This window comes from Rhizobium anhuiense bv. trifolii (assembly GCF_024346605.1).
GTDB classification, from domain to species: domain Bacteria; phylum Pseudomonadota; class Alphaproteobacteria; order Rhizobiales; family Rhizobiaceae; genus Rhizobium; species Rhizobium anhuiense.
The window spans coordinates 397,062-454,732 of the sequence record NZ_CP098801.1 but is presented as its reverse complement, the minus strand read 5'-3'; the positions used below and the strand labels follow the sequence as shown (position 1 = coordinate 454,732).

Sequence of the window (57,671 nt, the reverse complement as noted above, 5' to 3'; positions counted from 1 at the left end):
GAGGTTCTTTGGGAGGACGGTGATCGCGTGTTCCACAGGCAACGGCGCCTGGGTGCCGACGGCACGTGGAACCCGGTTCTGGTCGTGATTTCGGCCCTCGAGTATCCGACGCCTTCAAGCCTCGGCCGCCTCGACCATGAATACGGATTGAAGGATGAGCTCGATAGCGCGTGGGCGGTGCGACCGCTTGAGTTGGTGCGCGAGGGCGGCCGGACCATGCTGGTGCTTGAAGATCCGGGCAGCGAGCCGCTCGCCCGCCGGCTCGGAGCGGCAATGGAAACCGGACTTTTCTTGCGCCTAGCGATCAGCATCGCCGCTGCGCTCGGCAGAGTCCACCAGCGCGGCCTGGTCCATAAGGACATCAAACCGGCCAATATCCTGGTAGCGGGCACGTGCGCCGAGGTGCGGCTAACCGGCTTCGGCATTGCCTCACGCCTATCCCGCGAGCGGCAAGCGCTCGAGCCGCCCGAAGTGGTTGCGGGAACGCTTGCCTATATGGCCCCCGAGCAGACCGGGCGCATGAACCGCTCGATCGACTCCCGCAGCGACCTTTATGCGCTCGGCGTGACACTTTACGAAATGCTGACCGGGAGCCTGCCCTTTGCCGCTTCCGACCCGATGGAATGGGTGCATTGCCACATTGCACGACAGCCGATGTCGCCCAAGGAGCGGACGGCGGACGTTTCACCGGCAGTCTCGGCCATCGTCATGAAGCTGCTCGCCAAGACGGCCGAGGAACGATACCAGACGGCAGGCGGCGTCGAGCACGATCTGAGGCGCTGTCTCAGCCAATGGGAAATGGAATCGCGGATTGAGGCGTTCCCGCTCGGCGAGCGCGATATCGCAGACCGGCTGCTGATCCCCGAAAGGCTATACGGGCGGGAGCATGAGGTCGAAACCTTGCTCGCTGCCTTCGACCGTGTGGTGCTGGGCGGGGCGCCGGAGTTAGTGCTGGTCTCTGGCTATTCCGGCATCGGAAAGTCGGCTGTGGTCAACGAACTCCACAAGGTACTGGTGCCGCCGCGCGGGCTGTTTGCGTCCGGCAAGTTCGACCAGTACAAACGGGACATCCCCTACGCGACCCTGGCGCAGGCCTTTCAGGGTCTGCTGAAAGGGCTCCTCGCCAAGAGCGAGGCGGATTTGGCACCGTGGCGCGAGGCGCTGAGCGAGACGCTGGGACCGAACGCAAAGCTGATGGTCGATTTCGTCCCCGAATTGAAGCTCGTCATCGGCGACCAGCCGCCGGTCCCGGAACTTCCACCACAGGACGCGCAACGACGATTCCAACTGGTATTCCGGCGGCTCATCAGTGTCTTTGCCCGGCCCGAACATCCGCTGGCGCTGTTCCTCGACGATCTCCAATGGCTTGACGGAGCGACGCTCGATCTGCTTAAGGATCTGCTGACCCGGTCGGATCTGCAACACCTCATGCTGATCGGTGCCTATCGCGACAACGAAGTCACTGCCGCCCATCCGCTGATGCGGACGCTTGACGTGATCAAGACCGCGGGCGGCAAGGTCGCGGAGATCACGCTTGCGCCGCTCACTGAGGACTATCTCCAGCAGTTGATCGCGGATACGCTCCACTGTCAGCCTGATCGTGCGGCCCCGCTCACCCGAATGATGCACGACAAGACCGGCGGCAATCCGTTCTTCGTCCGTCAGTTCCTGTTTTCGCTCGCCGAAGAGGGAGTGCTCGCTTTCGACTATCGCGCGGCATGCTGGTCCTGGGATCTCAGCCGCATTCACTCCATGGGATACACCGACAACGTCGTGCATCTCTTGGTCGGCAAGCTCGCGCGTCAGCCGCCCGAAACGCGGGAGGCGTTGCAGCAGATCGCCTGTCTTGGAAACACCGCAGATATCAGGGTGCTTTCACTCGTGCTCGGGATCCCGGAGGAGCAAGTCGCCGGCGCCTTGTGGCCTGCCGTCGCTCATGAACTGCTCGAGCGTCTGGCAGGCACGTACCGGTTCGTCCACGATCGCGTTCAGGAAGCCGCCTATTCGCTGATCCCGGAGGATCGACGCGGCGAGTTACACCTTCGCATAGGCAGACGACTTGCGGCGAATACTACGCCGGAGCGGATTGACGATCATGTCTTCGAGATTGTCAGCCAGCTTAATCGCGGAGCCGCACTGATCAACTCGGCTAAGGAGCGCGAGCAACTGTCAGAGTTTAATCTGATGGCCGGCAAGCGCGCCAAGGCCTCGACGGCATACGCTTCCGCTCTGAGCTATTTCGTTGCTGGCACGATGATGCTTTCGAAAGACCGGTGGCAGCGCCAGCACCAACTGGCGTTTGCGCTTGAACTGAACCGGGCCGAATGCGAGTTCCTGCTTGGCGCTCTGCCGGATGCGGAGGGCCGGTTAGCCCAGCTTTCCAGTTGTGCTGTCGGCGCCGACGACCAGGCTGCTGTCGCCTGCCTGCGCATTGATCTCTATGCTGCGCTCGGGCAAACCAGCCGCTCCGCAGACGTCGGTCTCGAATATCTGAGGCGGTATCTCGGCGTCGACTGGTCGCCGCATCCGGCCGACGCGGAGGTGCAACGAGAATACGACCGGATCTGGTTGCAGCTCGGGAGCCGCGCGATCAAGGATCTCATTGATCTGCCATTGATGAGCGACCCAGCATCCTCCGCGACGTTGGATATTCTCGCCCGGCTCGTGGGGGCGGTATGGCACACCGACGCGAACCTGGCATGTATGGCAATCTGCCTGGCTGTGAATCTGAGCCTCGAGCGCGGCAACAGCGACGGCTCCTGCTACCATTACGTGTCGCTTGGCTATATTGCTGGGCCGCGCTTCGGTGACTATGAGGCCGGTTTCCGCTTCGGTCAGCTAGGCTGCCAACTGGTCGAAAAGCGCGACCTGAAACGCTTTCAGGCCAGGACTTACAAAGACTTCGGGGCTCACGTCATTCCGTGGACGAGACATGTCCGAATCGGCCGCGACATGTTGCGGCGAGCCCTTGAAATTGCCGATCAGAGCGGCGACCTGACGTTTGCCGGATACAGCTATGCCAGTTTGAATTCGAATCTGCTGGCGGCAGGAGATCCGCTTATGGAAGTGCAACACCAAGCGGAGACCGGCCTCGCATTTGCGCAAAAGGTGCAGTTTCAGTTCGTCGTAGATCTCACCAGCGCGCAGCTCGGGCTCGTCCGGACGCTGCGCGGGTTGACCCGGAAATTCGGTTCCTTTGACGACGACGGATTTGACGAATTCGAGATCGAACGCCGGTTTTCGGAAAATCCGAATCTTGCGGAAATCTGCTACTTCGTCAGAAAACTCCAGGCCCGGTTCTTCGCCGGCGACTATGAGGCGGCCGTCGATGCGTCGTTGCGGGCGCAGAGGCTGCCATGGTCGTCCGTAGCGCATTTCGAAGAGACGCCGGAGCATCATTTCTACGGTGCCCTGGCCCGCGCCGCGTGCTGCGACGATGCTGTGGCAGACCAGCGGGCGCGGCATACGGAGGCTCTGGTTTTCCACCACCGACAGCTTCAGATCTATGCGAAGAATTGCCCGGAGAACTTCGAGAATCGCGCCGCACTTGTCGGCGCCGAGATAGCGCGCCTTGAAGGCCGCGAAATCGACGCCGTGCGCCTATACGAACAAGCGATCCGCGCAGCGCGCGCCAACGGCTTCCTTCATCATGAAGCCCTCGCATATGAACTCGCCGCCCGCTTTTATGCGCTGGGAGGCTTCGAAGACTTCACTCGTCTCTATCTCCGCAACGCGCGAGGCTGCTATTTACGCTGGGGTGCCGACGGTAAGGTGCGGCAACTCGACCAGCTCTATCCGGACCTGAGAGGGGACGAACGCAGTCCCGCTCCAACAAGCACTATTGGTGCCCCGGTCGAGCAACTCGACCTCGCAACCGTCATCAAAATCTCACAAGCCGTGTCAGGCGAAATCGTCCTTCAAAAGCTGATCGACACGATCTTGCGCACCGCCGTTGAGCAGGCGGGCGCCGAGCGCGGCCTGCTGATCCTGCCGCGCGGCGGTGAGTCACGGATCGCGGCGGAGGCCACGACTTGCGGTGAAGCGGTCGCGGTGCAGATGCTCGACGCGATCGTCACAGAGTTTACGCTGCCACAATCGCTCCTTCGTTATATCTTGCGCACGAACGAAACCGTGGTCCTCGACGACGCAGCAGCTCAGAATCCATTTGCCGCGGACCCATATATTTGTCGGCACCGTGCTCGTTCTATCGTCTGTGCGCCGTTGCTCAATCAGGGCCAACTGACCGGGGTACTCTATCTTGAAAATAACCTCGCCCCTCGGGTCTTCGCGCCAGCTCGGATCGCGGTGCTGAAGTTGCTCGCCTCGCAGGCAGCAATCTCACTGGAGAATACCCGGTTGTACCGCGATCTCGCTGAACGCGAAGCCAAGTTCCGTCGCCTCGTCAAGGCCAACATCATCGGCATTATCATCTGGGATATCGAAGGTCGCATTTTTGAAGCCAATGACGCGTTTCTCCGCATGTTGGGCTACGACCGAGAGGATCTTGCCTCGGGTCGGCTATCCTGGACGGACCTTACGCCGGTCGAATGGCGCGACCGCGACGCACGGACCGTCGCAGAGCTGAAGATGATGGGGGCAGTCCAGCCGTTCGAGAAGGAGTATTTTCGGAAAGATGGCACCCGCCTGCCCGTGCTGATCGGCGGTGCACTTCTAGAAGAAGGCAGGAACGAAGGTGTCTCTTTCGTCCTCGATCTGACGGAGCGGCGGCAGGCCGAAGAGGCGTTACGGGAGAGCGAGGAAGCCTTGCGCGAGGTGCAAGGGCAACTGGCCCATGCAAATCGCGTCGCCACAATGGGCCAGCTCACAGCGTCCATCGCCCATGAAGTCAATCAGCCGCTCGCCGCATCGCTCACCAACGCCCAGGCGGCGTTGCGCTGGCTCGGAACCCATCCGCCCAATTTGGAGGAGACGACTCAGGCGCTGGGCCGGATCGTCGAGAACGCCAATCGAGCCGGCGATGTCATCGGCCGGATCCGTGCCTTGATCAAGAAGGAGCCGGCTCGCAAGGAGCGGTTCGACCTCAATGAAGCCATTCGTCACGTGATTGCCTTGACCAGCAGTGAAGTGCTCCGCCACGGCGTCACGCTGCAGACAGAATTCGCGGCGGGCCTCCCGTTGGTGGAAGGAGACCGCGTCCAGCTACAACAGGTGATCCTAAACCTGATCATGAACGCAATCGAGGCGATGAGCAGCATCAACGAGGAAGAGCGCGAACTGCTGATCAGCACCGGGGCAGATGCCTCAGGAACCGTTGTCGTCAGGATACGCGACAAGGGTCCGGGCCTTGACCCGCAGACAGTGGATCGTCTCTTTGAGGCTTTCTACACGACCAAATCGAGCGGCATGGGCATGGGCCTGGCGATCTGCCGTTCGATTATCGAGGCTCACGGGGGTCGAATGTGGGCCACCGCTGGTGAACCACGTGGGGCAGTGTTTCTGTTCACCCTGCCTCTCGAACGAGACGAAACCGCTGGCGCAAAGCATGCCGACCAAATGGCAATGTTGGGAAACTGATAGGACCAACAACTGGCTGAAGCTCTCGCAGCCTGGGCAGGTCTCAGGCTGAAGGCCGTCGACCTGGCCCGCTTCTCCGTCACGAGACGACTGAGGTACGGCCGAAGCTTTCACGTCCACGTCGCAGTCTTCGGGCCAACGGGGGCGGCAGTGGCGAAAACAACAAGCGCATCGATCGTGCCGCGAAATCGTGCGCCAGGAAACTGGACGAGGCAACGGAGATGCCTGCACGAGCTAAAAGGTGCTAGGCACCAAGCTCGATGATCCTCAATTCTGGACCCAAACCCGGCTTACGGCATGTCGCGGAAATCACTGAAGGGCAGAGATCCCGAAGCCGTCTAACAGACGGACAAGCCCGACGGAGTAGCACAGAAGACCGAACTGGGTTCCAGTAACATATAGGGTAAAGGCAGATCTCTGGGCGTGCAGCGCTTGTCCCCAGGGAGACTTGATCGTTTCGAATGGCATGACGGAGAACATCATCAAATGGGCCTCCAAGTCCGTAGGCGGCCATGATGAAATATCGGGCGGTGTGTGGAGCGGAGAGCCCGGAGCGCAAGGCCCAGCTTCCCCATATGCGCTGGGAAACAGCGTCAATGGGACCAGTTCGATTTGGATGCGGTGGAGTTCATGTGTCATGGTCTCAATCCTTAGGCAAACGGTCCGACCCATCGGCTCGCCGGCACCTATCGTTGGTGAATGGCCTCAAGTCTGTCATTGATGCAGGCATCAGGAGGCGTGTTGAACGCCTTCGTGAGCTCGATGACATTGCCGCGCGGGAGAAGTACCCTGACCGTAACAGGACGCCGCTCGACCTGCTATTGATCTTGAGGAAGGATCGAGTAGCGAAGAGGAGGAGACGACTTATACGGGGGTTTAGCCGTTCATCGGGGCCGGCTACCAGATATCAGACCACCACCCGCTCCTCGCGATGAGATGCCTTCGGCGCGCTCCTCTTCCCACGTCGATGACATCAACCAGATAGAACGTCGTCCTGGACTCGTTACCTTGGAAGCCGTTTGCGCCGCTAGGAGAGCACGGAGCAACGTGGGCACCCTTCATGCTCGAAATGAGTGGCTGAGCCGGGCATAGCTCCCTAGCAGCCCGCCTGTGTGCTGCCTCCGTATAATTTGCGCATACACAAGTATGATGGCGGACCTACACTCTTCGTTTTACCTTTTACTCCTGAGTGCTGGCCCCTCCAAATTGGTCATGTTCGCATCGGCGTCGGCAGCCATTCACTTGGAACCATGGCCAATCAGGTTCCAAAACCGTTAGGAAGGGACGCAGAATGCCAACGGTATCTCCGACTCCTATCACGCCTCCAGACGAGCATCTTGTCACCGCCAGAGAGGCGCTTGAGCCCCTCTATGAGAGACTGGAGCTTCACACCGAGGTCACCCTGCTGTCGGCGGCAATGGGGGCCGGATGGCCCGTCGACGAGGCAACGAGGGCGCTGGCTGCGCTTAGATTGCAAGACGCCCTCAATATTCTTGGCGGGAATTGAGGTCCAGCATATCGACCCCGCCCAAACGACCGAACGAGATGGAAGGCTTCGCAAAGTTCTAACGCGAATCGATCCGACGAGGGATTATCCAGCGGCACGATCATGGCGCAGGAATTTTGGTGTGGAATAGTCTGCACAGCAGAACCCACCGCCACATAGATTTTCCTTTGCGGTTGCGACAAACAACTTCGCCGGCATTCGACGTCGAAGGATTCGATGGTCCGACTGGAACTTCACAACGATATTCCCACCTTGTAAACCATCGCCGTTCCGTATTGATGCTCCGACGAAGTAGCCGCGTTCCAGCGCGAGTTGCACCGCAATGTGCGGCAGCCGGTTGCCTCTAGAACCATTCAGCGTAACACCAGAGGCTCGCTTGGTTGCCGCGATTTAGCAGATCTACCAAGTTATCCGCCTCCTCGGCGGTCAGCATGTCCATGACAAACCCATTGACGACGGCCGGCTGTCCGACGACTTTATCGAACACCGTCCAGTAAATATTGAGGTTCTTGCGACGGCTATATCTTTGCGCTGCCATCGTGTCCTGCCTCCGGGTGCGGTAACGACTTTCGTCGATTGTGAGCGGTCTGTCAGATGTGACTGCTCGGCGGCTCTTGGATCTGCGAGGCCCGCGACGCTAGTCAGCAACTCGGCAGAGGAAGAAGGCCCGCATCCCCGCGGCGGCAAAGGAGCCCATGCAGGGTCAGGTGGTTTGCCTTTAAACGGCGCTCACTGTAGAGCATTTTACTACCCGCCAGTGAAGAGATACATTAGCACTAGGGATGCTATCTACTTGTATATCCTTCCAAAAGCTCGCATCGCGTGGCGGCACCTCCCTAACGCCACGGTGCCGTGCGTTCGATCCATTCGCGCGTCCGCGCTTCTGGATCGACGTTCAAGGTAATGTCGGTGACAACGGCCGCGGTGTCGGCGCGCGCGTCGAATACGCCCTGTAGCCTGTCGACATTCAACCCGCCGATCGCCACCAGCGGCAACGGCGCGACACGCCTCTTCCAGTCTGTGATCCGTTCCAGGCCTTGCGGCGCCCATTTCATCTGCTTGAGAATGGTGGGATAGACCGGACCGAGCGCCACATAGTCGGGCCTCGCAGCCAACGCCGTTTCGAGCTCTGACGCGTTATGTGTGGAAAGGCCGAATTTCAGGCCGGCGCTGCGAATGGCATCAAGGTCGGCTTCCCCAAGATCCTCCTGGCCAAGATGGATGAAATCGCATCCCTCCTCGATCGCCAGTTTCCAGTAGTCGTTGACAACCAGCTGGCACTTCGCCGCTGCGCAAACGGCCTTCGAACGCCGGATTTCCTGGCGCAGGATTTCGTCCGGGCGATCCTTCACCCGCAGTTGCACCAGTTTGACGCCCAGCGGCACGAGACGTTCGATCCATTCGGAACTGTCGACGATGAGATAGAAGGGATCAAGTCTCATGCGAAAACGCCCTTTCCGACAACCGGGGTGGACGGTACCGCCATGTCGCGCGGCTCCAGCATGCCGGAAAGATAAGCGAGCCTTCCGGCCTCGATCGCCTTGCCAAACGCCTCAGCCATGGCAGGCGGATCGCCTGCGACGGCGACCGCCGTGTTGAGCAGCACCGCGTCGTAGCCGAATTCCATCACCGTTGCCGCATGCGACGGTCTCCCGATCCCCGCATCCACGATCAGCGGGATGTCCGGAAAGGCGCTCCGCATGGCGGTGAGCGCGGAAGGGTTGCGCGGACCGGCCGCAGAACCGATCGGCGCGCACCAGGGCATCAAGACCCGGCATCCGACGGAGACCAGCTTTTCACCCACCACCAGATCGTCCGTCGTATAGGGAAATACGCAAAACCCTTCCGCACAAAGAATGCGTGCGGCTTCGACCAGTTCGAATACATCCGGCTGGAGACTGTCGTGGTGGCCGATCACCTCGAGCTTGATCCAGTCGGTACCGAATATCTCGCGCGCCATCTTGGCGGTCAGGATCGCTTCGGACGCGCTGTGACATCCCGCGGTATTTGGCAGGACGCGGACCGCGAGCTGGCGGATGAGTTCGAAGAAGGCTCCACCGGTCTTTCCGCCGGCCGTTTCGCGGCGAAGCGAGACGGTGACAATCTCCGCGCCGGACCGGCTGACCGCCTCGGCAAGGACGGCCGGCGACGGATAACGCGCGGTGCCGAGCAGAAGCCGCGAAGACAGTGCAGCATCATAAAGAGAAAGCATGGATCAACCTCCCTGCATCGGGGACAGGATTTCGATACGGTCACCATCGTCGAGCCGGTGATCGGCTCGGTCCTCGCGATGCACGAGATCTCCGTTGACGGCGGTTGCCAGCCAGTCGCCCTCGTATTCCAGAACATGAAGGAGTTCGGCCAGGGTTACGGCCTCGCAGACCTGGGTTTCGCCATTGATTATCAGTTTCATGAGGTTAGCCTTTCAGAAGTGAATGCCGCTGGAGGAGAATATCGGTGGCCCGCACCGCCATGGCGGGCGCCAGCAGGAAGCCATGCCGATGCATGCCGGCGATCGCGAGCCCCTCCTCCGTCTCGATGACTTGCGGAATGTTGTCGGCAAACGCCGGCCGTATGCCAGTCCCGGTCTCGACAACGCGTGCCTCGCCAAACGCCGGATGCAGCGCATAGGCCGCGTTCAGGAATTCCATGAGCGAACGCGCGGTAATCGGTCCGTCATCGTCAGCCTCGATCATCGTCGCCCCGACCATGAAACGGTGATCGTCGCGGGGCACGATGTAGATAGGATGGCGGGGATGCAGCATCCTAACCGGCCTGGAAAGGGTAATATCCGCAGTTTCCAGATAGAGCATTTCGCCTCGCACGCCGCGCAGGCCGGAAAGTCGCGGTATCGCCGCTGGCCCGGTGCAATCGAGCACGCCGGCAAACCGCCGGTCCTGCGGCTGGCATCCGCCGAAATGGAAGACGACGCCACGCTCGCGGAGCCTGCCGGCTAGTCTGGCCAGTGCGCGGCGTGGATCGAGATGCGCTTCCTGCTCGAAGAAAAGAGCCTTTTCGAAGCGGCCGGCTAGTGCAGGCTCGAGGTCGGCCACACCCTTGCGATCGATCCAGACATGACCGGTGGTGCGCGCGGCAAACCGGACGAGATCGGGGAGGTCGCGCGGCTGCGCCACGACCAGAGTACCGCGGCGACGAACCTCGCCGGGCACGACCTCCTCCCACCATCCGGCCGCGCCCAGGCCCAATGTCAGGACAATCTCTTCGGCCGCTTCCCGTTCGCAATAGGGCGCGAGCATTCCTCCAGCAAAGTGCGAGGCGCCAAGTCCCGCCGCGCCGGCCTTCTCGATCACCTCGACCGAAAAGCCCCGCCTGACGAGCTCATGGGCTGCCGCGAGGCCGGCAACACCAGCCCCTTTGACGAGAAACGTAGGCATTATGCGTTACCCGGAAGGTTTTCGATCGGCATGTACAGGTCGCCACCCTCCCGATATTTCGCCGCCATCGCTTCCAGCCCTTCCTTCTGCGCTTCGGCGCGGATATCGTGCGAAATCCGCATCGAGCAGAATTTCGGACCGCACATGGAGCAGAAATGCGCCACCTTATGCGCCTCCTTCGGCAGCGTTTCGTCGTGGAAGGAGCGGGCGGTTTCCGGATCGAGCGAGAGGTTGAACTGGTCCTCCCATCGGAACTCGAAACGGGCGCGCGACAACGCATCGTCGCGCACCCGCGCCGCCGGATGACCCTTGGCCAGATCGGCGGCATGTGCCGCGATCTTATAGGTGATGACGCCCACCTTGACGTCGTTGCGGTCCGGCAGGCCGAGATGTTCCTTGGGCGTCACGTAGCAGAGCATGGCGGTGCCGAACCAGCCGATCATCGCAGCCCCGATGCCGGACGTGATGTGGTCATAGCCCGGCGCGATATCGGTGGTCAGCGGCCCGAGCGTATAAAAAGGCGCCTCGCCGCAGACCGCGAGTTGCTTGTCCATGTTTTCCTTGATCTTGTGCATCGGCACATGACCGGGACCTTCGATCATCACCTGGCAATCCTTCGCCCAGGCGATTTTCGTTAACGCGCCGAGCGTTTCCAGTTCTGCGAACTGCGCCGCATCGTTGGCATCGGCAATCGAGCCTGGCCGCAGGCCATCACCGAGCGAGAAGGAAACGTCGTAAGCGCGGCAGATGTCGCAGATCTCCTCGAAATGCTCGTAGAGAAAACTCTCCCGGTGGTGGTGCAGACACCACTTGGCCATGATCGAGCCGCCGCGAGAAACGATGCCGGTGACGCGATTGACGGTCAGCGGGATATAGGCAAGCCGCACGCCCGCATGGATGGTGAAGTAATCGACGCCCTGCTCGGCCTGTTCGATCAGCGTATCGCGATAGACCTCCCAGGTGAGGTCCTCGGCAATGCCGTTCACCTTTTCGAGTGCCTGGTAGAGCGGCACGGTGCCGATCGGTACCGGCGAATTGCGGATGATCCATTCGCGGATATTGTGGATGTTGCGGCCGGTCGACAGGTCCATGACCGTGTCGGCACCCCAGCGGATCGCCCAGACCATCTTCTCCACTTCCTCCGCCATGGAGGAGGTGACGGCGGAATTGCCGATATTGGCATTGATCTTCACCAGGAAGTTCCGGCCGATGATCATCGGCTCGCTTTCCGGGTGATTGATGTTGGCGGGAATGATCGCCCGGCCGGCGGCGACCTCCTGGCGGACGAATTCCGGGGTCACATGATCGGGAATATGGGCGCCGAAGCTTTCGCCATCGCGGCTCATGGCCTCCACCTGTGCCTTGCGGCCGAGATTTTCGCGGATAGCGATGAATTCCATTTCCGGGGTGATGATGCCGGCGCGTGCATAGGCGAGTTGGGTCACGGCATTGTCTCCCCTCGCCCGCAGCGGCTGGCGCTTGGCCGGAAATTCCGGTGTCAGCCGTTCGCCGCTGACAAAGCCGTTGTCTTCGGGACGCACATGGCGGCCTTCATAGGCCTCGACATCTCCGCGGGCGAGCACCCAGCCGCGACGGAACTGTGACAGGCCCTGCTCGATGCGGATATCAGCGCCCTCGACAGTGTAAGGGCCGGAGCAATCATAGACGACGACAGGCGGCTCGCCCGATGTCGGATGGACGCTGATCTCGCGCATCGGCACGCGGATGTCGGAGTGCATATCTCCGGGGATGTAGATTTTCCGCGACGCCGGTAGCGGGCCGGTGGTGACGGTGGGTGTGACGTTCTTTGCGGCAATGGTCATGGTTTGAGGCTCCAAGTTGCAATTGGAGACCCAGTCAATCAGCCGGAATGATGGAAAGACGCCGGCATGGAATCCACGCGGGAATCCGAAGCCTTCGAGCGCTTGCACCGTCCCTACGCCAGTATGAACTGGATCAGGTTCAACGGGTCACTGCGCCACAACAGGCAAAGCCAAATTGTCCAGCAGTATCTCAGCCCCTTGCCGGGACCCCCCTGGTGAATGTCGCAAAGACTATGTCCTGGGCCGAGTTCGTGTCAACCACAGACCTTCCGTCGTCCCGCTCTTGGGCGTATTTTGATGTGGAAGCCGGGCAGATCATTGAATGTGGGAGAAGGATGTCGCCGACGTTCCAAATTGTCGCCTTGAACGGGATCGAGCGACCGGCCACCGAGATGGACCGGAGGTTCCTTGTTGCCGCCTAAGATTGTGCAAATTCCTTTTCGAAAGACCTCGTTAGAGCAACCGCACCTGCTTTATCGGCAAAGTTCATTCGATCGCCGAGAGGAACGCCGGGATCTGTTGCTCGAAGAACTTCGAGAAGGAGGCGATGCGCGGCGGCAGCGCCTGGTAAGGGGGGTAGTACAGGGTCAGCCATAAGTCTGGCGGCGACCAGTCCCGCAGGACGTGGACGAGCCGTCCGGTCCGCAGATGCTCGGCGACATGGAACTTGGGCAGCATGGCGACCCCGACGCCGTCGGCCGCCATGCTCGCCAGCACCTCTCCGCTATTGGCGCTGAATGCACGGCCTGCAGAAATCGTGGCGCTGCCACTGCCGTCCGACAGTGACCAGGTCTCCCGTTTGCTTTCGCCGCTATAGGCCAGGCAATCGTCGGGAATGAGCTCGTTCGGGTGCTTCATGTCGCAAAACCGGCTGCCGGGCGCTGCGACGAGGATACGGCGCACGACGCTGATCTTGCGCCAGATCGTGAACTTGTCCGAAGGTGCCGCGGAAATGCGGATCGCCAGATCATAATCGTCGTCGATGATGTCGACGAGTCCATCGGCGAGCGAGATTTCGAAGCTGATCTTGGGATAGCGCTCCCTGAATGCCGAGAGAATGGGCGGCAGGACCTGCTGGCCGAACCAGGTCGGCGCGCTGATGCGCAGGCGGCCATGATCCGCCTTGTGGGAATTCATCACGTCCTTGCGCGCGTTGTCGAGCGCCTGCACCGCCGGCTGTATCTGGGCGGCGAAGATCGCGCCATCGGTCGTCAGCGACACTTGGCGCGTGGTGCGCACGAAGAGTTGCACGCCCAGATCTTCTTCCAGGGCCGCAATCGCCCGGGTGACGGCTGCGGGCGTCATATCGAGCTCGCGCGCGACCTGCGCGAAGCTCCGCTTCTCGGCAGCCAGCAGGAAGGTTCGGAGCAGCTTGTAGTCGTTCATCGATTATTTCACCAATGGCAATTCACTGACAACTATTATTGCAATTTACACGCCTGATCAACCGACGTAGATTTTCAATCACACCAGACAAACCAACACAGCCGCGGAAGGGCGAGGATTATGATCAAGGATATCAAAGGACTGCATCACATCACGTCGATGGCATCGGATGCCCGTCAGAACAACGCGTTCTTCACGGGCACGCTTGGCCTGCGCCGCGTCAAGAAGACCGTAAATTTCGACGATCCCAACGTCTACCACCTCTATTACGGTGATGAGGCCGGTACCCCCGGCTCCGTCATGACCTACTTCCCGTTTCCCGACGTGATGCGCGGCCGTCCCGGCGTCGGCGAAGTCAGTGACACACAGTTCGCGGTGCCCAAGGGCTCGTTGTCCTTCTGGCAGGATCGCTTATCGGCAAAGGGAAGCGGCAGTCTGCAGACCGACACTGCCTTTGGCGCTCCCCGCCTCCTGTTCAAAGGGCCGGACGGCGAAGGGTTTGCCCTTGTCGAAACCGAAACCGATGGCCGAAAGGCCTGGACTGGCGCCGGCATCGACGAAAGCGTCGGCATCCACGGCTTCACCGGTGCCAGATTCCGCCTGCATGACGCCGCTGCCACGTCCGAACTGCTCGGTTTCATGGGCTACCAGCGCACTGAAACGGATGGTGACGTCACCCGCTTCATCATCCCCGGCGGCAATGGTGCCGACACGATCGACCTCGAAGTCCTTCCGAAAACGCCTTTCGCAAGGCAGGGCGCAGGTTCCGTGCATCACATCGCTTTCGCCGTCGAGAACCGCGCAAAGCAGCTCGAAGTCCGCAAGGCCCTGATGGATACAGGATACCAGGTGACGCCTGTCATCGACCGCGATTACTTCTGGGCGATCTACTTCCGGACACCCGGCGGCGTCCTGTTCGAAATCGCCACCAACGAACCCGGTTTCGACCGCGACGAAGACACGGCACACCTCGGCGAGGCTTTGAAACTGCCGGCTCGCTACGAGCCTTATCGTGACCAGATCGAGGCCGGGCTGACACCGCTCGCCGCCTGACGTCGCTTTCCAACAATAAGGCGGCATAACTTTCAAGACGTGCCGCCTTTCCTGCCCCATTACCTAGCTTCAACCCAGTCAAAGGAAGACACGAGATGTCCAGCAAGCTTCAGGTCCTCACCCCGCAGAACAGTCAGATCATCTTCATCGACCAGCAGCCGCAGATGGCCTTCGGCGTCCAATCGATCGACCGCCAGGTCTTGAAGAACAACGTCGTCGGTCTGGCCAAGGCTGCCAGGATCTTCAACATCCCGACCACCATCACCACCGTCGAGACCGACAGCTTCTCGGGCAACACTTTCCCGGAACTGCTCGCCGTCGTCCCGGACAATGATATCCTTGAGCGCACCTCGATGAATTCCTGGGACGACCAGAACGTCCGCGACGCGCTTGCCAAGAATGCCGCCGATGGCCGCAAGAAGATCGTCGTCGCCGGCCTCTGGACGGAGGTTTGCAACACGACCTTTGCGCTCTCCTGCATGAACGACACAGACTATGAGATCTACATGGTCGCCGATGCGTCCGGCGGCACGTCGCTCGACGCGCACAAATATGCAATGGACCGCATGGTGCAGGCGGGTGTCGTTCCGGTCACCTGGCAGCAGGTCCTGCTTGAATGGCAGCGCGACTGGGCACGCAAGGAAACCTATGACGCGGTCACGTCGCTGGTGAAGGAGCATTCCGGCGCCTACGGCATGGGTATCGACTATGCGGTCACTCACGTTCACGGCGGCGCCGAGCGGGTCCGCCATGGCAAGCGGATCGGCCCGAACCCTGCGAAGTAAAACCGTCATCACCCCGGCAGGCGGTCGCCAGCCGGGGTGAACTGCTTCTCTCCAAGCGAAGGTGATCCGCGATGAAAATCTATCTGCTGTCCCTCGGTGCCGGCCTGTTGGTGGGCGTAATATACAGCCTGCTCAATGTCCGTTCGCCCGCCCCGCCCGTTGTCGCCCTCATCGGCCTGCTCGGCATCCTCGTCGGTGAGCAGCTGGTGCCCTTGGCAAAAAGCATCTGGGCACGCGAGCCCGCCGCCGTCTCCTGGCTTCACCAGGTCAAGCCGCACATGTTCGGGCACCTTCCGAAGGGCGGCACAAACCTGACCCTGCCTCGTGAAGATCCGACGTCGGGGAAAAGCTGATGACCACGCGCCGCACATTCCTGGGCGCAGCGTCGAGCTTTGCCTTTTCAAATCTTTTTTCACCGGCGAACGCCGCCGATCCCATCAAGACGGGAGCTGCTTCCATGCACGCCGATATCGTTCTTCACAACGGACTGATCACGACGCTTGATCGCGCAAATCCGAACGCCACCGCCGTCGCCGTCAAGGACGGCGTGTTTCTGGAGGTGGGAACCGACAGCGAGGTGATGACGCTCGCCGGACCGGATACGAAGATCATCGACCTGAAAGGCAAGCGCATGCTGCCCGGTCTGATCGACAACCACACCCACGTCGTGCGCGGCGGCCTCAACTTCAACATGGAACTCCGCTGGGATGGTGTCCGGTCGCTTGCCGATGCGATGGACATGCTGAAGCGACAGGTGGCGATCACGCCGGCTCCGCAATGGGTTCGCGTGGTCGGTGGTTTTACCGAACACCAGTTTGCGGAGAAGCGCCTGCCGACGATCGACGAGATCAACGCCATCGCGCCCGATACCCCGGTCTTCCTGCTCCATCTCTATGACCGCGCGCTGCTGAACGGCGCAGCGCTCCGCGCCGTCGGCTATGGCAGAGATACACCGAACCCTCCTGGCGGCGAGATCACCCGCGATGCCAACGGCAATCCGACCGGCCTTCTGCTCGCCAAGCCGAATGCTGGCATTCTCTATTCGACCTTGTCGAAGGGGCCGAAGCTTCCGTTCGAATACCAGGTCAACTCCACCCGCCATTTCATGCGCGAACTCAACCGGCTGGGCATTACCGGCGTGATCGACGCCGGCGGCGGTTTCCAGAACTATCCGGACGATTATGCAGTGATCCAGAAGCTTTCGGATGAGGATCAACTGACGGTGCGTCTGGCCTACAACCTGTTCACGCAGAAGCCGAAGGAAGAGAAGCAGGATTTCCTCAACTGGACGCAGTCGGTCAAATACAAGCAGGGCAATGACTACTTCCGCCACAACGGCGCTGGCGAAATGCTGGTCTTCTCCGCGGCTGACTTCGAGGACTTCCGCCAGCCACGGCCCGAAATGGCGCCGGAAATGGAGGGCGAACTGGAGGACGTCGTTCGGGTGTTGGCCGAAAACCGCTGGCCTTGGCGGCTTCACGCCACCTACGACGAGACCATCTCCCGTTCGCTCGACGTTTTCGAGAAGGTCAACAAGGACATTCCGCTCGAAGGTCTCAACTGGTTCTTCGACCATGCCGAGACGATCTCGGATCGTTCGATCGACCGCATCGCGGCGCTCGGCGGCGGCATCGCCACCCAGCACCGCATGGCCTATCAGGGCGAATATTTCGTGGAGCGCTACGGCCATGGCGTCGCAGAGGCCACGCCACCGATCAGGCGCATGCTCGAGAAGGGTGTCAACGTCTCGGCAGGGACCGATGCGACCCGTGTCGCCTCCTATAATCCATGGGTTTCCCTTGCCTGGATGGTGACCGGAAAGACGGTTGGCGGGATGCAACTTTACCCGCGCGCCAACTGCCTCGATCGCGAGACGGCACTGCGCATGTGGACGGAGAAGGTCACCTGGTTCTCCAACGAGGAAGGCAAGAAGGGGCGGATCGAAAAGGGCCAGTTCGCCGACGTCGTCGTCCCGGACAAGGACTTCTTCTCCTGCGCGGAAGACGAGATCTCGTACCTCACCTCGCAGTTGACCATGGTCGGCGGCAAGATCGTCTACGCTGCGGGCGAATTCTCGGGGCTGGACGAGAACGACGTCCCGCCCGCCATGCCGGACTGGTCACCCATTCGCACATTCGGCGGCTATGCGGCATGGGGCGAACCGCAAGGCGCCGGCATGAATTCCTTGCGCCGGACTGCGATCTCGACATGCGGTTGCGCCACTTCCTGCAACGTCCACGGTCACGACCACGCCGGTGCCTGGACATCGAAACTGCCGATCGCCGATCTCAAGGGCTTCTTCGGCGCGCTTGGTTGTGCCTGTTGGGCTGTGTGATTTTTCCAATGTCTTCCATGGGGCAGCACCAGGTCGCTGCCCCGCAGACTGTTGCGAATATCGCAAGAGAATCTCAATTTTTGATGCAATTGTTGGCGCTAATCTTTGCGGCCAATATCGTTCCATCAGATGGAAACAACGCCGCCGCATGGCCGGAGCGGCCAACATTGCAGGAACCGACATGACGAACCACATTCTCTCCACCAAAAGCTGGCGCCCGCGTATTGCCGGGATCGTTGCCGCACCCGTCACCCGAACCTTTGCGCTGCTTGCCCTGTGCGCGGCCTATATCCAGGGGCCGCTGACCAAGCTCTTCGACTTCCAAAGTGCAATCGGCGAGATGGAGCATTTCGGCCTTCATCCGGCTGCCTTCTTCGCGGTCGCCGTGATCGTGTTCGAACTCACGGCCTCCGCGATGATCCTGTCCGGTTTCCTGCGTTGGCTGGCAGCGCTGGCGCTCGCCGGCTTCACGCTCTTTGCCACCCTTATCGCCCTCCGGTTCTGGGAAATGCCCCCGGGAATGGATCGCATCATGGCAACCAACGCCTTCTTCGAACATCTGGGGCTGGCTGGCGCCTTCATCATTGTCGCCGCAAACGATCTGACCAAGGGAGCTTGCAAATGAGCACTCTCAAATCCTCCGGGGGCAGCTTTGCTCCCCTTGCGCAGCCAGTCTTTGCAGTTCTTTGGGCTGCAACCGTCCTCGGAAATACCGGCAGCTTCATGCGTGATGTCGCCAGTTCCTGGCTGATGACCGACCTGTCGGCCTCGCCGGCCGCCGTCGCGCTGGTGCAGGCGGCCGGAACCCTGCCGATCTTCCTTCTGGCAATACCTGCGGGTGTGCTCACCGATATTCTCGATCGCCGCAGGTTCCTGATTGCCGTGCAAATCCTGCTCGCGTCGGTCAGCGTAAGCCTCATGATCCTGGCAAATACCGGCATGCTTTCAGTCAGTGCGCTGATCGGCCTGACCTTCCTTGGTGGTATCGGCGCCGCGTTAATGGGACCGACCTGGCAAGCTATCGTGCCGGAACTGGTGAAGAGAGAGGACGTCAAGAGCGCCGTCGCGCTCAATTCGCTCGGCATCAATATCGCCCGGTCGATTGGGCCCGCTGCCGGCGGCCTGCTCCTTGCCGCCTTCGGCGCCGGCGTCACTTATGGCGCGGACGTTGCGAGCTATCTCGTCGTCATCGCGGCGCTCGTCTGGTGGCCGCGGGCAAAGAACGCCAATGATGCGCTGGCTGAAGGCTTCTTCGGCGCGTTCCGTGCGGGCCTGCGCTATACCCGCGCCAGCAGACCCTTGCATGTCGTCCTTTTGCGCGCGGCGATCTTCTTTGCCTTTGCCAGTGCCATCTGGGCACTCCTGCCGCTCGTCGCCCGACAATTGCTCGGTGGTGACGCAGGCTTCTACGGCATCCTGCTTGGCGCTGTCGGCGCTGGCGCGATCGGCGGCGCATTGATCATGCCTAAACTGCGCGAACGCTTCAATGCCGATGGCCTGCTTCTCGGTGCCGCTGTTATCACGGCACTCGTCATGGCCGCTTTGTCGCTCTCACCGCCAAAATCGGTTGCCATCATCGTCCTGCTCTTTCTCGGGGGCGCGTGGATCACTGCCCTGACCACCCTGAACGGCGCAGCGCAGGCCGTGCTTCCGAACTGGGTCCGCGGTCGCGGCCTGGCGGTCTATCTCACCGTCTTCAATGGCGCGATGACGGCAGGTAGCCTTGGCTGGGGTGCCGTTGGTGAAGCTGCCGGGGTGCCGGGAGCGCTGCTGATTGGCGCGGTGGGACTGATCGTTGCGGGCTTCGTCATGCATCGCTTGAAGCTGCCGGCCGGCGACGCGGATATGGTGCCCTCCAATCACTGGCCAGAACCCTTGGTCGCCGAGCCTGTGGCCCATGACCGTGGACCTGTTCTGATCCTGATAGAATACCTTGTCGAAAAACATCATCGCGCAGCCTTCCTGCATGCGCTGGATGAGATGTCTCACGAGCGGCGGCGGGACGGCGCCTACGGATGGGGGGTGACGGAGGACTCCGCCGACCCGCAAAAGATTGTCGAATGGTTCATGGTCGAATCCTGGGCCGAGCATCTTCGCCAGCACAAGAGGGTTTCCAATGCCGATGCCGACCTGCAAGCCCACCTCCTCGCCTATCACTCAGGGACGGACAAGCCGGTCGTGCGGCATTTCCTGACAATCAACCGGCCGAGAGCCGCCTAACAACGCGGCAGACCGGCATCCACCGCTGCCCGCAAATCATTGCCTTGAAAGGACAACGGTACGCGAAATGACCGAGAACTTCCCCTCCATCACCCGCCGCAGCGCCTTGCTGTCCGGAGCTGCCGCCGCAGCTACCATGGCACTTCCCACATCTTTCGGGTTTGCCGCCAACATTTCTTCCACCCCCACCCCAGTCGAAGGAGACAATAGAATGGGCTACATCACCACCAAGGACGGCGTCGAAATCTTCTACAAGGATTGGGGTGCGAAGGATGCCCAGCCGATCGTCTTCCACCATGGCTGGCCGCTCTCGTCGGACGATTGGGATGCACAGATGCTATTCTTCCTGGCAAAGGGTTACCGCGTCGTCGCCCATGACCGCCGAGGCCACGGTCGTTCTGCACAGGTTTCCGACGGTCACGACATGGATCACTACGCTGCCGACGCATTCGCCGTGGTTGAAGCGCTTGACCTGAAGAACGCCGTTCATATCGGCCATTCAACCGGCGGCGGCGAAGTTGCTCGCTATGTGGCAAAATACGGCCAGCCGGCCGGCCGCGTCGCCAAGGCCGTCCTGGTTTCAGCCGTTCCGCCCTTGATGCTCAAGACCGAGACAAATCCGGGCGGCCTTCCGATGGAGGTCTTCGACGGCATTCGCAAGGGGGTAGCCGAGAACCGCGCACAGCTGTTCGTCGATTTCCCCACCGGTCCGTTCTACGGCTTCAACCGTCCCGACGCCAAGGTTTATCCCGGGGTCATTCAGAATTGGTGGCGACAGGGCATGATGGGCAGCGCCAAGGCCCATTACGATGGGATCAAGGCCTTCTCCGAGACCGACCAGACCGACGACCTGAAGGCAATCACTGTTCCGACCCTCGTCATGCACGGCGACGACGACCAGGTCGTGCCGATCGACAACGCCGGCAAGCTATCCGTCAAGCTGGTGCAAAACGGCACCCTGAAGGTCTATCAGGGTTATCCGCACGGCATGCTGACAACGCATGCCGACGTCCTGAACGCCGACCTCCTGGCATTTATCCAGGCTTAATCGGACCGTCCGGGTGGGGCCATTTTCGCCGCACCCGGATCCGGCTGCAAGAAGCTCGGCCTATATCGCGGTCACCGTGCGTTTCCTTTTCTGAATCTTCGCTCAAGTGCAGTGCTGCTCGATGGCTTTTTGTCAGTGCCGGTTGCGCAAGCGCCAAGCGGCGGGAGGCACTCCCTCGGCCTTCGTGAAGGTTGCGACGAATTCATCTTCATTCGGAAACCCGCACTCTTCAGCGATCTGGGCAATCGTTTCACCGGTTCTGCTCAGCCGCGACTGGGCTCTGCTCATTCGATATGACGCAATCCATTCCGAAACGGACTGCCCGGTCGTGCTCAAAAATCCGGAACAGAGCGCATCGACTGAAAACCCGCACGCTTCGGCGATCTTATCGACCGGCGTGCCGCCCGACAGGTTCGCGGCGATGTACGCCTTGATACGCTTTTCCTGAAGCGGAGACAGTTGACCGGTGCCCGAAAGGTGCTGGATGGGAGACCGTCCGTAACGATGCGCAAGATGGGCGCTTAGCGCTAATCCGATATGAGGAAGCAGTGTGTCCCTGACCTCGTCCGGCATGTCGAACATCGGCATTAGCGCACCGCCTATGTTGCGGACCACCTGATCGTCAATCCCGCGGCAGGTTGTAAGGTCATCGATACGCGGCTCGCCGGCTTCCTCGGCGAGCTCGATAAACAGCGCGCTTGGGATATGAAATGCGAGCGCTTCGAAGCGGCCACGAACCGAAATTGCCGCGCCATTCCTCAGACTGATGAGACACATGGAACCTCTGGAATAGGTCTTCAGAGGCGTCCGTGCCCCGTCCGGCAGGATGTCGCAATGATCGACGTCGACGAGATAGAGCACGACCAGAAAAGCGTCATCGGCCGGCAGTAAGACTGTATGTTCGCTGTTGTCATAGGAGTGCTCGAGATGGACGACAGTAAGCGTTTCTTCGTAAAGAGGCCTGATCGCCAGCGCCCTTGCGGCATTGATCCCAAAACACGCCGCAATTTTCTCACTGACCGTCAACGCTTCACTCATATGTGTCTCGATCATCCTGACTGGGGACTATATAGCCCTACCGACGAGATGCCGCGCTTGATATTTTCCTACACGGGTTTCGACTGTCCATCTTGAATAAAAGGATCCTCGTGGGGCAGATTTTGCAAATTATTATGAGGTAGACATGGTTTAGAAAGCTGCCAAGGCTGGCAGGTCCGGTGTTCGCGTGTTTAAAAAATGAAAGAAGTGCGTCGTGGTCCAAGTTCTCCCCCTCCGCCACCCATCTTCCACTGGAAACTCGACTGACGGGTTCGGGTGCTCGTTGAAGCAGTTGTCGGTCAACCAAAGCCTACCTGGTTCAGACATCGATATCTTTCGGAAGGCGACAGACAACACCAAACTCGATCAGGTCATGACGCCGGCGAGCGACCGAGGTTTCGTGGTCGGGGTTTCCTCGCTCGGTGGCCACACGCGGCGCATCTTCCACGAACATCATGCGACTTCCCACGAGTTTGCCGACAACTCGATCTATATTCGCGATCTCTCGAACGCCTACAAGGCGGATCTCCGCGGTCCTTTCGATTTCGTGTTGTTTGAAATTTCGCCGGCGTCCCTCGCCAAAATCGCCGATGATGCTGAAATGCCCGGCGTGACGTCGCTATCAGCTGAAACTGCATCAAAAGATATCGTACTTGCCAATCTCGCTCGGGCGCTGATCCCGGCACTGGAAAAGCCAGACGAGGCGAACGCGCTGTTCGTCGACCAGATGGCGACTGCCATCGGCACCTACCTCGTTCAGCGCTACGGAGGCCGGCCCGCGAAAGCCTGCAACAGGACGGGTAGCCTTTCGCGTGCGCATGAGGATCTGGCAAAAAGCCTGTTTCTCGAAAACCTCGACGGCAACGTGTCGATTTCAGAGGTTGCCCAGGTCTGCAACCTGTCGCGCGGCTATTTCATTCGTGCCTTTCGCGAGACGACTGGCATGACGCCCTATCAATGGGTCCTACGGGAGCGAATAGACCGGGCCCGCAACCTCCTGCGGAACTTGGACACTCCACTCGCCGAAGTGGCCATCGCCTGCGGCTTCGCGGACCAAAGCCATTTCACGCGCGTCTTTGCAGCTATGGTCGGCACCACGCCTGGCAATTGGCGGCGTAACGCCTGATCCAGACCAGCCCTCTTGGAAGATTCGTCGAACCGGAAGCACTTGAAGCGAAGTGAACCAACCATAGGTGGATTCAGACTATCGTTATCGGGCCCAGGGATTAATCACTTTCAACCCGGCAGCCTCGAACGGGCTTGTATCGCGAGTTGCGACCGCGAGGCCGTTCGCTGCTGCTGTAGCTGCAATGTAGCCATCAGACGTGCCGATAGTCCTCCCAGAGACTCGCGCGCGCACCATCAGTTCCGAGTAGAACTGCGAACTCGCCAGATTGAAGGACAGGATGCGCTCGGAAAAATGCGGCAACACTTCGCCCTCAAGTCGATCGTGAAGGATGGTTTGTCGCTTCCCTAGCGGCATGGCCGCAATCCCGAAGCGAAGTTCAGCAATCGTCATTACGGAAAGAAACAGCGTCTCGATGGCTTGGGCATCTAGCCAGGCGACCACTCGCTCATCGGGAGCCGGTTTCCACGGTTCGGATAAGACGTTGGTGTCCAACAAGATCATTCGAAGGGCATCGGTACAGCAGGAGTGTCATCGCGATTATTCTGAAGCGCTTCGACATCCAGATTGGAAAGCTCAGCTTCACGGCCAATAGCTGCCAGTAAGGAACCTAGCTTCACGCGTTCAGAGGGACGGACAGCGGCTTCGATAATGTCACGGATCTCGGCCTCGGTGCTGCGGCCATGATGTGCCGCTCGCACCCGCAGAGCACGATGTGTTTCGTCAGAAAGATTTCGAATGGTGACCGCCGGCACTGATATCACCTCCGTACGAACGATGACTTTGATATCAAAGTACGCAGAACGATGCCAGATTTCAAGGGATTTGAAATGGGCAAGAACGATATCGGTCCACGTCGATAGCGGATTGAAAGGGATCGAAGCCCGCTCCTCCAAGAGCTGCTTTCACACCTCCAGAATGCCCGCGATCCTGACCAGATCTGCAACTGACGATGCATGCATTTTCCGCATCATATGACCGCGGTGAAGCTTCACTGTGGCCTCAGCGAGTTGAACCTCTGCCGCAATTTGTTTGTTCAGTTTCCCGGCGACAACCAGTGTCATAATCTGCCGCTCACGGTCGGTAAGTTTGGAATACCTTTGGCGCAATGCAGCCGTTTGGCTTGCCTCTTCCCGGCGAGCGCTATCGCTTGCCAAGGCGCGGTTCACCGCTTCGAGCAGGTCCTGCTCCCGCACTGGCTTGGTAAGCACATCGATAGCTCCGGCCTTCATGGCGCGGACAGCCATCGCGACGTCCACATGAGCGCTGATCAGCACCACAGACCTTGGGCGCCCGCCTCTTGCGAGCGCCTCTTGGAACTCCAGGCCGCTCTGACCTGGCAAGCGGATATCCAGTACAATGCAGCCTGCACGATCAGGATCATCCACAGCAAGAAACTCGGCCACAGAGCAATGGGTTTCAGCCACAAGTCCGACAGACTCGAACAATCCTCTCAATGCTTCGCGGACACTTTGGTCGTCATCGATGATAATGACTGTCGGCCGGCCTCTTTTGCGATCATCTATCATGGACGCTCACGCCCTCTGCCAGAGGCAAGGTAAACGTGAACTGTCCCCCTCCCCCGATCTCCGCAGCCGTAGCCCAAATCCGGCCGCCATGCGCTTCGACGATGGAACGGCATATCGACAAGCCCATTCCGATGCCTTCGGCCTTCGTGCTGTAGAATGCTTCGAAAACGCGCTCCAACTGGTGAACAGCTACCCCGCGCCCCGTGTCCGAAACACTCATTTTCACAAGTTCCTCATCTATAGTACATCGGATGACGATGCGTCGTGCCTCGCAAGAAGCTGCCATCGCTTCCGCGCTATTCATGATCAAGTTTAGAACGACTTGCTGGAGTTGTGTCCGGTCTCCTACGACTTCAATAGGCACTTCCGCCATATCAAGAACAACGTCTATCCCGCGCCTTTGAAGTTCGCCAGTCAACAGATTCAGCACCTCACGCACGGCAGGTCGGAGGTCGGTTTGCTCAATTTTCGCAGGCAGCTTTTGTGCCATTGCCCGGATACTGGTGATAATGTCGCCGGCGCGATGCCCGTCCCTGACGATCCTTTCGGCTGCCAGCCGCGCTTGCTCCAGATCGGTGTGACCCGGCTGTAGCCATCGCAGACATGTGCCCGCATTCGTGACGATTGCCATCAGCGGCTGGTTGACTTCATGGGCAATTGAAACGGCAAGTTCACCTGTTGCCGTCATCCGGGTCACATGCGCGAGTTCGCTCTGGCTTTGTCGCAAGGACTCTTCCGCCCGTTTGCGATCCTCGATATCCACGACGACGCCGTACCATCTGACAACGTTTCCATCTGGATCCAGAAGGGGGCTTTGCCGTAGGTTGAACCACCGATATTCGCCATCGGCGCGTCTGATGCGGGCGTCTACCGGACGACTTTTTTTTGAAGCTACGATATCGTCCCAGGCCATACGCATCGGCTCGACATCATCAGGATGAAACATGCGATAAAAACCGAAGCCGACGATCTCTTCAAAAGGCAGGCCGACATAATCGATCAAGTTTCGATTAAAATATTCAAGCCGGCCATCCGAGGTACACGACCAAGCCATGGCGGGTATCGTGTTGATGATTAGATTGAGCTTGTGTTCACTTTCCCTGAGCGCAGCTTCGCTTTGTCGAAGAGCGTTCTCCGCATATTGCAGGTCTTCGATATCGATATTGACGCCGAACCAACGAACGACGCCGTTGGCGTCGACTAGCTTGCGTCCGGAGAAGTAAAACCAACGGTATTTGCCGTCTGCTCCGCGAATACGTCCTTTCAAAACAGTGTGGTCGGAATGCTCGAGGTCTCTCTTCCAGATGTCCACCATGCCGGGAATATCGTCTGGATGATAAAGGTCCAGGAAGCCCCAGCCGAGGATTTGGTCGGCAGGACGACCCGCATAGTCCAGCCAGCTTTTATTGACAAAATCGGCGCTGCCATCCGGTCGCGCTGACCATACGAGAACCGGCAGCGAATTGATGATGAGGCTGAGGTTCTCTTCGCTGGCCGCGAGCGCAGTCTTCGTTTCCTTCAATGCGTTTTCGGCCTGTTTGCGGTCCTCGATATCGAGGACCACACCGTACCATCTCAGGACATTTCCTTCTGCATCGAGCCGCGGCTTCTGGCGGAGCGTGCACCAACGATATTGGCCATCTGCGCGCCTCAGTCTGCCCACGACCTCCCTGGCATGCTTCGAGGCCATGATGTCATGCCATTCCGAAGCGAGATATGACGTGTCGTCAGGATGAAATAGCTTGTAGAATCCCACTCCGGAGATTTCCTCAAGCGGCGCCCCGATGAACTCGAGAAAATGCTGGTTGGCAAAATCGAGCATGCCTTCCGACGTTGCGGACCACACCATGGCGGGGATTAGATCAATAATGGGATCGGTTTCCGGCTCTCGTTCCACCGCACTCTCCGTTCAGAGTTTGAGACGTTCGCGAGCCTAGAAGTTCCGACTCATGTCAGGAAGTAGAGAAGGGTGGCCGATCGTCCGACGGAAATAGTTACGGGATTTCCAGGTGTTGCGTAAGGACAAATCGATATACGAAGGTCTATGGTTGCAATGCCACCGTCTAGTTGCAGGCGACCTAGATCGCAATTGAGAGCGATCAGAAACCCGCTTACTCCTACGCATAGAAGCCCTTGACGAATGGCGACGTCGGCTGATCCGTCGTTGCCCTCACTCAAACATCTACGTGCATTGGAATTCTGCATCACTGCCATTTCCTGACTGATGCAACAGCATTCGGTGACGTGGTTTATCGCGACCCGAACGGCCCAAAGCAGCCCTTACTCGAAACCAACTTTCGTTTCATCTCGACCTATGGGGAGACTATCATGCGTAGTTTGATCATGTGCCTGATGTTGGCGACCGCCAGCATGACCACGGCAACAATGGTAAGCGCACTTCCTGCGCACGCCACGGCGGAGCTTCGCGAAGCTCCGGTTCCCATCCACTACCGAACCGCAAAGATCGAGGGCCTCGATATCTTCTACCGGGAAGCTGGCCCGGCCGACGCTCCGGTCGTGCTGCTACTCCATGGGTTTCCGACGTCCTCCCACATGTTCCGGAATCTGATCCCGCTTCTGGCAGACCGATACCACGTCATCGCGCCGGACTATCCCGGTTATGGCCAAAGCGCGTCTCCCGACCGTGGTAAGTTTGCCTACACGTTTGGCGGCGTCGCCGATATCGTAGACAAGTTACTCGACCATTTGGCGGTCAAAAGCTACGCAATGTACGTCATGGATTATGGTGCACCGGTGGGTTACCGCCTGGCGCTGAAACATCCGGAACGGGTGAGTGCGCTGATCATCCAGAACGGCAACGCCTATGATGAAGGGCTGAAGGAATTCTGGGATCCCATCAAGACCTATTGGTCCGATGGGTCGGACAAGAGCCGCGGGGCGCTCTCCGGTCTGGTCACGCTCGAAACGACCAAGTTCCAGTATACCGATGGCATGGAAGACGTGTCGCGCATCAGCCCTGACAACTGGGTTCACGACCAGGCTCTTCTGGACCGACCTGGCAATAAGGATATCCAGCTCGACATGTTGTATGATTATCGCACCAACGTTCCGCTTTACCCCGCGTTCCAAAGTTTCTTTCGTGAGCGCAAGCCGCCCACGCTCATCGTCTGGGGCAAGAATGATTACATCTTTCCTGAGGCCGGCGCTCATCCTTATCTCAAGGATCTTCCGGATGCCGAACTTCATATCCTGAACTCAGGTCACTTCCTGCTCGAAGAAAAGTTGGACGTCGCTGCTCCGCTAATCAACGATTTCCTGGATCGCCGCGTCGCAAAGGAGTGACGATCAGGCATGGTTGCCGGCGGTGTGGCGAAGGTTTCCGTCAAGTCGAGGTCGCACCGCTGAAAAGCCGTTACCAAATTCCAGATTTTGGAGATCCCCATGCCATACCATTTTTTGGAAGTTGCAGTCACTCCGAATGTGCGGCTGGCACAAGCTGAAATGGGTGCCGACCAGATCTGGTTAGGCGACCACCATCGGGAATCCGACAGCTTCACCGACAGCGAACTGGCTTTCATCTCTGCACGGGACAGCTTCTACATTGCCTCTGTGTCGGAAACCGGTTGGCCCTATGTTCAGCATCGCGGTGGTCCAAAGGGCTTTCTGAAAATCGTCGACAGGAAAACACTGGCGTTCGCCGACTACAGGGGCAACCGCCAATATATCAGTACCGGAAACTTTGCCGCAAATGACCGGGCCTGTCTCTTTGTGGTGGATTACCCGCGACGAGCCCGCCTCAAGATCTACATGCATGTCGAGAAGCTGACACTCGATGCCGACCCGGCGCTGGCCGACCTGGTTTTCGACGCCGGCTACCGAGCAAAAGCAGAGCGGATTTTTCGACTGCGGCTGGAAGCCTTCGATTGGAACTGCCCTCAACATATCACACCGCGTTACACCGAAGAGGAGGTCGCGAAAGCGGTGGCAGCGTTGCGTGAACGCTTAGCCGAACTGGAGTCGGAGAATGCAGAATTGCATACGCGGCTCGAGGCCTTGCGAGGAAGATAATGAACGCCACAAGACCCAGTTGCAGGAGTTTTCACGAGCTTCTGCAACAGAAACGGCGTGCGGAGGACGGCTGGAACAACAGCAATCCCGAAAGGTCGCGCTGGCCTATGGCCACGACAGCCGGTGGCGCAACCGGTCCGAGCTTATAAACGGCGAGAGCACTCCCGGTCTCAGCGATTCGGTTTCTATGGGGAAAGAACGACATGACGCATACCACCCATCACCGCGTTGATATCGACGGTCGTGATGTATTTTATCGGCAGGCCGGAGAACCAGCCAAACCGGCCCTGTTACTGCTGCACGGGTTTCCGTCATCGAGCCACATGTTTCGCGATCTTATTCCACTGCTTGCGGACCGATTTCACCTCATCGCACCCGACATTACAGGGTTTGGCCAGTCGCAAGCGCCTGCGCGCACAAATTTTGCCTACACGTACGACAATCGTGCCCGCATCATCCAGAGGTTCATTGAGGTGCTGGGCATCGGGCGGTTTGCTCTTTACGCCTTCAAGGCGAAGGTGCCAGGGGAAGCGTGAGCGCCGTCGCAGCCGATGTCGCAACCGCTGAAGGGTGTGACGCTCTCGTCGCCAAGGTTCCTCATGTCGATATCCTGATCAACAATGCGGGCATCTTCCAGCCGCTCGACTTCTTCGATGCGGACGACGAGGTCTGGGATCGCCATTGGCAGGTAAACGTCATGTCAGCCGTCAGGCTTTCTCGTGCCTATCTTCCGGGCATGCAGAAGCTCGACTGGGGCCGCGTTATCTTCATCGCGTCGGAATCCGGCTTTAACATACCGGTGGAGATGATTCATTACGGCGTCAGCAAGACCGCGGACATCGCGGTTGCCCGTGGGCTTGCCAAGCGCATGGCTGGTACGGGCGTTACTGTGAACTCGGTTCTTCCCGGACCGACACTGTCCGAAGGCGTCGAGGCGATGCTTGCCGAAGAGCATGCGAAGACGGGCAAGCCGATCGAGGAGGTCGCGGCGGACTTCGTCAAGAAGCATCGTGGCGGTTCGATTATCCAACGAGCTGCAAGCGTCGAGGAAATTGCCAACCTGGTAACCTATCTGGCGTCGCCTTTGGCATCCGCGACGACAGGAGCTTCCATGCGCGTGGACGGAGGGCTGATCGACACGCTCTGAGCTGATCCCTCACCTGACCTGCCGTTGTTCGTAGGGCGGAGCCTTCCGATCGCCTTCTTATTGCGGCCGCCGGCACGCGTGTGCGGTATGAAGGAGGCATGAATCAGACAGGCTGCTTTGCAACACCAATTCGCTAAAGAGCAGACCTTCAGCCGGCCTTGAAACTGCATGCTGCACCTTGCGAGCCCGATCAACCGCTGCCAGGCAAGGGCAAATTCACAATGCGTTACAGTGGGTTAGACCTTGGTCTGATCCACCCCGGACTGAGGTCGTAGCCTTGGAACAGCCGGCACTCCCCTTCGTTTGCCAGACAGCCGCCGGTCAAACTGACCCAAGGCAAAACACAAACATTCGGAGGAAATCACATGATCAAGCTCACCCACATTGCGTTCGCTGCAGCCTTGCTGGCAAGCACGACGGCGACGGCATTCGCGCAGTCATCCAGCACCGTCGGCACGGGCGGATCGTCGGCGGGCGGCGGAACTTCGAGCAGCACCGTTGGTACTGGTGGAAGTTCCGCCGGCGGTGGCGACTGCCCTGCCGGAACTAAAAACTGCGGTTCCGGTTCCGCCTCGACCATCGGCACAGGTGGATCGTCGGCAGGCGGCGGCAAGTCCAGCAGCACCGTGGGCACCGGTGGTTCTGCTGCAGGCTCCGGTTCCGGCTCGGGTTCGGCATCGACACTCGGCACAGGCGGTTCCTCTGCGGGCGGCGGCACGTCGAGCAGTTCTGTCGGGACCGGTGGGTCGGCCGCAGGGTCAGGTGACGCCAATTCGGCCTCTTCAGTCGGCACGGGAGCATCGTCGACTGACGGCGATAAAACCGGCAGCACCGTCGGCACCGGCGCAAGCCAAGCCGGTTCATCCCATGAGAACAATGGGAAGAAGGGCTGCGCTCCGGGCCAGATGAAGAAGAATGGCTCCAGTCATTCATGCTGAGGCATCCGGCCGGCGCCACAAGGCGTCGGCCCTTTCACGGAGAAAGCAAATGATCAACACAGTCAAAGGCATCATCTATGGAGCCGCGATCTTGGTAGCCGGTCAGGCTGCCTCGGAAGATATCAAACTGGACGACGGGACAACCTGCACGGTGGTCGAAGGCCGGACCTCATCGGGCAATATGTCTACGACCGTCACCGCCGGAAACGGCAAGGTGTCTTCTTCGAGTGCGACCGGCGCCGGCTCGTCGACTGCGGCATCCTCGTCGTCAGCTAGCTCGGCAGGCGCGGGCAGCGTCGACAGCTACTCGACGGCAAGTGTCACGCGGCCCGACGGAACCGTCATCACCAAGCGCTCGGACGGCACCTGCTCTGTCACGAAACCCAATAAATAGGAGACCAGACATGAAGATCATGAGTTTGATCGGCGCGGCCAGTATCGCAGTTTTGTCCACCACGGCCGGCGTCTCGGCACAGGACTGCAACGCGGCTGGAACTGTCGGAACGGGCGGAAGTGCGGCGGCTGGCGCAACGTCTGCGAGTTCCGTCGGGACGGCGGGCGTGTGTCAGACCGACGAAGGGACGACCTCCTCCGTCGGCTCAGGCGGGAGCGCTGCAACCACTAACGGCAAGGCCATGAGCAAGACCCATGTCAACGACAACGGCGACAAGCTCAGGTCTCAGACGAAGGCCCAGGCCGTGGACAAAGGCACCTTTAGCAAGTCGCGGACGAAGACGAGCACGGATGGCGACAGTCTCCAGAGCACGACCCGCACGATGTCGCACGAGCCCGGCCAGAAGCCCGTCAAGAACACGACCGAACAGAAAATCATCCTGCCGCAGCAGTAATGGTGGCCGAGATTGCGCCGTCCGGCGCATTCATCGAGGGTCGATGACAACAACTTGGGAAAGGAAAATCAGATGAACAACCTGATCTGGCTCGTAGGCGCCGTTGTGATCGTACTGGCTATATTGAGCTTCTTCGGCTTCCGCTGAGCTCCAGCCTAAACCAGCCGCGTCTCAAGACCGAAATCGTAACTGGCTGATCGCGGTGAATGGTGGATGTGTATTTCAACCTTCACCGCCTAGGCAAGTTGCTCGGGCACGAGACCGCCAGTCAACAATACGCTTCGGGGAGTGCAAGTCGACAAACAGGTTCGAGCTCGATCCGGAATTCGCCTTGAGAGACGAGCAATCTGTTCGTGGCTGTTCGGGGCGAAATATGCGATGGTTATTTAGAAATGTCAGGCGACTATCGGCCGGCATGCACCGGAGTTCATCGCCATTCCTCTGCATCGGTACGCAGGATCGGAAAGGCGGATGTCAGCCGGCGCGGGGATCCATCTGCTTCATCGAGATTCTAGACGAGCGCACGCTGGCGATACCCCGACCGCCCGGGCAGCAACCGTCTCGTTTACGTAAGTCTGCGCACCTGGTGCTGGCAGCTAGGCCTGCCTCAGCCAGTTGGGCGCCGCCTTGCTGTATACCCCACTACATGCAGCCGCAACGCATGCGGCAATGCCGCCGAAGTAAAAGCGCCGACCGGTTATCCCCGGCCCGTAATGGGCATATTTGCCCGAGTTCGTCAGTATGGTTTTCGCAAAGGTGGGAATAATCGGATCAGTGATCATGCACCAGCATGTGTCCGTCACGAACTCCACCCCGAAGCGTTGAAGGGCCGCTATCAGCCCGGCTTCGTTGGCCTTATCGTGCGTTGCGCGTCCGCAGGTAACCACAATCGCCACATCCACATGCTTCTTTCGACCGCTGCACAGAGACGCGAGCCTCTCGATTTCGCTGATCGAGAAATGCGGATTGCCGAGCGAGACGAGATCGACGCGCTCATCGTCGGCGCTGTTGAGTTCCTCCCAACTCGACGCGAGTTCCTCGAGCCGAAGATCGATCGAAGGGATGCTGATGCCTGAGGGGACAACGGCATCCAGCGTCTTTGCCTCGGGCGTCACCCCCACGATGTGAAACATCGGTGCACTGGAAACGGTCGCAAATGCGGCGCCGAAGGCCTTGAGATCGTCATTGGTTGGACCGGCCTGATCAAGACCGGAGACGACAGGGATAAGGTTCGATGCCAGCGCACCAATGTGATAACCGAGCAGCGGATAGAAGCTATCGTCGATGTTTTCGATATTAGCGACACTGACAAGCAGCCCGGCTTTCCGATTGCTGTCGATATGTGGGCCTGCCAGAGGCGCGCGGCCGGTTAGTGCGATGCAAATGTCGAGAAAGTCCGGATATTTCATTGTCCGCGCACCAAGAACGCTGTTGGCGTAGATGACGGCATTCGATTCTGCCCAGGCCACCTGCTCGCCGATCTTGGGAGCCGTCTCGAGCAGATAAGGCGCGCAGGTGAAGGTCGGCCGCGCACCCATTTCGACATAGACGTCACCCAACTGACTGGCCGGCTCGCCCAGGACGGGATCAATACCTTGCGAGCGCCAGCGTCGATGATCGACCGAAATCGAGTTGAGCGTTGTCGGCACCACAACGCGCCCGCCCAGATCCCGCAGTTTTTCGGCAAACGAAAGCGAGCCCGGTCCGCTGTAGATGCAGCCGTCGACGTGGACTTGTGAGACATCCATCAATTGTGTGGCGCCCTGCAGTTTCGCCATTCGCAGGATGATGCGGATCGCCGATTGTGCAGCCTTGCCGTGAGCACCAGCCAGATAAGCTCTATCCCGCTCCGACAATGCGACTTCACCGAAAAGAGGGGCAGAGTCTTTGCTATGCGACGGAATGGCGTCCATTGCCAGCCCGTCGGTGGAACAGGCAACAACGTTTCCGTCGATCTCGACAAATGCCGAACTCACCACCTTGCGAAAATTCTCGGGCGCGAGCGTTACAACGGGAATAGATTGACCGAATACCTCCTCGGCGATCACGACACCGAGCGTGAGGATATCCTCCTCTCGCTCGAACAACATCGCTTTGGGACCATTGCCATTGAGCAGCAGTTCCAACATCACGCCGCTGCCAGAGCAGGACCCCCTGCCCCCCGGGATCGCGAGGATATGGTCTTTGAGACCGCGGCCGCTCAAGGGGTGATGCCGATCGATCACCTCGCCGGTCCAGGGATCGACCCCGCCCCAGAAACTCAGTTCCAGATCGCTTGCAACAACATTGCCCGAAGCCTTGCCGTGCACGTAAGCCGTCCCTGCGAAAATCAGTCCGTCAACAAGGTTGACCATCCGTGAGCCTTTCAAGGTGGTGGCTGTGCAAGCAGTTTTGAGTCGTTCGAATCTGGGGCTAGCTTGATCGCGCCGGCGGCAATCGAGACGGGCGCCCCGCTCTCTACCGGATTAAGGCGGCCTTCGCAAAACGCAGAATATGCCTGAGTATGCTCCGGGTGGCCATCTGTTGCCGGCCCGCCCCGGCTGTTCCAGTTGGTGCAGAAAGTGACAGGGCGATCTTGGGATTTCCGCGACGCTTTACGCATAGCGCTGACGCGCCAGCCAGACCGTGCGCCCGCCACAATCTGGGTCTTCCGCAACATGGGCAACAACGTCAAAGCCATTCCGGTCGAGCAGCATGCGGTATTCGTCGGGATCGAGGCTGGCATGATAGAGAGGTTCCCCCTCCAGCGTGCCGATAACTTCGCCGAAGGCGGGGCCACTCGTGAACAGCAATGGTGCTTCCGGTTCAGCATGGTCGCGGAAGATGGAGAACATCATGCGCTGATCGGAAGGAGCAAGGTGAAACAGGCTGTCCCAAGCGATCAGCCCGCCATATCTCCGATCCAGTTTCAGCGAGCGCATATCCCCCACTTGCGCTGTCTCGCCGGGAAGATTGGTCCGGAATATGGAGATCATTTCTGGCGAACTGTCCACGCCTGTAATCAGATGACCTCCGCCAGCAAGGTACCGAGCGATTGGGTCACCTGAGCCACAACCAATATCGAGCACCGCCGCCATTCGTGGCAGCATCTCTGCAAACCGGTCGATCCATGCACGCTCCAACAGTGCCGTGCCGCGCGCCGCTGTCCACGCATCAGCATGGCGACGATAGAGGTCGATAATGCGGCCGGCTGCGTCGCTCACGGTCTTCCTGTCGATTTCCTATCTCCAGTGCAACAATGTGTTCCCGACAGGCGATGCTCTATCATATGCGCCGGTTCGGCGACAGCTATTGGCAGCTCGACCGCGCCGTCCTCCGATGAGACATTCGACAGCCTCCTCTCCTGGATCCAGGGCGCACGCCTGCCGCGGTCAGTTGCGAGTTTCTATATCCTTCGCCGGATCGAGCAGTCGACCGGGCGAGTGATCACGAAGAATGTCTGGCAAACCGCGTGCTCCGTCGCATCCGCTCAGAAACAAGTTCTGATCTCCGGCCATGTGAGGTATTCATCACAGATCTAAAAGCGCTCGTCTGCTTCGAAGCGTCAATCCCCGGAGTTGCATCATGAAAATTGCGCCGCAACAGCGGATCTATGTCTGCTTCTTTCTCTTCGCCGTGTCGCTGGGGGCGCTGCTGTCGAGGATGCCGGATTTGCAGGATGCGCTTGGCGTCGATAAGTCCGAGCTCGGGTTGACGTTGATAGGGGCTGCGATCGGCGCCTTGATTTCGTTGACTTTGTCTTCGCCCTTGATCGCCCGGCTCGGCGCGCGGACGACGGCGTTCATTACAGTTCTCGGCACATCTGCGCTGCTGTCGCTGGTGCCATGGATCGGCGCTGCGCCGGCCGTGTTCTGTTTGCTTTTCGTCGAAGGGCTGCTCGCCGGGGCGCTGGAGATCAATCTCAATGTCGAGATCGACCGCATCGAAGCGCAGCTGGGACGCGGCGTGATGAACAGAGCCCATGGCTTCTGGAGCCTCGGCTTCTTCGTCACGGCGCTTGTCTCTTCGGTCGTCCGCCAAGCCGGTATTTCGATGCAGCTACATCTCGCCGTGACCTTTGTCGCGGTCCTCGTCATCGGCATCTGGGCGATCGCCGGCATGCGCAATGCGCCAGCGCGGATTACGGAGGACGAGGGCAAGGCGCCGCCGGTAGCGCTTCCTACCTGGGGACTAATGCCGCTCTGTGTCATCGGCATCGCCGCCTTCCTCGTCGAAGGTGCCGGGATCGACTGGTCGGCGATCTATATGCGCGACGTGTTTTCAGTCGAGCCCTTCATCGGCGGACTGGGATTGACACTCTTTACCTTTTGCATGGCGCTGGCGCGCCTGTTCGTTGATCCGCTGGTCGATCGGTTTGGTGCGCGCGCCGTCGCCACGATGCTGCTTGTTCTTTCGGCGATTGGCATCTGCGCCGTCGGGGGCGCACCGCATTCCTATGTCGCACTGGCGGGCTTCGCCTTGATGGGCGCCGGCTGCAGCGCGGTCTACCCCCTCGCCGTCTCGGCGGCCGCCCAGCGTACCGATCGCGCGGCATATCTCAACGTCGCCGCTCTCGGCCAGATGACCTTCGTCGTCTTCTTCCTGGCGCCGCCTCTGCTCGGTTTAATTGCCGAACATGCAGGCATCAGGACATCCTATCTCGCCTGCCTTCCGCTGATCATCTACGCGCTCTTTTCGGTCAAGGCGCTTGGCGCGCGCCGGACTGCCGATGGCGGTAGCGTTGTCGTGCGGATCGAGCGAAAGCGCGCAGATCAGCCCGCGGAACAAGTGGATCGATGCCAATCGGCATCCGGCATGTCCCCGAAATGACCGACGCGAAGCCAATGTTCGCCGAGACGATTTCAGTTTGCCCGTGGCGTGCTCACCAGAACCGCCGCCGCATGGTTCGCGGCCTCGATTGCGGCACGAATTCCACTTCCACGCGCGAGTTCTGAGGCGAGAACGCCGGTGAATTCGTCGCCGGCACCATGGGTGCTCACCAGTTCCACCTTGATCGCCTCGATCGAGAACGCATCACCTTCCCGGGTCGCGCAGGCGACACCATCGCCGCCCGCCGTCACGACCACGACGGGGAATTTCGCCGCGAGCAGTTTCGCGGCATTCGCGGCACCCTCGAGTGTGTCGACAACTGGAAGCTCGGCCAACTGCTCGGCCTCGATAGCGTTGACCACCAGGACATCGACCAGTTGCTGCAAATCAGCGGAGAGAGGTCGCGCGGGCGCGGCGTTGAGAATCACTGTTCCGCCCGCGACCTTCATGGCCTTGGCCGCCGAGACGTTGGCGTGATCAGGCACCTCATTCTGCAGGACCAGCAGCGCTCCGTCGACGAACGCCTTCGAAGCTGCATCCACATCCACTTGTCCCAACATCAGATTGCTACCGGAAACGATGACCGCGCCGTAGTCGCCTTCACTGTCGAAGATTGCGACGCTCATGCCGCTACCGACCCCGGTCACTTTCTTGACGAAGCGATGATCGACCTTGCTGCGGGCCAGGTTGTCGGTGAGGGCATGGCCGAAATCGTCGTCCGCGACCGCACCAATCATCGACGTCGGTATCCCTGTCTTCGCTGCCGAGACTGCCTGATTGCCACCCTTGCCGCCGCATTTCGGGTGCCAGTGATCCCCCGTCACGGTTTCACCCTTCCGAGGACGTGCCGGGCCGTGCACCATGATGTCATAGTGCAGGCTGCCGAAGACGACGACGGAGGGTGATGCGGAACTCATGGAAGCCTGTCCTTGCGTTTGGATGCGACGGCGGACATCGTCTTCTCGAGATTTTTCTCCGCCGTCTGATAGTTTCGCTGCGCGACGGCCATGAAGAGCGCGTCGAGGATGTTGAGCTGGGCAATCCGGGCTGCGGCGTTCTCGCCCATCAGAGGCGATCCTTGCGCGGTGGAACACAGAACGATGTCGGCGATCTGCGCAAGCGGCGATCCACCGTAATTCGTGACGGCGATCGTTCGCGCCCCCGACTTCCGCGCGAGCTGGATGGCGTCGATGACAGCGGTCGTGTTCCCGGAATGGGAGAAACCGATCGCGATGTCGTCGGCTCCGAGCAGCGACGCCGACATCAGCATCATGTGCGAATCGTCCTGGACATTGGCCCGCACGCCGATTCTCAGGAACTTGTGCGCCACGTCCCTGGCAATCTGTGCCGAACCACCAACCCCGTAGAAATCACGTTGCCCCGCCTTGGCGAGTATATCGGCGGCGCGGTCGAAACCGTCGACATCCAGGATCGCGAGAGTCTCCTCCAGCGCATTTATCGACGTCCGGAAGACCTTCTGAATGATCTCCCTCGAACTGTCATCGGCTGACAATTCCTGATGCATTTCAGCGGTAGGAAGCCTGTTGTAATTCGACACTGCAGTGCGGAAATCACGATAGCCGCTGAAGCCGAGCTTCTTGGTGATCTTGACCACCATGGCCTCGGACACTCCCGCTTCCGCCGCCAGATCCTTGAGAGCGGTGTCCTCGGAAAAATCCCTCAATCCGAACACCGTCTCCACGACACGCGCCTCCAAAGGGGTGAGCTGCGGCATCATCATGCGGATGCGCGGGCCTACCGCCTTGGGATCATTTGCAGAATTCATCCTCTACCCCTTGTGACGCGATCGATCATCATGGCGACCAGGATAATAAGACCAGTGGCCAGAAGTTGGTAGAAGGCCTGGACATTCATCAGCGTCAATCCATTGCGCATTGCGCCGAGGATGATCGCACCGAGGATCGTGCCGATGACGCTGCCCTTGCCGCCCATCAGAGAGGCCCCACCAATTGCGGCGGCCGCGATCGCGTCGAGTTCCCAGAGATTGCCGAGGATCGGTTCGGCGGCACCCAAGCGGCCGACCAGGATCATCGAGGCCAGGGCAGCGAGGACCCCCGAAATCACATAGGCGGTGATCTTGGCGATGGCGATCGGTACGCCGGCGACATAGGCCGCTTCTTCATTGCCGCCGACAGCGAGCAGGTATTCGCCAAGCGGTGTCTTCTTGAGCAGCACCCAGGCGAGCAGGGCGACGACGGCGACCATGATGACCGGAATGGGAAGGCCGAGCAGGGAGCCGTTGAACAGCGACCGGAAGCCCGCGGGCACACCGAGAACCGGGTTGCCGCCCGTGTAGATCAGCGCAATGGCGCGATAGGTGCTGAGCGTGCCGAGCGTGACGATGAAGGGCTGAAGGCCCGCATGGGCCACGAGTACGCCGTTGACGAGACCGCAGATAGCACCGATCGCAAGGCCGGCCAGGATGGCGAGCGGAACGGGAACGCCGGCGACAAGCATCGTGGCCGTAATCACGGCAGAGATCGCGGCCGTCGGGCCGACCGAGAGGTCGATGCCACCGGAGATGATGACGAGCGTCATGCCGAGTGCCAGGCAGGCGTTGATACTCGACTGCTGAAGGATGTTGAGCAGGTTTCTTTGCGAAAGAAAGTCGGGTGCCAACAATCCGAAGATGACGACGATGGCGATCAATCCAATGAGGGTGCCCGCATCGCGTACCGAGAACGATCCGAACTGTTTGGAAGTGGGCGCCCCGGCATTCTGGGTCGTGTCAGACATGGATATGTTCCTGTAGGTCATGCCGCACCACGGCGGTTGTCGGCCTTCCCAACGGCGTGGGAAACGATGGTTTCTTCGGAGAGGTCTTCGCGGCCGAGTTCAGCCACAACAGCGCCGTCGCGCATGACGAGGACGCGGTCGGACACCCGCATCACCTCGGGAAGCTCGGAGGAGACGACGATAATCGAATGTCCCTCGCGAGCGAGGTCTTCGATCAGCTGATAGATTTCGGATTTCGCGCCGACATCGATGCCGCGCGTCGGCTCGTCGAACAGCAGGATGCGCGATCCGGCCGCCAGCCAGCGTGCGATGATCGCCTTCTGCTGGTTACCGCCGGAAAACAGTCTGATCTGCCGGTCGAGCTGGAAGGGTCGCAGGTTGACGCGCTTGAGCAGGTCTTCCGCCGTCCGCTTGAGTTTCCGATGGTTGATGATCCCGGCTTTCGAGAAGCGGTTCATCGAGGGCAGCGCCATGTTCATGCTGACGGACCGGCCTGGAATGATGCCTTCGCGTTTGCGCTCCTCGGGTAGCAGCCCGATGCCGGCAGCGATCGCCGCACGCGGATTGGACAGCGTCAACGCCTTTCCATCGACGTTGACCGTGCCGGAGATAAGCTTGTCCGCGCCGGAAAGTGCGCGCAGGAGTTCGGTGCGGCCCGAGCCGACGAGCCCTGCGACGCCGAGGACTTCACCCTTGTGAAGGTCGAACGAGACGTCGCGGATACGGTGCGTCGAAAGATTGCGGACCTCGACACTCACGGTATCTGTGGTGTGGGAATGATGCTCTTCAGTCAGCAGCTCGCGGCCAACCATCATCGCGATGACGTCGTCGGGTGAGGTCGTTTTCAGATCGATGCCGACGCCCACGACCTTGCCGTCGCGCATCACCGTAGCGCGCTGGCAGACCCGGAAGACCTCGTCCATCTTGTGGGATACGTAAATGATCGAGACGCCGCTCGCTGCCAACCGCTCGATAATCTCGGCGAGCCTCTCGAATTCGCTCGGCGTCAGGCTCGACGTGGGTTCATCCATGGCGATGATCTTCGCCTTGTCGAGAAGCGCTCTGGCGATCTCGACGACCTGCCGCTGGGCGACCTTCAACGTCGAGATGGGAACCGCCGGATCGATGGACGGATCGATCATCGCAAGCGCCTCGGCCGCGCGCCGTTCCTGCTCACGGCGATTGACGATCATGCCGCCGAAACGGGTCAGGGAATGGCCGAGGAACATGTTCTGGGCAACGCTGAGATGCGGCACTTGCTGAAGTTCCTGGTGGATCATGGCGATCCCTGCCTGGCGAGCGCTGTCGGGCTTGCGGAAGTGGTGCACCGTGCCGTCGACTTTGACTTCGCCTTCCGTTGCACGGAAGACACCGGACAGAATGCGCAGCAGGGTGGACTTGCCTGCGCCATTCTCGCCGAGCAGCGCGTGGATTTCACCCGGGGCGACGCTGAACGAAACGTCGGACAATGCCTTGACGCCCGGGAAAACCTTGGAGATGCCTTCGAAAGCCAGTCTGGGAGGTGCCATGACAGTCCAACCTTTGAGGTGCGGACGGCCGGCTGGGCCGGCCATCCTGCCTTGGGAGGCGTTTACTTTCCTGCGGCCTTCATCAGCACCGAGCGAACGTCGCCGCCCTGGTAGTCCTTGATGTTGTCCTTGGTGATCAGGGCCTGCGGGGTTGCGACCACGCGCGGCAGCTTCTGACCGGAGACGAGCCGCAACGCGACTTCCATCGCCACCTCGCCCGTCAGGACCGGGAAGCTGTCTACGGTGCCCGTGAGTTCGCCGGCTTCGATCGACTTGTAGGCATCGGAAATGCCGTCGGTACCGAAGACGACGACCTTGTCCTGCAGGCCGGCGGCCTTCACCGCCTCGACAACACCAAGCGCCATGCCGTCATTGTTGCAGTAGAAGCCGACGAGATCAGGATGCTGCTGGAGAATGTTGGTTGCGGCGTCATAGGACATCTGGCGATCCCAGTTGCCCGGAACGCTGGCGATCACCGTGAACTTGCCGCCCTGTTCGATCGTGCTCTTAAAGCCATCGGTGCGCTGCACGGCAGCATAGACACCGGCCTGGCCCTCGATGATCGCGACCTTGCCGCCATTGGCGCGGTTTTCCATGAACCACTTGGCGACCCGAACGCCGTTGTCACGCTGGACGTTGCCGACATAGTGCTCGGCCTGCGGGATCACCGCATCGTTGACGTTGACGACCGGTACGTTGGCGGCTTTCGCCTGTTCGATGACCGGCTGCAGGTTGGCATCGGTCTGCGGCGAGACCAGCAACACCTTATAGCCCTGAGTGACCATGCCCTCGGCGATCGTCAACTGGCCGAGCTGGTCGCCCTCGCTTTGCGCCGCCTGATAGGCGACGGTCACGCCGACCTTGTCGGCGAACTTCTGATAGCCTTCGCCGAGCGAGCGCCAATATTCATTGGTGAGCGTCTTGGAGACGCCGCCGACCTTGAGGCCTTCGGGCAGCTTCGGCAGCGCACCGAGTTTAGCGTCGAGATCGGACCAGTCCATGCGGTCCGCTTCTGAATCCGAATTGAGCGGCTTCAGTTCCTGCGCTGACGCGATGCCAGCGCAAAGGGTTGCGGCGAGAGCCGCAGCAAGAATTGTCTTCATGTTTTCCTCCCGGAAAGTTGGGGTGGTTCAGTGCTCCGCGCCGAACATCAGCTCCTGAACGATGGCCTGCGTGGATACGGCGTCCTGTCGGTCAATCGCGCTCGCGAGGCGATTGTCCTGCTCGAGGCGGTCGACGACCTTCAACATCCGTTGGACGGTCTGGATGTTGACCTCGCATTCGTGAACCGGATCGAGGCCGGTCATATCGGGGAACGTGTCGAAATAGATCGCGCCGTGGTAACCATCCCGGCGTATCTGGCGGAGTAGCTCGATCGTTTGCAGCGTGTGCACCGCGCCGACCATCAGACCGTCATCGCGCTTGGCGTAGCCGTCGTTGAGATGGACGCCGAGCACGCGGCTGTGACGGGCAATCAGTGCTGCCGCAAAGGCGGGCTGCTCGTCGGCATAGAGGACATGGGCGAAGTCGAGCGTGACGCCAAGATTGGCAGCGCCGACCTCCTTGATAGCGAGCAAAGTCGTGGCCGCATCCGGCATCAGGCTGTAGGACCGCGGCTCGTTCGGCTTGTACTCAATCGAGATCAGGCAATCCGGATCATGGGCGCAAACTTCACGGATTCCATCGACTTCGTGTTGCCACATCTTCGCGTAGTTCGCCTGAAAGGCATAATCGAAGCCATCTTGCCCAAGCCAGATGGTCATCAGATTGGAACCGGCTTCGCGCGCTGCATCGATGCCCTTCTTCGTCAGGTCGATCGCTTCACGGCGGACCGTTTCGTCGGGATGGGTGAAAGCACCAAGTTTGAAGGCGGGGTTGCTGTAGTAGCGCATAGCGAAGCCGTTGATCGAAAGGCCGATATCGCCAAGTTTTCGAGCCAGTTCTGCCGGATCTTCGTTCATGTGATCCGGATAATTGAGATCGAGGTCGGTAAGGCCCTTCACCTGGGCGGCGCGCTCGGCCATCTGCATGACGGAGGGCTTCGACGACTGGCCGGGCCATGCGATATGGGAAGCGGAGGCGAACGAATTTAGCCGGGTGGCAAAGCGTGTCGGGTTCAAAGGATCATTCCAAATCTGTGAAGTTGTGCACTACTTCACAGATTATTTATTATTTGTAAAGTTCAAAAATGCCATGGGTGCAAAAAATTGGTGCAGGCCATTGCTGGTACCGACGCCTCATCGGCAACCAAGCGGACTGGCGCAACGGTGCAAGGCAAACAAAATCGCCAGCGGATTCAATCCGATGATCAGGCAGGCTGCTCGTCTGAGCCACGGCCGCGACGAAAAGCCTGCCGCATGTACGGTCGCCCGGCGCAGTTGAAGTGATCGACTATCAGAACCAGCATTTCGAGCTGCTTACGCATGACATCGATCTCGCTGTCGACCTTGTCGGCGGTGACGAGCCGATTCACGACAGGCCAGACACCGTCGTTATCAGTTGTCGCTAGTCGCGCGCTGGCGGATTAGCTCGATGAGGACACGCAGTTTGGCTGGCATGTGTCGGCGTTGGGAGAAATAGAGGCTGAGCCCCGGATAATGGGGAGACCAGTCTTCCAAAACGGGTATGAGATTACCTGAAGCAATATGTGGCGCAAGCGCGTGTTCACCCAGATAGGCGAGCCCGAAGCCGGCAAGAGCTGCCTCCAAGATAAGGTCAGACCCATCGAATGTAAGGTGACCAGTGACATCAATCACTCGTGTTTCGCCGTGTTTCTCAAACTCCCAGCGATAGAGTCTCCCGCTCGTCATGCGCATTTGGATACAGACGTGCCCGGCCAGATCGCCCGGGACGATTGGTTTTGGACGACCATCGAAATAGCGCGGGGATCCGACGACGAAAGACCGCATTTCCGGAATGATCGGAACGGCGACCATGTCCGGTGAGATCGCCTCGGTGAGACGAATGCCCGCATCGAAACCTTTGCCAATGACGTCGACAAGTGCATTCTCGGTCACGACCTCGATATCGACGTCCGGATATCGGCAGCTATATTCAAGAATAATCGGCTGCAGCAGAATGCGCGCCGCACCCGGCGCCATGTTCAGCCGGAGTCTCCCGGTGGGCCGGTCCGAGTGTTCGCCGACATTCTCGATCGCTTTCTCGAGCGTCTGCAGGGCCGGTTCGATTTCAGACAGGAATTGCTCTCCGGCCGCGGACAAGGCGACACTCCGCGTAGTGCGGTTAAAGAGCCTGACGGCGAGGCGCTCCTCAAGCGCGGCGATCGCATGGCTTAAAGCCGATGACGACATCCCCAGCTCGCGCGCGGCAGCCCGGAATCCACGATGACGCGCGACGCCGGCAAACGCTTCAAGCTCGATCAGGCTTGCCCTCATTGCACGATCCAGCTCATCAACTCATCCGATTTTGTCCTACTACTCGCAACACTTATCGCATGGCACTTTTACCGGGAAGTCATCAAAGGAAAAGAAACATGCATATCATCGATCGGATCTATATCGACGGCGCGTTCGTCAAGCCCACTGGCGACCAATGGGCGCCGCTTTTCAATCCGGCAACCGAGGAGCAGATCGGAACTGTGCGGCTTGCAGACGCAGTCGATGCAAACCGCGCGGTTGCCGCCGCCAAACGCGCCTTCCCGGCCTTCTCACATACAACCAAGGAAGAGCGGATCGACATGCTGAACCGGCTGTATGCCGCCGTGTCAGCCCGTACCGACGATCTCACTTGCGCCATGCGCGAAGAATACGGCGCGCCATCGTGTTTCATCGACTTTTCCGCTCCACGAGCAGGTACCGTCTTTCTGGACATGGCGAGAACGCTCAAGGATTATGAATTCCGACGCCGCGCCGGGAGCGCCGACGTGGAGATGCGGCCCTCGGGGGTTGCGGTGGCGATCACGCCCTGGAACAGCAATTACAGTTTTATCTGCGGCAAGCTCTCCGCCGCAATTGCAGCGGGCGCAACCATGGTGATCAAGCCATCCGAAATGAGCGCCCTCCAGACGCAGGTGATCACTGAATGCCTGCATGCTGCCGGTCTTTCCAATGGCATCTTCAATATCGTTACCGGGTATGGAAACGTCGTCGGCGCGGCGCTAACGACCCACCCCGACGTGTCGAAGATAACCTTCACTGGTTCCACGGCCACTGGCCGCAGCATCGTTCAGGCCGCAGCGCCCACCATGAAAAGGGTCACGATGGAACTCGGCGGCAAGAGCCCCAGCATCATTCTGGATGATGCCGATCTTGATATCGCCATCCCGCAGGTGCTGGCGGCGGGATTCCGCAACAGCGGGCAGGCCTGCATTGCCGGCACCCGCATCCTCGCTCCTCAAAGCAGGTTTGGCGAAATCGAGGAGCGTCTCAGCCACGCGGTCAGGCGCTTCAGGGCTGGAAATCCCGCCGACGAACAGGTCCAGGTAGGCCCGATGGTGAGCCAGAAGCAGTGGGATCGCGTACAAAGCTATATCCGTTTGGGACAGGAGGAAGGCGCCAGACTGCTGGCAGGCGGCGAAGGACGTCCGGAAGGGCTGCACCGCGGCTGGTTCGTACAGCCAACGATCTTTACCGGCGTTCGCAACGATATGCGCATCGCTCGCGAGGAGATCTTTGGGCCGGTCCTCTCGCTGATCTCTTACCACGACGAAGCAGACGCCATCTCCATTGCGAACGACACCGAGTACGGCCTGCAGGCGCACGTTTTTTCCTCCGATATCGAGCGGGCGAAACGCATCGCAAACCAGATCGAAGCAGGGCGCGTGTTCATCAACGACGCGCCGCATGATCCGCTGGCACCCTTCGGCGGCTTTAAACAGTCGGGCTTCGGGCGAGAATTCGGTGTTTTCGGGCTCGAGGCTTTTCTCGAACCCCGGGCCGTACTGTCATGACGAAAGTGAGCCACAACGACGGTGCTGCGCGGGATGATAGTCAGTTAGCGCCGGATTCCGGCATGGTCGGCCAGCTCTCCCAGGCGCTGTTTGCCCTCCAGCGCGGCGAACGTCATCATTCGGTCCGGACGCTACGAGTAATCGCTGAGGTGGCGTAGGGTGCTGCCACAGGCTCCACCCTACGCCGGCCGCCTCTTCGCTCTTTGGAAAATCTATCTGCTTACTGAGCGCAAGCCTGACCTTGTGGGGTCGCGTCGCTCAAGCCACCCTGAGTCTGGACGGAGCCCGAAGCGGTTGAGCTAGCAGGATCACTTCCGCCGCTGCAACCGCCCGGCGTGGTCGCCCCCATTGATCCGTTGGTCGTGCTGCCGGTGGGGGTTGGATCGGAGGTCATTGGCTGCATTGTCTGGACATTGGCACCCCCATCGGTACCGACGGCATTGGGTTCCATCATGGTCCCAGCTCCCATGCCGGACTGAGCAAAAGCGCCCGTGGCCATTCCAGCCGCTAGCAGAGACGCGACGATGAGCTTGATATTCATTTTTCATTTCCTTCGTCGGTTACGTTGCGGCCCTCCAACATCCAGATCACTGTTCTGTTCCCCGATTTTCTAAAAATCTAAGGAATCGATCGCGTACCAAGGGGACGCGTGCTCCAAAGCGAAAGAAGATCAGTGCGCTTCACCCATGGCCACCGGCCCCTGCGACGTGCAACCGGTGCTGGGATATAGGCATGGTCCAAACTGGCGAACGAGTCTTTACCACACTTGGATCAGCGCCTTTACCGCCGCCATGCTGATGCCCAACCCGCGAGCGAGCCCAGGTTCGCCGCCGGGGAAGCGCCATTGGATGGTCGGACTCTGAGCTGCCCTTTCCCGAACCGGCGCAGCCGATCCGCCACGCGATTGGCGGTAGCGCAAACTTCCTCGCAACGTCACTTTTTACCTGCTGTCAATGCGCCGGAGTCATGTTTCCGAAGGTTAACAACGCACCAGGGGTGCTTGCTCACCAAGGTCGTTGCGGATGGCCGTAGCAGCAACCCCGGCCTGCCCCATGGCGTTGCTGATCTGGTCAAGACCGGCGACGACGTCTCCTGCCGCGTAAAATCCTCGCACTGTGGTCCTCTGGTGACTATCGACGGTAACGCACCCTTCTTCCGATAGCCTGGCGCCAACTTGTGATGCCAGTTCCGAACATATGTCGGATCCGAGAGCCGCATATAAGGAAGCGAAGGAATAGGTTTCCGTGGGCGTCGTGATGCGCATCATATCATTGTCCAGATCGCTCGAGGCTATGGGGCCGACCTCCATTCTTATTCCGAGGTGGGCCAAGGACGACGTCTCGGCTTCGGACAGATCATGTACGCCCTCGGGCGATATCAGAGTGAGATCCTTCGTATAACTTCGAAGGAAAACGGCCTCCTTGAACCCCTTGGTTCCAGTTCCGAGAACACCAACGGGCTTGTCTGTCACCTCATAACCGTCACAGACGGGGCAGTAGCGCAGAAGGCCGCGAGCCACGGCTTCATCATGAGTTGCCTGTGGCATCGCAGGCGGTCGGTTGACGACTCCTGTTGCCAGGAGTACGGCCCGAGAGCGGATGCTGCCGTTCTCGAATTCTGCCACGAACAGGTTGTCGACTTTATGCAGCGCTGTGATCTTGCGGCATCGAATGGCTGCCCCATAGAGCTGAGCCTGGGCATTCATTCTCGCCAGCAGCTCAGTGCCGCTGACGCCGCACGGGAATCCGGCGTGGTTGTGTGACATAGGGATGATGGAAGCCCGGCTGGAATTATCGTGGAAGACCGTCACCGAAAGATGGTAGCGCGCCAGATAAATCGCCGCGGTGAGGCCAGCCGGACCGCCCCCGATGACCAAGCAGTCTTTTAGTGCGTCTCCAAATGCGGTGGTCATCATCCCATTCTCATCCTATTGGCCCCGACCGGGATTACTCGAATGTTGGACGTCATTGCCGACCTCGGGAAACGACGATGGCTCCATTCTCCGCTCACACCATTCGCGATGCCGTTGACATCCACGCGATGCTGTCGAGAACAACCCTGATCAGCGCCATCACGTTAGTTTCACATCGAACCCGGATGGATTTCCGGCCCTTTTTTATCGGCTGAAGCGATCAAGGTTCCCGGGAACAAATGGGCTGACAACAGGTTGGGCGACAATGAGCGACGCCCCCTCAGGTTACTGGGCTCAGTTCACGGAATGTTATCGAATAGCGCAGCTCTGCGACTGGCGGGATGGAATGCTCCCACACGGTTCTGGCTTCGCCCGCCATCACATAGGCCGATCGCGGTTCGAGCGTGATCGAGCTACGCTGCCACTTGCTGCCCTGCCGCCGTCTTAGCCGGAAAGTGCATGCAGATAGCAGCGAGACTCCGACGACCCGACCGAAGACGAATTTATCCCTGTGCCAGCCGATCGGAGCTCCGGGACTATATTCGGTTACCAAAGTCTGTTCCAACCGATCGGGGTCGAGGCCAGCAAATGCAGATACGATTTTGCGAAGCGGCAAAAGAAATAGCGGAATATCTTCGCTCTTTCGGACACGCTGTGTATCAAACTCGTATTTCCAGCCGTAGGAGACCGTCCTGCGTTTGCCTTCGAATCCGTGGAAATCGAAAGCCTTGAACGGCAGTTGTAGCATCTTTTCCAGGATGGACTGCTGCAGATCGTCGGGGACCACATCCGGCGAATAGCGAAATCCGTCCGGCAGGGACGGTTGGACTGCACCAAAGAGGTCATGCTGTTTCATCGTGCTCATGTAAAGTTCTCGTATTTGCCTCCGCAGTGACCTTACGAATTTTGGCGTCGCGATGTCGTTGACAGTGGTTCACACAACGATCCCTTCCGACGGCGGAATCCAGCATGCTCCGGACTCTAGGAACGCCGGCCGGCGCAGTGTGTTCCTCGTAGTGGAGAGGCGTGGTCCGCCTGCGCCCTCCGAAGGATGTCCACGGTTCATTTAAAGCGCGCGATCGACGGATGGCACATCGCAATTGGGTTGACCGGTCCGGAACAATCCGGGCCGCTCAGAGTTGGCGCGCCATGCCCTACGTGATCGAACTTCTTCTTCCAGTCCCGCGCGAGCGCCCTAGCTTGGTGAGCGTTGGCACTGTCCGTGATGAACTCGCCGCAAAATTTGGCGGCGTTACCTTATATGTGAATTCACCCGCGGAAGGCTTGTGGGAAGACGATGGAGAGGTTGAGCATGACGTCATCGTTGTTGCCGAAGTCATGACTGAAAGTCTCGACCGAACTTGGTGGGCGGCATACCGAAAACAGCTTGAGGCTCGTTTCGATCAGGAGGAAATCGTGATCCGAGCCACGCAAGTCCAGCGTCTTTGAACCCATGTCCCGCGGTGAGGCCCATGATCTTGCACGCATTTGACGATTTGAGATCAGCCCAACCGATCTGGCGGCTGCTCGGCGGTTTATTTTCCGTCTCACAGCATTTCCTCGGTTTCATACAAGCCATCGCTTGAACGCTCGTCTGGGCAACGCCCGCTGGCGCTCCCTTGTTGCCGCCATCTAACCAAAGCGAAATCGGTGTCCCCGCCTGATTTCGTTGAGGCGGCAGCATGAAGGCGATGATGGTATTTACGCGACTGCTATGAAATCATCACTTGCTAAAACAAGCAGCGATCTTGAGACGGGCCATCAGGCCGGTGCGTCGATCAGCTCTAAAAGCCGCTTGGCGTTCTTGATCGAATAGCCATCGCGATCGTTGTTGAAATAGGCCCACACGGTCTTAGCGCCAGACAGCTTGATGCGCTCCGCCCACACCGTCAATTCGGCATCGCTGTAGTCATGGCGGTACCATTGTTTGATCCCATGGAACCGGATGTAGATGTCGTCGGCTGTCCGAACAAGCTCATCCGGCAACCGGGGACCGCTGCATGAACAGAAGATCGCGCCTGCAGCTTGAAACGCACTATAAACGTCCTCATTCCACCAGCTCTTGTGACGGAATTCGACGACGTTCCTGCGACGGGGATCCAGCTGCGACAAGATCATTTGCAACATGTCTGTGGAGTAGCGGACGCTCGGTGGAAGCTGAAACAGAAAACATCCCATCTGCATTCCAAGAACGTCTGCGACGTATCCGAAATCTTCAATGAGGGCGTGGGTATCTTCGAAGCGTTTGATATGCGTGATGAGCTCGCACACCTTGACCGTATAGACGAAGCTCGGCTCGGCCTGACGTTTCCATGTCTTGACAGTTGCCACCGTCGGCCAGGAATAAAATGGGGCATTGAGCTCGACGGTCTTGAAATTGTGCTGGTAGATCGAAAACAATTGATTGGAGGGAGCGTCGGTCGGGTAAAAATGGCCCTTCCAGTGCCAGTAATACCACCCGGAACAGCCAATATGGACCCGCCTGGCGACATTGCCATCGGAGCTGATCACAATCAGCGGATCGCTCGCCAGACGGGCTATATGCATTTTAGCGGCGCGCGCAATATTGGCCTCGCGCTGCTTTTGGCGGCGCTCGGCGCGCCGTGCCCGCCGACTTTCAATCTCTTCAGCAATGCGCTCTACCATTTGGTATCCGTGTGAAGGTCTTTCGGCCTCGGCTGCACCGCCAACCGTCCTGCGATATGTCTTCAAGCGCAGCAGAAGCGACATATCCCTGATGTTCAATTGCGATATCGCCGAGCAAAATAATGGCTAAAGCTCACCTTCATTGGTGAAGACTGCCAGCCGCCGCATCTCGGCCGTCTCGGTGATATCGTCATCCTTCCAGGCAACTTTCAACGGCGTAATCTCGTACCTTCATCGAACTCTTCCGTTTTTTCTGACGGCTAGCAGCGGTTTCCACCCCCGTAACTCCGACAAAGGGCGTGAGTTCCGGCCTACGCAGGTCTGTTCAGCGATTTTCCGTGATGGGCTGGACGCGGCTGCAGAAAATGGCTACCCAGTTCGCCGCGCCGTCGGCGTTGTCCTGCACCACAGGAACTTGCCATTGTGTCTAGCATGCCGCGTTCGCGCAGCGCTGGCGAACAGGAAGCGCAGGAGGGTGGCCGCGAGAATGCCGACTACGATCGCCTTGCACCTCTGCGAGGCCTCGAGGCCGGCCGCGGCGAGACCAATGACCACGGCGTAGAGCCGAACCCAGACGACATTCTTCGTCCCCCCGTGCAATCGACAGGACACGAGCACATCGGCCGCTCGTTAACATCTACCGAAAGAGCGATAAAGCAATCGGGAAGACGCTGTTTAAGGAAGGGGTTGCCAGGGCGTGGAGCCCGGAGCGGCGGATTGATTGATATGGCTAATGATCTTTTGCGCAGGCAATTTGAGGCCGAACATGACCCGCATAGGGGTAGCACTCGACCTACGCCGGTCACGCGCGATAGTCGACGTAGCATTGAAGTAGCCGGACGCGCGGGTGCGCTGCTGATGAAAACAAAGGCTGCCCGTTCCCGGCGCCGCGCTGGTCAGACTCAGGCGATCAGGGATGCGCTCTGCGCTTACGCTGCAGCTGGTTGTGGTGGAGAGTCCGCAATTTAGAAAGCACGCCTCCGTTCAAAGGTAAGCTCGCGAAAAGAACACCGTTGTCGTCAAAACGGCGACCGCGACGGTTAGAACCCTGACGGCCGGCGATGGCAGCCTACGGCCGATATGCGCTCCGATCCACCCGCCGATAATGGCCCCGACCGTCATGAAAATGCACTCCTGCCATACAATTGCTCCGGCGAGTACGAAGGTGACTACGGCGACCGCATTTGCGCCAGTTACCATCAGCATTCTTGTCGGATTGAGGCTCTTGATGTCCCCGCCCCCGAGCGCGCTCCATGCCGCAAGCATCATAAGGCCCACTGCGCCGCCAAAATAGCCGCCATAGAGACCGAGAAAGAACTGAACCGCTGCGAAGGCCAGAATACTCGGGCGTGCCTGCGTCCGGAGCTTGGCGGTGAGCCTCGGACCGACTGCCAGCATCACTGTCGCCATCAGCAAAAGCCATGGCAGTATTCCATCGAAGATCCTGGATGGGGTCAGAAGTAACAAAATGCTTCCGGCCACTCCACCGACCATTGTCACCATAGCAATTGGAACGACATTGACGCCGCACACACTCGTAACGCCGTCACGATAAACCCACGAGCTTGCCATACCGCCGGGAAACAAGGCTAAGGTGTCGCATTTGCGGCTACCGACGGCACTCCGACCGATATCAGCGCAGGCAGGGAGACGAACGACCCGCCGCCCGCCAACGCATTCATGCTGCCTGCTAACAAGCCAGCCAGGAAAAGAAGAGTAATATCGTACATGTTCAGCTCGCCTTAGCACCTAAGCTTGAGTTCGCGACACGCTTGTCGAAAACCGGCGCCCGGGCGGGTTGAGGGGCACCGACGCTTTACAGCGCTCCCGGTGACGGGGCAACCCTGGCCATCATGTCAAATCGCCCATGTTTCGCATCTCCTATGGCGACATCTTGCTCGCTACTCGCGTGACCCTATTTTACCCGGGCGGATCGAGTCAGCATAGCGCTTCCTGGCCGCGGCTCAGGGGTATCGTGTGAGTTGGTTCGGCATTGCCATCATCGCGACCGTAGCGCTGGTAGCCCTATGGGCTCTGGCAGCAGCATCAAGCTATGCCGGGTTTCTGAAGCGGGTCCAGAAAATCGATTCCCACGTCCTCAAGATTGCCGCTGCCGACACCGAGCTTGATCGATACGGCGCTGGGCTGTGCCACAAGCGGGAGGCGGCAAGCGGCCTCGTCCTGATCACCTCCAACCTGGACGCGTTCGCAGCCAGGCTTCTAGCGGCCCGTTCCGCCGGGCGCAGCCTCGATCTCATGTACTATATGTGGAATGCGGACCTGACCGGAATGCTGATCATGCGGGAGGTCGTCGCGGCGGCCGACCGTGGCGTACGTGTGAGGATCCTTCTCGACGATCTCGGCGTCTCCATGTCAGACAAGATCTTCCATGCGATCGACTGTCATCCGAACATCGAGCTGCGGCTCTTCAATCCCACAAAGGCACGTGAGCATATCCTACGTCGCGGCCTCGAGATGGCTTTGCGGTTCCGAAGCGTCAACCGTCGCATGCACAACAAGGCATGGATTGCCGATGGCCGGATCGCGATGGTCGGGGGGCGCAATATCGGCGATCCGTATTTCGATGCCGGGGAGAACGCTAACTTCAGGGACTTCGATCTCTTGATGGTCGGTGAAGCCGTTGCGAAGACGGAGCGGCTGTTCGACGGCTACTGGAACAGTTCGGTTGCCGTGCCCGTGCGTGCACTTCTGTCACGCAGAGCTAACAAGCTGGAGAAGCTTCGCCGCAATATGGAACGCCTTCATTTCGAACAGCGCGCCCAGCCATATCTGGATCCAGTTCGCGATGAAACATCGCTGACGCATATCGTTGCCGAAGACCGCTACATCTGGGTCCACAAACTCGACGTTCTGGCAGACCCCCCCGAAAAGGCGGCCGGGAAGCTGCGCAGCGGGCAAAACACGCTGATGGGAACGCTGCTCCCGGTCATCACGGGCACGGCCGAGTTCATCCATATCACCTCGCCGTACTTCGTTCCCGGCGAACGCGGCGTCGAGGCGCTGACGAAGCTACGCGACAAAGGAGTAAAGGTTTCCGTTCTGACGAACTCGCTTGCAGCCACCGATGTTGCCGCAGTTCACGCGGGATATTCGCGCTACCGCCCCGCCCTGCTGAAAGCCGGCATTGCGCTCTTTGAGTTGAAATCGATTGCAGACATGGGAACCTTCTCTTTGCGCGGTTCCAAGCAGGCCAGCCTTCACACGAAGGCCTTTGCCAGGGATGGCAAGTACGGCTTCATCGGATCTCTCAATCTCGATCCGAGGTCCGTATCCTTAAACACCGAAATGGGTGTCCTGTTCGAGTCACAGGAACTTGTCGAGCGAATGGACGCGATCTTTGCCGTAGAAACCGATGCGGATTTGAGCTATCCCCTAACGCTCGAAAAGGGATCCGTGCGGTGGCTTAAGGTCGTCGACGGGAAAAATACTCTCCTCCGAGACGAGCCGGATGCCGGGATTGCCCGGCGCGCGACCGCTTGGCTGATCAAGTGGTTGCCGCTCGAATCTCAGCTATAACCGTGACGACTGGTCTCGTCATGAGAGGCCAAGCTGAGCTGTGAGAAGCTGCTCGGCACGAGACAACCCGATCGTAGGGGAACGTGGTCTTGGCCGTAAGCGAAGCATTCATCTGGATCGAAGCCGGCAAGACCGATCGGGTCGTCAACAATCCGGCGCATGATTACCCGCGTGCGCTTTGGCCATTCGCCATCCCGACCCGCGCTATTTAGTATCCCCGGCGTCTGGTTTGTGTGCGTCCTGTTGGTCGGCGAAGATCGACCATGAAGCGATAAACAAGGCGGCAATCAGGGGTCCAATGACAAAACCATTGATACCGAAGAGCGAAATGCCGCCGACCGTTGAAATCAGCACCACATAATCGGGCAGCCGCGTCCCCTGGCCCACCAGTGGAGGACGCAGCAGGTTGTCGATTAGCCCTATGACAAATACGCCGACGAGAACCAGGATCGATGCTTTCAACCAGGCACCCGTGAGGGCTAGCCAGATGGCGGCTGGAACCCATACGAGAGCTGCTCCTATTGCGGGCAGCATCGACATGAACGTCATCGTGACGCCCCACAAAAGGGCCGCCTCGACTCCCAGGGCCCAGAATGCCACGCCACCGATCGTTCCTTGGATCACAGCAATGATGATATTCCCCTTGACGGTTGCCCGAACAACAGCGGAAAACTTGTCGCGAAACTGTCGGGTATAGTCGTCATTCAGAGGGATTGCATGTCGGATCGACCGGCCGAGGTCAGCCCCATCCCTGAAGAGGAAGAAAAGCAGATAAAGCATGATCCCGAAGCTTATGAAGAAATGCAGCGTGTTCTGTCCAAAACTCAGAAGGCTCCCGGCGACCGACCGGCTTGCCTGTACTGCGCCTGATGAGATGTTGGCGCGAAGTTCCGCGAAGCCGCCGAGCTTCAATGAGTTCAGCCAGTTGTCGACGAAGCCAGGCAACGCATTCTGAATCCGGACCAAGTAGTCATTGAGGTCGATTTCGTTGCTGCTTATCCGTTGGTAAAGACTGGTGCCTTCCTGGATAAGGGAAACGAGAATTATCAACGCCGGCACGATGACGAGGCCGATGCATAGCAGCACCGTCAGCAGGGCAGCGATGCTGCGTCGACCCCCTAGCATCTGCGCCAGTCGCATGTGTACTGGAAAGAAGATGATCGCAAGGATCACTGCCCAGAAGACCGCCGCGTAATAGGGGATAAGCAGCCAGATGAACGCGATCGTCACCACCGCTAGCATGACATAAAAACTCGTACGTTGGATAGACATGTCTGCCTTGTTCGCTGGCCAGTCTCCACCGCCGTTGTAGCGGGATTATTGTTTGGCGAAAATTTCTCGTCGCAACCATAGCCGCGTCACCGCATAAGGCCAACGCGAATCCCACCCTGAGACCAACGTGGACCACCTGACTACCGCCATAGCCGCACCCGAGCCCGGAGGGAGCGGCACGCGGGCCACCGTCCGCCAGAGCGCTAGAAGTACGCGTCTCCAAGCCGTCACCAGGACCCGGTAAAGGCAGCCCTGGCCCGAGGGCTTATCGCGGAATGCCGCGATCGACTCCTGAGGCGTAAGCACATTTTTGAAACGCCTTCGACAGTCTCGGGAGCAAGCTGCGCCTTTTCGCCCATATGATGGACTGCCGCGCGCAGCCCCCTACGGATTGATGCTTTGACCCGCGCATATCCATTCGAAGATCCTGACGCATTCGTAAGGTCAACGACGAATACCCGCCAGCTGAAGAGCATGCTACTCCTCGGGCCGAGCCAGCACGAAATCGTGCTCTATCTGCCAGAACTTGCCTGAGAAACCGAGCTCGCTAGCGAGTACCGGATCCTCAACGTGCTGGAATTGGGCAAGCAAGCTCTCCTTCACACCGAAGACGGCGTCAGATTGGATGTACGGGTCGTCCGGATCGAAGATGTGTGTCGTGAGCGTCTCGAAGCCGAGGGCCTTGATGATGTAGTGCAGGTGGGCGGGCCGGTAGGGATGGCGACCGAGCGCGCCGAGCAGCTTGCCAACGGGTCCATCATCGGGGATCGGGTAATATTTTGGCTTCACCGCTCGAAACCAATAGCGGCCGTCGGCGCCGGTCCGGAACACGCCGCGAAGGTTGAAGTCTGGTTGGATCCCCTGCTGCTGCACGTCGTAGAAGCCCTCGTCATTGGCCTGCCAGACATCGATAACCGCATCGCCGATGGGTTGTCCCGCCGTATCAAGGATCCGCCCGCCGATCACCATGTCCTCGCCCTTGGCATCGAGGCAGATATTGGCGCCCATCGCCAGTTCCGGCGCACCCTCGACATGGAAAGGTCCGAGCACCGTGCTTTCGGATGCGCCCGACGGCTTGCGGTTGTTGATCGCATCGACCAGCATCGAGACGCCGAGAACATCCGACAGCAGGATGAACTCCTGCCGCCACTCGTTGCACATCTGGCCGGTGCGCGTCAGAAACAGGATCGCCTGCATCCATTCGTCCTGGTTCGGCTCGATCTCCTTCACTGCCTCGTGCAGCTTGCGGGTGACCACCCCCATGATCTGCTTCAGCCGCTGGTCCTTGGCGTTCTTGTTCCGGCCGGTGACGACCTCGACGGAGTTTTCTTCGGTGAAGAAGCCTTTCTCATGCGCGTCCATCACGATCTCACTTTCCAAGAATTGCTGTCAGCACGCGGCGCAGTTCAGTCGCGGGATCGTCGGCCATCGCCTCGCGCCGCCAGGCGACGTGGTGGTCCGGGCGGACCAGCAGGATGCCGCTGTCGCGAATTTCGCGGATATTGGCCCAGTCGCCGGTAAAATCCTGCCACGGCTGGCGGGGGCCGATGACATGGGCAACGATCTCAGTGCCGAATTCCTTGCCGAGACTGCGGGCCGCCTCGACCCAGCCCTGCCCGCCGATCCCTGTCAGCACGGCAAATTTGCCGTGACCGGTGAGGTCAAGCGTCGAAACCTTCTCGCCAGTGGCGGAGAAGACCCAGGCATGCGGCAGCCGCGCACCGGGCCAGCTCGTCTGCTGGCAATGCAGTTCCGGATCCTTAGTAAAAGCCGGCTCCACCTGCCCATCTGAAATCGCAGCACCCGAGCGGTAGCGGTGGTTCATCTCGACGCCGTGGCAATCGAATTCGTAGACCTTGTCGGCGATCGCCTTGCGGATCGCGGCGCGCTGCTCTTCGGCAGCCGTCGTGTTGTTGCAGCGCGCGTCCATGTTCTGCTGCATCTTCACCGGGTCGATGGAATCGAGCAGTCCGAGCGCCTTGAAGATCGGCCCGAACTCCTCAATCGACTTGTTGGCGCGGGTGACGATCTGCTTGGCAACAGGCGCGCGCTCGGCTTGATAACTGTCGAGAAGTACCGGGCCTGCGGCTCCCTTCAGGACGAAGGCAAGCTTCCAGGCGAGATTGAAAGCGTCCTGGATCGAGGTGTTGGAGCCGAGACCGTTCGAGGGCGGATGGCGGTGAGTGGCGTCGCCCATGCAGAAGACGCGGCCATTTGACATCGTCGTGGCGTACATATTGTTGACGGTCCAGGTCGAGACCGACTTGATGGTCATTTCGAGATCGGGATCGCCGACGAGGTCGCGTACCACTTTCTTCGCATGCGCTTCATCCACCTCAGGCGGCGGCTGGTTGATGTCGTAACCCCAGACGATCAGCCATTCGTTCCATGGTCTCACCATCCGCACCAGCCCCATGCCGATGCCGCCGACATCCGCACCCGGCTGCAGCACCCAGTAAAGCACCGATGGACGGTGGGCGACCAGGCGCGACAGATCGGCTTTGAACAGAATGTTCATCGAGCCGGCAACGCCCATCTTGCCTTCGAAGGTGAGGCCG

The 57,671-nt window shown here is 59.6% G+C and carries 50 protein-coding genes, 5 pseudogenes and 1 riboswitch (2 of these 56 cut by a window edge); of the genes and pseudogenes, 26 read left to right on the top strand and 29 right to left on the bottom strand.

Annotated elements, in window-relative coordinates; genetic code table 11:
• Positions 1–5,535, top strand: partial view of a trifunctional serine/threonine-protein kinase/ATP-binding protein/sensor histidine kinase gene (locus NE851_RS02235; RefSeq protein WP_254955989.1) — the 3' portion only. It extends 3 nt beyond the left edge of the window; only the last 5,535 of its 5,538 coding nucleotides appear in the window; its start codon lies beyond the left edge, outside the window; the stop codon is at positions 5,533–5,535.
• 1,291 nt (positions 5,536–6,826) lie between these two features.
• Entirely contained in the window at positions 6,827–7,042 is a 216-nt protein-coding gene (locus NE851_RS02230) for a hypothetical protein (protein ID WP_097544219.1), read from the top strand.
• 343 nt (positions 7,043–7,385) lie between these two features.
• Here NE851_RS02230 and NE851_RS02225 read toward each other — a convergent pair whose 3' ends face one another.
• The 7 genes from NE851_RS02225 to NE851_RS02195 all read right to left on the bottom strand — a co-directional run bounded on the left by NE851_RS02225 (position 7,386) and on the right by NE851_RS02195 (position 13,646).
• A complete protein-coding gene (locus NE851_RS02225; RefSeq protein WP_097544218.1) occupies positions 7,386–7,580 on the bottom strand; it encodes a hypothetical protein in 195 nt (64 codons plus the stop codon).
• Positions 7,581–7,878: 298 nt separating this feature from the next.
• Positions 7,879–8,484, bottom strand: a complete 606-nt coding sequence (locus tag NE851_RS02220; protein ID WP_097544217.1) for a thiamine phosphate synthase — start codon at positions 8,482–8,484, stop codon at positions 7,879–7,881.
• Complete coding sequence (locus NE851_RS02215; protein ID WP_097544216.1) at positions 8,481–9,254, bottom strand: thiazole synthase; 774 nt, start codon at positions 9,252–9,254, stop codon at positions 8,481–8,483. The genes NE851_RS02220 and NE851_RS02215 overlap by 4 nt, the downstream gene beginning before the upstream one ends.
• A 3-nt stretch (positions 9,255–9,257) precedes the next feature.
• Positions 9,258–9,455: a sulfur carrier protein ThiS gene (gene thiS / locus NE851_RS02210; protein WP_018245349.1), complete on the bottom strand. Its 198-nt coding sequence runs from the start codon at positions 9,453–9,455 to the stop codon at positions 9,258–9,260.
• 4 nt (positions 9,456–9,459) lie between these two features.
• Positions 9,460–10,437: a glycine oxidase ThiO gene (thiO, locus tag NE851_RS02205; RefSeq protein WP_254955962.1), complete on the bottom strand. Its 978-nt coding sequence runs from the start codon at positions 10,435–10,437 to the stop codon at positions 9,460–9,462.
• Positions 10,437–12,260, bottom strand: a complete 1,824-nt coding sequence (thiC, locus tag NE851_RS02200; protein WP_097544244.1) for a phosphomethylpyrimidine synthase ThiC — start codon at positions 12,258–12,260, stop codon at positions 10,437–10,439. Before thiC ends, thiO begins: the two co-directional genes overlap by 1 nt.
• 92 nt (positions 12,261–12,352) lie before the next feature.
• A riboswitch (TPP riboswitch) is annotated at positions 12,353–12,484 on the bottom strand.
• A 262-nt stretch (positions 12,485–12,746) separates the two neighbouring features.
• Entirely contained in the window at positions 12,747–13,646 is a 900-nt protein-coding gene (locus tag NE851_RS02195; RefSeq protein WP_097544213.1) for a LysR family transcriptional regulator, read from the bottom strand.
• A gap of 120 nt (positions 13,647–13,766) precedes the next feature.
• Between NE851_RS02195 and NE851_RS02190 the strand changes: the two genes are divergently transcribed.
• The 7 genes from NE851_RS02190 to NE851_RS02160 all read left to right on the top strand — a co-directional run bounded on the left by NE851_RS02190 (position 13,767) and on the right by NE851_RS02160 (position 21,087).
• Complete coding sequence (locus NE851_RS02190; protein ID WP_127430008.1) at positions 13,767–14,699, top strand: ring-cleaving dioxygenase; 933 nt, start codon at positions 13,767–13,769, stop codon at positions 14,697–14,699.
• A gap of 95 nt (positions 14,700–14,794) precedes the next feature.
• The gene (locus tag NE851_RS02185; RefSeq protein WP_097544211.1) at positions 14,795–15,484 is read left to right on the top strand and encodes a hydrolase; all 690 of its coding nucleotides are present in this window, start codon (positions 14,795–14,797) and stop codon (positions 15,482–15,484) included.
• Between the two features lie 71 nt (positions 15,485–15,555).
• Entirely contained in the window at positions 15,556–15,837 is a 282-nt protein-coding gene (locus NE851_RS02180) for a XapX domain-containing protein (protein WP_097544210.1), read from the top strand.
• Positions 15,837–17,819: an amidohydrolase gene (locus tag NE851_RS02175; protein ID WP_097544209.1), complete on the top strand. Its 1,983-nt coding sequence runs from the start codon at positions 15,837–15,839 to the stop codon at positions 17,817–17,819. Before NE851_RS02180 ends, NE851_RS02175 begins: the two co-directional genes overlap by 1 nt.
• 181 nt (positions 17,820–18,000) lie before the next feature.
• Positions 18,001–18,444: a DoxX family protein gene (locus NE851_RS02170; protein WP_254955955.1), complete on the top strand. Its 444-nt coding sequence runs from the start codon at positions 18,001–18,003 to the stop codon at positions 18,442–18,444.
• Positions 18,441–20,039 carry an MFS transporter gene (locus NE851_RS02165; RefSeq protein ID WP_097544208.1) on the top strand — a complete coding sequence of 533 codons (1,599 nt, stop codon included), beginning with the start codon at positions 18,441–18,443 and terminating at the stop codon, positions 20,037–20,039. Before NE851_RS02170 ends, NE851_RS02165 begins: the two co-directional genes overlap by 4 nt.
• Positions 20,040–20,250: 211 nt before the next feature.
• Positions 20,251–21,087, top strand: a complete 837-nt coding sequence (locus tag NE851_RS02160; RefSeq protein ID WP_373289066.1) for an alpha/beta fold hydrolase — start codon at positions 20,251–20,253, stop codon at positions 21,085–21,087.
• Between the two features lie 132 nt (positions 21,088–21,219).
• Here NE851_RS02160 and NE851_RS02155 read toward each other — a convergent pair whose 3' ends face one another.
• Positions 21,220–22,125, bottom strand: coding sequence for a helix-turn-helix transcriptional regulator (locus NE851_RS02155; protein WP_245433438.1), 906 nt, complete (start codon positions 22,123–22,125; stop codon positions 21,220–21,222).
• 292 nt (positions 22,126–22,417) lie between these two features.
• Between NE851_RS02155 and NE851_RS02150 the strand changes: the two genes are divergently transcribed.
• On the top strand, positions 22,418–23,251 hold the full coding sequence (locus tag NE851_RS02150; protein ID WP_097544241.1) for a helix-turn-helix domain-containing protein: 834 nt from the start codon (positions 22,418–22,420) through the stop codon (positions 23,249–23,251).
• A gap of 84 nt (positions 23,252–23,335) precedes the next feature.
• Here the strand turns inward: NE851_RS02150 and NE851_RS02145 are convergent, their stop codons facing one another.
• The 4 genes from NE851_RS02145 to NE851_RS02130 all read right to left on the bottom strand — a co-directional run bounded on the left by NE851_RS02145 (position 23,336) and on the right by NE851_RS02130 (position 26,677).
• Positions 23,336–23,755 (bottom strand): type II toxin-antitoxin system VapC family toxin, encoded by a 420-nt coding sequence (locus tag NE851_RS02145; protein ID WP_097544206.1) that lies wholly within the window; start codon positions 23,753–23,755, stop codon positions 23,336–23,338.
• On the bottom strand, positions 23,752–24,006 hold the full coding sequence (locus NE851_RS02140; RefSeq protein ID WP_097544240.1) for a FitA-like ribbon-helix-helix domain-containing protein: 255 nt from the start codon (positions 24,004–24,006) through the stop codon (positions 23,752–23,754). The genes NE851_RS02145 and NE851_RS02140 overlap by 4 nt, the downstream gene beginning before the upstream one ends.
• A 150-nt stretch (positions 24,007–24,156) precedes the next feature.
• Positions 24,157–24,780 carry a response regulator transcription factor gene (locus NE851_RS02135; protein WP_028757555.1) on the bottom strand — a complete coding sequence of 208 codons (624 nt, stop codon included), beginning with the start codon at positions 24,778–24,780 and terminating at the stop codon, positions 24,157–24,159.
• Entirely contained in the window at positions 24,770–26,677 is a 1,908-nt protein-coding gene (locus NE851_RS02130; protein ID WP_097544205.1) for a PAS domain-containing sensor histidine kinase, read from the bottom strand. The genes NE851_RS02135 and NE851_RS02130 overlap by 11 nt, the downstream gene beginning before the upstream one ends.
• A 431-nt stretch (positions 26,678–27,108) precedes the next feature.
• On the opposite strand from NE851_RS02130, the gene NE851_RS02125 reads away from it, so the two are divergent.
• The 9 genes and pseudogenes from NE851_RS02125 to NE851_RS35420 all read left to right on the top strand — a co-directional run.
• Complete coding sequence (locus tag NE851_RS02125) at positions 27,109–28,083, top strand: alpha/beta fold hydrolase (protein WP_097544204.1); 975 nt, start codon at positions 27,109–27,111, stop codon at positions 28,081–28,083.
• A 99-nt stretch (positions 28,084–28,182) separates the two neighbouring features.
• Positions 28,183–28,809 (top strand): pyridoxamine 5'-phosphate oxidase family protein, encoded by a 627-nt coding sequence (locus tag NE851_RS02120; RefSeq protein WP_028757558.1) that lies wholly within the window; start codon positions 28,183–28,185, stop codon positions 28,807–28,809.
• Complete coding sequence (locus tag NE851_RS35240) at positions 28,766–29,041, top strand: DUF1348 family protein (protein ID WP_244653192.1); 276 nt, start codon at positions 28,766–28,768, stop codon at positions 29,039–29,041. Before NE851_RS02120 ends, NE851_RS35240 begins: the two co-directional genes overlap by 44 nt.
• Positions 29,013–29,333: pseudogene (locus NE851_RS02115) on the top strand (alpha/beta fold hydrolase); the annotation flags it as partial. The gene NE851_RS35240 and the pseudogene NE851_RS02115, both read left to right, overlap by 29 nt.
• Positions 29,312–29,956 (top strand): annotated as a pseudogene (locus NE851_RS02110) (SDR family NAD(P)-dependent oxidoreductase); the annotation flags it as partial. The pseudogenes NE851_RS02115 and NE851_RS02110, both read left to right, overlap by 22 nt.
• 365 nt (positions 29,957–30,321) lie before the next feature.
• Positions 30,322–30,894: a hypothetical protein gene (locus NE851_RS02105; protein ID WP_097544201.1), complete on the top strand. Its 573-nt coding sequence runs from the start codon at positions 30,322–30,324 to the stop codon at positions 30,892–30,894.
• Between the two features lie 49 nt (positions 30,895–30,943).
• Entirely contained in the window at positions 30,944–31,288 is a 345-nt protein-coding gene (locus NE851_RS02100) for a hypothetical protein (protein ID WP_028827743.1), read from the top strand.
• A gap of 10 nt (positions 31,289–31,298) precedes the next feature.
• Positions 31,299–31,742 carry a hypothetical protein gene (locus NE851_RS02095; RefSeq protein WP_028757460.1) on the top strand — a complete coding sequence of 148 codons (444 nt, stop codon included), beginning with the start codon at positions 31,299–31,301 and terminating at the stop codon, positions 31,740–31,742.
• Positions 31,743–32,016: 274 nt separating this feature from the next.
• Positions 32,017–32,305, top strand: a pseudogene (locus NE851_RS35420) (PNPOx family protein); the annotation flags it as partial.
• A 33-nt stretch (positions 32,306–32,338) separates the two neighbouring features.
• Here the strand turns inward: NE851_RS35420 and lhpI are convergent.
• Together lhpI and NE851_RS02085 are read right to left on the bottom strand one after the other, a co-directional pair.
• Positions 32,339–34,096: a cis-3-hydroxy-L-proline dehydratase gene (gene lhpI / locus NE851_RS02090; RefSeq protein WP_097623376.1), complete on the bottom strand. Its 1,758-nt coding sequence runs from the start codon at positions 34,094–34,096 to the stop codon at positions 32,339–32,341.
• Positions 34,097–34,336: 240 nt separating this feature from the next.
• Positions 34,337–34,945: a class I SAM-dependent DNA methyltransferase gene (locus NE851_RS02085; protein WP_097623375.1), complete on the bottom strand. Its 609-nt coding sequence runs from the start codon at positions 34,943–34,945 to the stop codon at positions 34,337–34,339.
• 361 nt (positions 34,946–35,306) lie between these two features.
• Here NE851_RS02085 and NE851_RS02080 point away from each other — a divergent pair, with 361 nt between their 5' ends.
• On the top strand, positions 35,307–36,551 hold the full coding sequence (locus NE851_RS02080; protein ID WP_245445215.1) for an MFS transporter: 1,245 nt from the start codon (positions 35,307–35,309) through the stop codon (positions 36,549–36,551).
• A gap of 32 nt (positions 36,552–36,583) precedes the next feature.
• Here NE851_RS02080 and NE851_RS02075 read toward each other — a convergent pair whose 3' ends face one another.
• From NE851_RS02075 to NE851_RS02050, 6 genes are all read right to left on the bottom strand, one after another.
• Complete coding sequence (locus tag NE851_RS02075) at positions 36,584–37,468, bottom strand: ribokinase (protein ID WP_097623374.1); 885 nt, start codon at positions 37,466–37,468, stop codon at positions 36,584–36,586.
• Positions 37,465–38,337, bottom strand: a complete 873-nt coding sequence (locus NE851_RS02070) for a MurR/RpiR family transcriptional regulator (RefSeq protein WP_028757177.1) — start codon at positions 38,335–38,337, stop codon at positions 37,465–37,467. The genes NE851_RS02075 and NE851_RS02070 overlap by 4 nt, the downstream gene beginning before the upstream one ends.
• A complete protein-coding gene (locus NE851_RS02065) occupies positions 38,334–39,308 on the bottom strand; it encodes an ABC transporter permease (protein WP_097623373.1) in 975 nt (324 codons plus the stop codon). The genes NE851_RS02070 and NE851_RS02065 overlap by 4 nt, the downstream gene beginning before the upstream one ends.
• 17 nt (positions 39,309–39,325) lie before the next feature.
• Positions 39,326–40,837: a sugar ABC transporter ATP-binding protein gene (locus tag NE851_RS02060; protein WP_097623398.1), complete on the bottom strand. Its 1,512-nt coding sequence runs from the start codon at positions 40,835–40,837 to the stop codon at positions 39,326–39,328.
• Between the two features lie 62 nt (positions 40,838–40,899).
• A complete protein-coding gene (locus tag NE851_RS02055) occupies positions 40,900–41,940 on the bottom strand; it encodes a sugar ABC transporter substrate-binding protein (protein WP_028757180.1) in 1,041 nt (346 codons plus the stop codon).
• A 27-nt stretch (positions 41,941–41,967) separates the two neighbouring features.
• Positions 41,968–42,957 (bottom strand): sugar phosphate isomerase/epimerase family protein, encoded by a 990-nt coding sequence (locus tag NE851_RS02050; RefSeq protein WP_049813449.1) that lies wholly within the window; start codon positions 42,955–42,957, stop codon positions 41,968–41,970.
• Between NE851_RS02050 and NE851_RS02045 the strand changes: the two genes are divergently transcribed.
• A complete protein-coding gene (locus tag NE851_RS02045; protein ID WP_164735874.1) occupies positions 42,866–43,219 on the top strand; it encodes a hypothetical protein in 354 nt (117 codons plus the stop codon). The two genes, NE851_RS02050 and NE851_RS02045, sit on opposite strands and share 92 nt — an antisense overlap.
• Positions 43,220–43,332: 113 nt before the next feature.
• Here the strand turns inward: NE851_RS02045 and NE851_RS02040 are convergent, their stop codons facing one another.
• Positions 43,333–44,232, bottom strand: coding sequence for a LysR family transcriptional regulator (locus tag NE851_RS02040; RefSeq protein WP_097623372.1), 900 nt, complete (start codon positions 44,230–44,232; stop codon positions 43,333–43,335).
• 98 nt (positions 44,233–44,330) lie between these two features.
• Between NE851_RS02040 and NE851_RS02035 the strand changes: the two genes are divergently transcribed.
• Positions 44,331–45,746 carry an aldehyde dehydrogenase family protein gene (locus NE851_RS02035; protein ID WP_097623371.1) on the top strand — a complete coding sequence of 472 codons (1,416 nt, stop codon included), beginning with the start codon at positions 44,331–44,333 and terminating at the stop codon, positions 45,744–45,746.
• A gap of 979 nt (positions 45,747–46,725) precedes the next feature.
• Here the strand turns inward: NE851_RS02035 and NE851_RS02030 are convergent.
• Entirely contained in the window at positions 46,726–47,658 is a 933-nt protein-coding gene (locus NE851_RS02030; RefSeq protein ID WP_127430153.1) for an NAD(P)/FAD-dependent oxidoreductase, read from the bottom strand.
• Between the two features lie 77 nt (positions 47,659–47,735).
• Between NE851_RS02030 and NE851_RS02025 the strand changes: the two genes are divergently transcribed.
• Positions 47,736–47,873: a hypothetical protein gene (locus NE851_RS02025; RefSeq protein ID WP_164735893.1), complete on the top strand. Its 138-nt coding sequence runs from the start codon at positions 47,736–47,738 to the stop codon at positions 47,871–47,873.
• A gap of 65 nt (positions 47,874–47,938) precedes the next feature.
• Here NE851_RS02025 and NE851_RS02020 read toward each other — a convergent pair whose 3' ends face one another.
• Positions 47,939–48,523, bottom strand: coding sequence for an alpha-ketoglutarate-dependent dioxygenase AlkB (locus tag NE851_RS02020; RefSeq protein WP_097623369.1), 585 nt, complete (start codon positions 48,521–48,523; stop codon positions 47,939–47,941).
• 284 nt (positions 48,524–48,807) lie between these two features.
• Here NE851_RS02020 and NE851_RS02015 point away from each other — a divergent pair, with 284 nt between their 5' ends.
• Entirely contained in the window at positions 48,808–49,107 is a 300-nt protein-coding gene (locus NE851_RS02015; protein WP_097623368.1) for a hypothetical protein, read from the top strand.
• A 312-nt stretch (positions 49,108–49,419) separates the two neighbouring features.
• Here the strand turns inward: NE851_RS02015 and NE851_RS02010 are convergent, their stop codons facing one another.
• The 3 genes and pseudogenes from NE851_RS02010 to NE851_RS02000 form a co-directional block, all read right to left on the bottom strand.
• The gene (locus NE851_RS02010; RefSeq protein ID WP_254955938.1) at positions 49,420–50,304 is read right to left on the bottom strand and encodes a DUF72 domain-containing protein; all 885 of its coding nucleotides are present in this window, start codon (positions 50,302–50,304) and stop codon (positions 49,420–49,422) included.
• Between the two features lie 444 nt (positions 50,305–50,748).
• Positions 50,749–50,862: pseudogene (locus NE851_RS02005) on the bottom strand (TerC family protein); the annotation flags it as partial.
• 426 nt (positions 50,863–51,288) lie between these two features.
• Positions 51,289–52,034: pseudogene (locus NE851_RS02000) on the bottom strand (sulfite exporter TauE/SafE family protein).
• 247 nt (positions 52,035–52,281) lie between these two features.
• Between NE851_RS02000 and NE851_RS01995 the strand changes: the two are divergent.
• Together NE851_RS01995 and NE851_RS01990 are read left to right on the top strand one after the other, a co-directional pair.
• Positions 52,282–53,841: a phospholipase D family protein gene (locus NE851_RS01995; protein WP_097623366.1), complete on the top strand. Its 1,560-nt coding sequence runs from the start codon at positions 52,282–52,284 to the stop codon at positions 53,839–53,841.
• Between the two features lie 89 nt (positions 53,842–53,930).
• The gene (locus NE851_RS01990; protein WP_254955937.1) at positions 53,931–54,053 is read left to right on the top strand and encodes a hypothetical protein; all 123 of its coding nucleotides are present in this window, start codon (positions 53,931–53,933) and stop codon (positions 54,051–54,053) included.
• On the opposite strand, the gene NE851_RS01985 is transcribed toward NE851_RS01990, so the two are convergent.
• The 3 genes from NE851_RS01985 to NE851_RS01975 form a co-directional block, all read right to left on the bottom strand.
• Positions 54,046–55,113 carry an AI-2E family transporter gene (locus tag NE851_RS01985; protein ID WP_097623365.1) on the bottom strand — a complete coding sequence of 356 codons (1,068 nt, stop codon included), beginning with the start codon at positions 55,111–55,113 and terminating at the stop codon, positions 54,046–54,048. The two genes, NE851_RS01990 and NE851_RS01985, sit on opposite strands and share 8 nt — an antisense overlap.
• Positions 55,114–55,590: 477 nt before the next feature.
• Complete coding sequence (locus NE851_RS01980; protein WP_097623364.1) at positions 55,591–56,475, bottom strand: intradiol ring-cleavage dioxygenase; 885 nt, start codon at positions 56,473–56,475, stop codon at positions 55,591–55,593.
• Positions 56,476–56,482: 7 nt separating this feature from the next.
• Positions 56,483–57,671, bottom strand: the 3' portion of a protein-coding gene (locus NE851_RS01975; protein ID WP_183905510.1) for an FAD-dependent oxidoreductase. The gene runs 566 nt beyond the window's last position; the window shows 1,189 of its 1,755 coding nt (coding positions 567–1,755); its start codon lies off the right edge, out of view; the stop codon is at positions 56,483–56,485.

Bases quoted from the DNA above. Each gene is read 5' to 3' on its own strand.
- NE851_RS02230 (WP_097544219.1), top strand. From the start codon at position 6,827: ATGCCAACGGTATCTCCGACTCCTATCACGCCTCCAGACGAGCATCTT.
- NE851_RS02225 (WP_097544218.1), bottom strand. From the start codon at position 7,580: ATGGCAGCGCAAAGATATAGCCGTCGCAAGAACCTCAATATTTACTGG.
- NE851_RS02220 (WP_097544217.1), bottom strand. From the start codon at position 8,484: ATGAGACTTGATCCCTTCTATCTCATCGTCGACAGTTCCGAATGGATC.
- NE851_RS02215 (WP_097544216.1), bottom strand. From the start codon at position 9,254: ATGCTTTCTCTTTATGATGCTGCACTGTCTTCGCGGCTTCTGCTCGGC.
- thiS (WP_018245349.1), bottom strand. From the start codon at position 9,455: ATGAAACTGATAATCAATGGCGAAACCCAGGTCTGCGAGGCCGTAACC.
- thiO (WP_254955962.1), bottom strand. From the start codon at position 10,437: ATGCCTACGTTTCTCGTCAAAGGGGCTGGTGTTGCCGGCCTCGCGGCA.
- thiC (WP_097544244.1), bottom strand. From the start codon at position 12,260: ATGACCATTGCCGCAAAGAACGTCACACCCACCGTCACCACCGGCCCG.
- NE851_RS02195 (WP_097544213.1), bottom strand. From the start codon at position 13,646: ATGAACGACTACAAGCTGCTCCGAACCTTCCTGCTGGCTGCCGAGAAG.
- NE851_RS02190 (WP_127430008.1), top strand. From the start codon at position 13,767: ATGATCAAGGATATCAAAGGACTGCATCACATCACGTCGATGGCATCG.
- NE851_RS02185 (WP_097544211.1), top strand. From the start codon at position 14,795: ATGTCCAGCAAGCTTCAGGTCCTCACCCCGCAGAACAGTCAGATCATC.
- NE851_RS02180 (WP_097544210.1), top strand. From the start codon at position 15,556: ATGAAAATCTATCTGCTGTCCCTCGGTGCCGGCCTGTTGGTGGGCGTA.
- NE851_RS02175 (WP_097544209.1), top strand. From the start codon at position 15,837: ATGACCACGCGCCGCACATTCCTGGGCGCAGCGTCGAGCTTTGCCTTT.
- NE851_RS02170 (WP_254955955.1), top strand. From the start codon at position 18,001: ATGACGAACCACATTCTCTCCACCAAAAGCTGGCGCCCGCGTATTGCC.
- NE851_RS02165 (WP_097544208.1), top strand. From the start codon at position 18,441: ATGAGCACTCTCAAATCCTCCGGGGGCAGCTTTGCTCCCCTTGCGCAG.
- NE851_RS02160 (WP_373289066.1), top strand. From the start codon at position 20,251: ATGGGCTACATCACCACCAAGGACGGCGTCGAAATCTTCTACAAGGAT.
- NE851_RS02155 (WP_245433438.1), bottom strand. From the start codon at position 22,125: ATGAGTGAAGCGTTGACGGTCAGTGAGAAAATTGCGGCGTGTTTTGGG.
- NE851_RS02145 (WP_097544206.1), bottom strand. From the start codon at position 23,755: ATGATCTTGTTGGACACCAACGTCTTATCCGAACCGTGGAAACCGGCT.
- NE851_RS02135 (WP_028757555.1), bottom strand. From the start codon at position 24,780: ATGATAGATGATCGCAAAAGAGGCCGGCCGACAGTCATTATCATCGAT.
- NE851_RS02125 (WP_097544204.1), top strand. From the start codon at position 27,109: ATGCGTAGTTTGATCATGTGCCTGATGTTGGCGACCGCCAGCATGACC.
- NE851_RS02120 (WP_028757558.1), top strand. From the start codon at position 28,183: ATGCCATACCATTTTTTGGAAGTTGCAGTCACTCCGAATGTGCGGCTG.
- NE851_RS35240 (WP_244653192.1), top strand. From the start codon at position 28,766: ATGCAGAATTGCATACGCGGCTCGAGGCCTTGCGAGGAAGATAATGAA.
- NE851_RS02105 (WP_097544201.1), top strand. From the start codon at position 30,322: ATGATCAAGCTCACCCACATTGCGTTCGCTGCAGCCTTGCTGGCAAGC.
- NE851_RS02100 (WP_028827743.1), top strand. From the start codon at position 30,944: ATGATCAACACAGTCAAAGGCATCATCTATGGAGCCGCGATCTTGGTA.
- NE851_RS02095 (WP_028757460.1), top strand. From the start codon at position 31,299: ATGAAGATCATGAGTTTGATCGGCGCGGCCAGTATCGCAGTTTTGTCC.
- lhpI (WP_097623376.1), bottom strand. From the start codon at position 34,096: ATGGTCAACCTTGTTGACGGACTGATTTTCGCAGGGACGGCTTACGTG.
- NE851_RS02080 (WP_245445215.1), top strand. From the start codon at position 35,307: ATGAAAATTGCGCCGCAACAGCGGATCTATGTCTGCTTCTTTCTCTTC.
- NE851_RS02075 (WP_097623374.1), bottom strand. From the start codon at position 37,468: ATGAGTTCCGCATCACCCTCCGTCGTCGTCTTCGGCAGCCTGCACTAT.
- NE851_RS02070 (WP_028757177.1), bottom strand. From the start codon at position 38,337: ATGAATTCTGCAAATGATCCCAAGGCGGTAGGCCCGCGCATCCGCATG.
- NE851_RS02065 (WP_097623373.1), bottom strand. From the start codon at position 39,308: ATGTCTGACACGACCCAGAATGCCGGGGCGCCCACTTCCAAACAGTTC.
- NE851_RS02060 (WP_097623398.1), bottom strand. From the start codon at position 40,837: ATGGCACCTCCCAGACTGGCTTTCGAAGGCATCTCCAAGGTTTTCCCG.
- NE851_RS02055 (WP_028757180.1), bottom strand. From the start codon at position 41,940: ATGAAGACAATTCTTGCTGCGGCTCTCGCCGCAACCCTTTGCGCTGGC.
- NE851_RS02045 (WP_164735874.1), top strand. From the start codon at position 42,866: ATGACGGAGGGCTTCGACGACTGGCCGGGCCATGCGATATGGGAAGCG.
- NE851_RS02040 (WP_097623372.1), bottom strand. From the start codon at position 44,232: ATGAGGGCAAGCCTGATCGAGCTTGAAGCGTTTGCCGGCGTCGCGCGT.
- NE851_RS02035 (WP_097623371.1), top strand. From the start codon at position 44,331: ATGCATATCATCGATCGGATCTATATCGACGGCGCGTTCGTCAAGCCC.
- NE851_RS02030 (WP_127430153.1), bottom strand. From the start codon at position 47,658: ATGACCACCGCATTTGGAGACGCACTAAAAGACTGCTTGGTCATCGGG.
- NE851_RS02025 (WP_164735893.1), top strand. From the start codon at position 47,736: ATGGCTCCATTCTCCGCTCACACCATTCGCGATGCCGTTGACATCCAC.
- NE851_RS02020 (WP_097623369.1), bottom strand. From the start codon at position 48,523: ATGAGCACGATGAAACAGCATGACCTCTTTGGTGCAGTCCAACCGTCC.
- NE851_RS02015 (WP_097623368.1), top strand. From the start codon at position 48,808: ATGCCCTACGTGATCGAACTTCTTCTTCCAGTCCCGCGCGAGCGCCCT.
- NE851_RS02010 (WP_254955938.1), bottom strand. From the start codon at position 50,304: ATGGTAGAGCGCATTGCTGAAGAGATTGAAAGTCGGCGGGCACGGCGC.
- NE851_RS01985 (WP_097623365.1), bottom strand. From the start codon at position 55,113: ATGTCTATCCAACGTACGAGTTTTTATGTCATGCTAGCGGTGGTGACG.
- NE851_RS01980 (WP_097623364.1), bottom strand. From the start codon at position 56,475: ATGGACGCGCATGAGAAAGGCTTCTTCACCGAAGAAAACTCCGTCGAG.